The sequence below is a fragment of the Streptomyces sp. NPDC060002 genome, from assembly GCF_042737245.1.
Classification (GTDB): Bacteria; Actinomycetota; Actinomycetes; order Streptomycetales; family Streptomycetaceae; genus Streptomyces.
Genome location: NZ_JBHWUW010000027.1, coordinates 1 through 55763 on the forward strand (window position 1 = coordinate 1; position 55763 = coordinate 55763).

Annotated in this window: 53 protein-coding genes, 1 tRNA gene and 2 pseudogenes (1 of these 56 running past the window's edge); 23 read left to right on the forward strand and 33 right to left on the reverse strand. The window is 71.3% G+C overall.

Annotated features, from left to right (window positions below):
* Window positions 1-681 precede the first annotated feature (681 nt).
* Together ACFWBD_RS23215 and ACFWBD_RS23220 are read right to left on the reverse strand one after the other, a co-directional pair.
* Window positions 682-1590 carry a hypothetical protein gene (locus ACFWBD_RS23215; RefSeq protein WP_385669829.1) on the reverse strand — a complete coding sequence of 303 codons (909 nt, stop codon included), beginning with the start codon at window positions 1588-1590 and terminating at the stop codon, window positions 682-684.
* Window positions 1591-1604: 14 nt separating this feature from the next.
* Complete coding sequence (locus ACFWBD_RS23220; protein ID WP_385669832.1) at window positions 1605-1949, reverse strand: hypothetical protein; 345 nt, start codon at window positions 1947-1949, stop codon at window positions 1605-1607.
* A 503-nt stretch (window positions 1950-2452) separates the two neighbouring features.
* On the opposite strand from ACFWBD_RS23220, the gene ACFWBD_RS23225 reads away from it, so the two are divergent.
* The gene (locus tag ACFWBD_RS23225) at window positions 2453-2680 is read left to right on the forward strand and encodes a hypothetical protein (protein WP_385669835.1); all 228 of its coding nucleotides are present in this window, start codon (window positions 2453-2455) and stop codon (window positions 2678-2680) included.
* Window positions 2681-2880: 200 nt separating this feature from the next.
* Here ACFWBD_RS23225 and ACFWBD_RS23230 read toward each other — a convergent pair whose 3' ends face one another.
* Window positions 2881-4038: an acyl-CoA dehydrogenase family protein gene (locus ACFWBD_RS23230; RefSeq protein ID WP_385669838.1), complete on the reverse strand. Its 1158-nt coding sequence runs from the start codon at window positions 4036-4038 to the stop codon at window positions 2881-2883.
* A 197-nt stretch (window positions 4039-4235) separates the two neighbouring features.
* Between ACFWBD_RS23230 and ACFWBD_RS23235 the strand changes: the two genes are divergently transcribed.
* Entirely contained in the window at window positions 4236-5579 is a 1344-nt protein-coding gene (locus tag ACFWBD_RS23235; RefSeq protein ID WP_385669841.1) for a UDP-glucose dehydrogenase family protein, read from the forward strand.
* Window positions 5580-5714: 135 nt separating this feature from the next.
* Here ACFWBD_RS23235 and ACFWBD_RS23240 read toward each other — a convergent pair whose 3' ends face one another.
* Entirely contained in the window at window positions 5715-6260 is a 546-nt protein-coding gene (locus ACFWBD_RS23240) for a CGNR zinc finger domain-containing protein (protein ID WP_385669844.1), read from the reverse strand.
* Window positions 6261-6353: 93 nt separating this feature from the next.
* On the opposite strand from ACFWBD_RS23240, the gene ACFWBD_RS23245 reads away from it, so the two are divergent.
* Both ACFWBD_RS23245 and ACFWBD_RS23250 read left to right on the forward strand, forming a co-directional pair.
* On the forward strand, window positions 6354-6713 hold the full coding sequence (locus tag ACFWBD_RS23245) for a VOC family protein (RefSeq protein WP_385669847.1): 360 nt from the start codon (window positions 6354-6356) through the stop codon (window positions 6711-6713).
* Window positions 6714-6764: 51 nt separating this feature from the next.
* Window positions 6765-7335, forward strand: a pseudogene (locus ACFWBD_RS23250) (alkene reductase); the annotation flags it as partial.
* On the opposite strand, the gene ACFWBD_RS23255 reads toward ACFWBD_RS23250, so the two are convergent.
* Genes ACFWBD_RS23255 through ACFWBD_RS23265 form a run of 3 tightly spaced genes read right to left on the reverse strand, consistent with a single transcriptional unit; the run spans window position 7284 to window position 10158 of the window.
* Window positions 7284-8462: a dipeptidase gene (locus ACFWBD_RS23255; RefSeq protein WP_385669850.1), complete on the reverse strand. Its 1179-nt coding sequence runs from the start codon at window positions 8460-8462 to the stop codon at window positions 7284-7286. The pseudogene ACFWBD_RS23250 and the gene ACFWBD_RS23255 sit on opposite strands and share 52 nt — an antisense overlap.
* 5 nt (window positions 8463-8467) lie before the next feature.
* Window positions 8468-8989, reverse strand: coding sequence for a 5-(carboxyamino)imidazole ribonucleotide mutase (purE, locus tag ACFWBD_RS23260; RefSeq protein WP_385565946.1), 522 nt, complete (start codon window positions 8987-8989; stop codon window positions 8468-8470).
* Window positions 8986-10158 carry a 5-(carboxyamino)imidazole ribonucleotide synthase gene (locus ACFWBD_RS23265; protein ID WP_385669853.1) on the reverse strand — a complete coding sequence of 391 codons (1173 nt, stop codon included), beginning with the start codon at window positions 10156-10158 and terminating at the stop codon, window positions 8986-8988. Before ACFWBD_RS23265 ends, purE begins: the two co-directional genes overlap by 4 nt.
* 198 nt (window positions 10159-10356) lie before the next feature.
* On the opposite strand from ACFWBD_RS23265, the gene ACFWBD_RS23270 reads away from it, so the two are divergent.
* A complete protein-coding gene (locus ACFWBD_RS23270; protein WP_385669856.1) occupies window positions 10357-10872 on the forward strand; it encodes a GtrA family protein in 516 nt (171 codons plus the stop codon).
* A 54-nt stretch (window positions 10873-10926) separates the two neighbouring features.
* Here ACFWBD_RS23270 and ACFWBD_RS23275 read toward each other — a convergent pair whose 3' ends face one another.
* On the reverse strand, window positions 10927-12201 hold the full coding sequence (locus ACFWBD_RS23275; protein ID WP_385669859.1) for an ATP-binding protein: 1275 nt from the start codon (window positions 12199-12201) through the stop codon (window positions 10927-10929).
* 135 nt (window positions 12202-12336) lie between these two features.
* Window positions 12337-13014 carry a response regulator transcription factor gene (locus ACFWBD_RS23280; protein WP_020128522.1) on the reverse strand — a complete coding sequence of 226 codons (678 nt, stop codon included), beginning with the start codon at window positions 13012-13014 and terminating at the stop codon, window positions 12337-12339.
* Between the two features lie 526 nt (window positions 13015-13540).
* On the opposite strand from ACFWBD_RS23280, the gene ACFWBD_RS23285 reads away from it, so the two are divergent.
* Window positions 13541-15046: a peptide MFS transporter gene (locus tag ACFWBD_RS23285; RefSeq protein ID WP_385669862.1), complete on the forward strand. Its 1506-nt coding sequence runs from the start codon at window positions 13541-13543 to the stop codon at window positions 15044-15046.
* A gap of 78 nt (window positions 15047-15124) precedes the next feature.
* On the opposite strand, the gene ACFWBD_RS23290 is transcribed toward ACFWBD_RS23285, so the two are convergent.
* The 6 genes from ACFWBD_RS23290 to ACFWBD_RS23315 form a co-directional block, all read right to left on the reverse strand.
* Window positions 15125-16393, reverse strand: coding sequence for a hypothetical protein (locus ACFWBD_RS23290; RefSeq protein WP_385670060.1), 1269 nt, complete (start codon window positions 16391-16393; stop codon window positions 15125-15127).
* 68 nt (window positions 16394-16461) lie between these two features.
* Complete coding sequence (locus tag ACFWBD_RS23295) at window positions 16462-17562, reverse strand: hypothetical protein (protein WP_385669865.1); 1101 nt, start codon at window positions 17560-17562, stop codon at window positions 16462-16464.
* Window positions 17559-18389: a hypothetical protein gene (locus ACFWBD_RS23300; RefSeq protein WP_385669867.1), complete on the reverse strand. Its 831-nt coding sequence runs from the start codon at window positions 18387-18389 to the stop codon at window positions 17559-17561. Before ACFWBD_RS23300 ends, ACFWBD_RS23295 begins: the two co-directional genes overlap by 4 nt.
* Window positions 18390-18421: 32 nt before the next feature.
* The gene (locus ACFWBD_RS23305; protein ID WP_385669869.1) at window positions 18422-19117 is read right to left on the reverse strand and encodes an LPXTG cell wall anchor domain-containing protein; all 696 of its coding nucleotides are present in this window, start codon (window positions 19115-19117) and stop codon (window positions 18422-18424) included.
* Between the two features lie 550 nt (window positions 19118-19667).
* A complete protein-coding gene (locus ACFWBD_RS23310; RefSeq protein WP_385669871.1) occupies window positions 19668-20216 on the reverse strand; it encodes an ATP-binding protein in 549 nt (182 codons plus the stop codon).
* Window positions 20217-20418: 202 nt separating this feature from the next.
* Complete coding sequence (locus tag ACFWBD_RS23315) at window positions 20419-20814, reverse strand: STAS domain-containing protein (protein WP_385669874.1); 396 nt, start codon at window positions 20812-20814, stop codon at window positions 20419-20421.
* A 251-nt stretch (window positions 20815-21065) separates the two neighbouring features.
* Here ACFWBD_RS23315 and ACFWBD_RS23320 point away from each other — a divergent pair, with 251 nt between their 5' ends.
* The 3 genes from ACFWBD_RS23320 (at window position 21066) to ACFWBD_RS23330 (ending at window position 24926) form a co-directional block, all read left to right on the forward strand.
* A complete protein-coding gene (locus ACFWBD_RS23320; RefSeq protein ID WP_385669877.1) occupies window positions 21066-21989 on the forward strand; it encodes an RNA polymerase sigma factor SigF in 924 nt (307 codons plus the stop codon).
* A 189-nt stretch (window positions 21990-22178) separates the two neighbouring features.
* Entirely contained in the window at window positions 22179-23690 is a 1512-nt protein-coding gene (locus ACFWBD_RS23325) for a ricin-type beta-trefoil lectin domain protein (protein ID WP_385669879.1), read from the forward strand.
* Window positions 23691-23903: 213 nt separating this feature from the next.
* Window positions 23904-24926: a DMT family transporter gene (locus ACFWBD_RS23330; RefSeq protein WP_385669882.1), complete on the forward strand. Its 1023-nt coding sequence runs from the start codon at window positions 23904-23906 to the stop codon at window positions 24924-24926.
* Here the strand turns inward: ACFWBD_RS23330 and hutI are convergent.
* The 4 genes from hutI to hutU all read right to left on the reverse strand — a co-directional run bounded on the left by hutI (window position 24866) and on the right by hutU (window position 30517).
* Complete coding sequence (gene hutI / locus ACFWBD_RS23335) at window positions 24866-26098, reverse strand: imidazolonepropionase (protein ID WP_385669885.1); 1233 nt, start codon at window positions 26096-26098, stop codon at window positions 24866-24868. The two genes, ACFWBD_RS23330 and hutI, sit on opposite strands and share 61 nt — an antisense overlap.
* A 38-nt stretch (window positions 26099-26136) precedes the next feature.
* A complete protein-coding gene (locus ACFWBD_RS23340) occupies window positions 26137-27510 on the reverse strand; it encodes a formimidoylglutamate deiminase (protein WP_385669888.1) in 1374 nt (457 codons plus the stop codon).
* A complete protein-coding gene (locus tag ACFWBD_RS23345) occupies window positions 27507-28709 on the reverse strand; it encodes an allantoate amidohydrolase (RefSeq protein ID WP_385670063.1) in 1203 nt (400 codons plus the stop codon). The genes ACFWBD_RS23340 and ACFWBD_RS23345 overlap by 4 nt, the downstream gene beginning before the upstream one ends.
* 143 nt (window positions 28710-28852) lie before the next feature.
* Entirely contained in the window at window positions 28853-30517 is a 1665-nt protein-coding gene (gene hutU / locus ACFWBD_RS23350) for a urocanate hydratase (protein WP_385669891.1), read from the reverse strand.
* A 391-nt stretch (window positions 30518-30908) separates the two neighbouring features.
* On the opposite strand from hutU, the gene ACFWBD_RS23355 reads away from it, so the two are divergent.
* Genes ACFWBD_RS23355 through ACFWBD_RS23370 form a run of 4 tightly spaced genes read left to right on the forward strand, consistent with a single transcriptional unit; the run spans window position 30909 to window position 33213 of the window.
* The gene (locus tag ACFWBD_RS23355; RefSeq protein ID WP_385669894.1) at window positions 30909-31328 is read left to right on the forward strand and encodes a hypothetical protein; all 420 of its coding nucleotides are present in this window, start codon (window positions 30909-30911) and stop codon (window positions 31326-31328) included.
* Window positions 31325-32245: a transcriptional regulator gene (locus ACFWBD_RS23360; protein WP_385669897.1), complete on the forward strand. Its 921-nt coding sequence runs from the start codon at window positions 31325-31327 to the stop codon at window positions 32243-32245. The genes ACFWBD_RS23355 and ACFWBD_RS23360 overlap by 4 nt, the downstream gene beginning before the upstream one ends.
* Before the next feature lie 34 nt (window positions 32246-32279).
* Window positions 32280-32816: a roadblock/LC7 domain-containing protein gene (locus ACFWBD_RS23365; protein WP_385669899.1), complete on the forward strand. Its 537-nt coding sequence runs from the start codon at window positions 32280-32282 to the stop codon at window positions 32814-32816.
* 22 nt (window positions 32817-32838) lie between these two features.
* Window positions 32839-33213, forward strand: a complete 375-nt coding sequence (locus ACFWBD_RS23370) for a hypothetical protein (protein WP_385274487.1) — start codon at window positions 32839-32841, stop codon at window positions 33211-33213.
* Window positions 33214-33233: 20 nt separating this feature from the next.
* Here the strand turns inward: ACFWBD_RS23370 and ACFWBD_RS23375 are convergent, their stop codons facing one another.
* The 3 genes from ACFWBD_RS23375 to ACFWBD_RS23385 form a co-directional block, all read right to left on the reverse strand.
* Window positions 33234-33818, reverse strand: coding sequence for a hypothetical protein (locus tag ACFWBD_RS23375; protein WP_385669902.1), 585 nt, complete (start codon window positions 33816-33818; stop codon window positions 33234-33236).
* 123 nt (window positions 33819-33941) lie between these two features.
* Window positions 33942-34898 (reverse strand): MurR/RpiR family transcriptional regulator, encoded by a 957-nt coding sequence (locus ACFWBD_RS23380; protein WP_385669905.1) that lies wholly within the window; start codon window positions 34896-34898, stop codon window positions 33942-33944.
* Window positions 34895-36403, reverse strand: coding sequence for an aromatic amino acid ammonia-lyase (locus tag ACFWBD_RS23385; protein ID WP_385669908.1), 1509 nt, complete (start codon window positions 36401-36403; stop codon window positions 34895-34897). The genes ACFWBD_RS23380 and ACFWBD_RS23385 overlap by 4 nt, the downstream gene beginning before the upstream one ends.
* 329 nt (window positions 36404-36732) lie before the next feature.
* Here ACFWBD_RS23385 and ACFWBD_RS23390 point away from each other — a divergent pair, with 329 nt between their 5' ends.
* Window positions 36733-37158 (forward strand): hypothetical protein, encoded by a 426-nt coding sequence (locus tag ACFWBD_RS23390; protein ID WP_385670066.1) that lies wholly within the window; start codon window positions 36733-36735, stop codon window positions 37156-37158.
* A gap of 19 nt (window positions 37159-37177) precedes the next feature.
* Here the strand turns inward: ACFWBD_RS23390 and ACFWBD_RS23395 are convergent.
* Window positions 37178-37261 (reverse strand): annotated as a pseudogene (locus ACFWBD_RS23395) (short-chain dehydrogenase); the annotation flags it as partial.
* Between the two features lie 17 nt (window positions 37262-37278).
* Here ACFWBD_RS23395 and ACFWBD_RS23400 point away from each other — a divergent pair.
* Window positions 37279-37425: a hypothetical protein gene (locus ACFWBD_RS23400; protein ID WP_385670069.1), complete on the forward strand. Its 147-nt coding sequence runs from the start codon at window positions 37279-37281 to the stop codon at window positions 37423-37425.
* Between the two features lie 386 nt (window positions 37426-37811).
* Here the strand turns inward: ACFWBD_RS23400 and ACFWBD_RS23405 are convergent, their stop codons facing one another.
* Window positions 37812-39200, reverse strand: coding sequence for a cystathionine beta-synthase (locus ACFWBD_RS23405; protein ID WP_385669911.1), 1389 nt, complete (start codon window positions 39198-39200; stop codon window positions 37812-37814).
* A 160-nt stretch (window positions 39201-39360) separates the two neighbouring features.
* Here ACFWBD_RS23405 and ACFWBD_RS23410 point away from each other — a divergent pair, with 160 nt between their 5' ends.
* The 3 genes from ACFWBD_RS23410 to ACFWBD_RS23420 all read left to right on the forward strand — a co-directional run bounded on the left by ACFWBD_RS23410 (window position 39361) and on the right by ACFWBD_RS23420 (window position 42948).
* Complete coding sequence (locus ACFWBD_RS23410) at window positions 39361-40398, forward strand: SGNH/GDSL hydrolase family protein (RefSeq protein ID WP_385669914.1); 1038 nt, start codon at window positions 39361-39363, stop codon at window positions 40396-40398.
* 222 nt (window positions 40399-40620) lie between these two features.
* A complete protein-coding gene (locus ACFWBD_RS23415) occupies window positions 40621-41841 on the forward strand; it encodes an acetyl-CoA C-acetyltransferase (protein WP_385669917.1) in 1221 nt (406 codons plus the stop codon).
* A 297-nt stretch (window positions 41842-42138) separates the two neighbouring features.
* Window positions 42139-42948: a hypothetical protein gene (locus ACFWBD_RS23420; RefSeq protein ID WP_385669920.1), complete on the forward strand. Its 810-nt coding sequence runs from the start codon at window positions 42139-42141 to the stop codon at window positions 42946-42948.
* 3 nt (window positions 42949-42951) lie between these two features.
* On the opposite strand, the gene ACFWBD_RS23425 is transcribed toward ACFWBD_RS23420, so the two are convergent.
* Window positions 42952-43263 (reverse strand): hypothetical protein, encoded by a 312-nt coding sequence (locus ACFWBD_RS23425; protein ID WP_385669923.1) that lies wholly within the window; start codon window positions 43261-43263, stop codon window positions 42952-42954.
* 104 nt (window positions 43264-43367) lie between these two features.
* Between ACFWBD_RS23425 and ACFWBD_RS23430 the strand changes: the two genes are divergently transcribed.
* Window positions 43368-43595, forward strand: coding sequence for a DUF4287 domain-containing protein (locus ACFWBD_RS23430; RefSeq protein WP_020128488.1), 228 nt, complete (start codon window positions 43368-43370; stop codon window positions 43593-43595).
* Between the two features lie 123 nt (window positions 43596-43718).
* Here the strand turns inward: ACFWBD_RS23430 and ACFWBD_RS23435 are convergent, their stop codons facing one another.
* From ACFWBD_RS23435 to ACFWBD_RS23465, 7 genes are all read right to left on the reverse strand, one after another.
* Window positions 43719-44612, reverse strand: a complete 894-nt coding sequence (locus ACFWBD_RS23435) for a Bax inhibitor-1/YccA family protein (protein ID WP_267022739.1) — start codon at window positions 44610-44612, stop codon at window positions 43719-43721.
* 233 nt (window positions 44613-44845) lie between these two features.
* Entirely contained in the window at window positions 44846-46021 is a 1176-nt protein-coding gene (locus ACFWBD_RS23440; protein ID WP_385669927.1) for a 4-hydroxybenzoate 3-monooxygenase, read from the reverse strand.
* A gap of 332 nt (window positions 46022-46353) precedes the next feature.
* On the reverse strand, window positions 46354-47226 hold the full coding sequence (locus ACFWBD_RS23445; protein WP_385669930.1) for a GNAT family N-acetyltransferase: 873 nt from the start codon (window positions 47224-47226) through the stop codon (window positions 46354-46356).
* 85 nt (window positions 47227-47311) lie between these two features.
* Window positions 47312-47509, reverse strand: coding sequence for a hypothetical protein (locus ACFWBD_RS23450; RefSeq protein ID WP_385669933.1), 198 nt, complete (start codon window positions 47507-47509; stop codon window positions 47312-47314).
* Window positions 47510-47511: 2 nt separating this feature from the next.
* Window positions 47512-48630: a radical SAM protein gene (locus ACFWBD_RS23455; protein WP_385669936.1), complete on the reverse strand. Its 1119-nt coding sequence runs from the start codon at window positions 48628-48630 to the stop codon at window positions 47512-47514.
* Between the two features lie 190 nt (window positions 48631-48820).
* Window positions 48821-49327: an ATP-binding protein gene (locus ACFWBD_RS23460; RefSeq protein ID WP_385669939.1), complete on the reverse strand. Its 507-nt coding sequence runs from the start codon at window positions 49325-49327 to the stop codon at window positions 48821-48823.
* Window positions 49320-49916 (reverse strand): hypothetical protein, encoded by a 597-nt coding sequence (locus ACFWBD_RS23465; protein WP_385669942.1) that lies wholly within the window; start codon window positions 49914-49916, stop codon window positions 49320-49322. The genes ACFWBD_RS23460 and ACFWBD_RS23465 overlap by 8 nt, the downstream gene beginning before the upstream one ends.
* Before the next feature lie 196 nt (window positions 49917-50112).
* Between ACFWBD_RS23465 and ACFWBD_RS23470 the strand changes: the two genes are divergently transcribed.
* Window positions 50113-51186 (forward strand): helix-turn-helix domain-containing protein, encoded by a 1074-nt coding sequence (locus ACFWBD_RS23470; protein WP_385669945.1) that lies wholly within the window; start codon window positions 50113-50115, stop codon window positions 51184-51186.
* Between the two features lie 13 nt (window positions 51187-51199).
* Window positions 51200-51784: an HD family hydrolase gene (locus ACFWBD_RS23475; RefSeq protein WP_385669948.1), complete on the forward strand. Its 585-nt coding sequence runs from the start codon at window positions 51200-51202 to the stop codon at window positions 51782-51784.
* Between the two features lie 371 nt (window positions 51785-52155).
* On the opposite strand, the gene ACFWBD_RS23480 is transcribed toward ACFWBD_RS23475, so the two are convergent.
* Window positions 52156-52238, reverse strand: a tRNA-Leu gene (locus ACFWBD_RS23480).
* Between the two features lie 391 nt (window positions 52239-52629).
* Here ACFWBD_RS23480 and ACFWBD_RS23485 point away from each other — a divergent pair.
* The gene (locus ACFWBD_RS23485) at window positions 52630-53430 is read left to right on the forward strand and encodes an ABC transporter ATP-binding protein (RefSeq protein WP_385669951.1); all 801 of its coding nucleotides are present in this window, start codon (window positions 52630-52632) and stop codon (window positions 53428-53430) included.
* A 69-nt stretch (window positions 53431-53499) separates the two neighbouring features.
* A protein-coding gene (locus ACFWBD_RS23490) for an ABC transporter permease (protein ID WP_385669954.1) crosses the window boundary here: on the forward strand, window positions 53500-55763 show its 5' portion. 265 nt of this gene lie beyond the right edge of the window; 2264 of the gene's 2529 nt are visible here — the first part of the coding sequence; its start codon is at window positions 53500-53502; its stop codon lies beyond the right edge, outside the window.

Sequence of the window (55763 nt, forward strand, 5' to 3'; positions counted from 1 at the left end):
AACGCTCGACTGGGAAACCCCAGCCGAGCGCCTCGCTAAGCTCCTCACGACAGCCGCATGATCAGCGGTGTTGCCACGACCCCTTGAATTCGCCCATTCGACCGGGGCTTCGTTTGGTTGGTTAGAGCAGTGCCCGGAAGGGGTTGAAGTCTGCGAGCGGTTCCGACCGCTTCGGTTCCGGCGCGGGCTCGGGGGCCTGCTTGGGTGCAGGGCGGTAAGCGTCGAGGCGGACGACCCGTGCGCGGTTCTGCTCACGCTCCGCGCTGGCCGGCTGCGCCTCTGCGTGACGGGAAGTGGCCCGCTTCTGGTCGCTGTCCGTACTGGCCGGCTGTGGCACAGAGTCACCGGAAGTGTCACCACGGAGTGAGAAAACGGTGGCCGGCCGGCCGGTTTTCCCGGCCCGTTCCACGGTCACCACGATTCCGGACAGTTCCTTGACCTCAGCGGCAGTCGCCCCCACGTACGGGAGTACCTGAGCAGATCAGGAACGGGCAGGCCGTGATCGTTCGGCAGCACATCCAATCCCTTGTATCGAGAGTGCGGCGAATCTGGGTTACGCATTTTCGGCATGGTCCCTCCGGTTCCGTTACGCGCCGTCGGCGGCCGGCGCAGGCTTCTGAACCACGGACAGTGAGAAGAACGGGCCCCCGCTGGTCGGCAGGGGCCCGAACTAATCAAGGGTTAGGCAGTAGGCCAAGTGACAGCAGCCTTGACAATTCCCTTGGTCGGCTTCGACTCATCAAAGGTGTTGTCGGTCCTCTTGGTATCCAGCTCCGGGTATCGCACGATCTTGCCGCCGTACAGATGCAGGGTGTCGATGTAGTCAGCCCTGTACTTCTCCGACTGTCCCTCACGGAACCCCGTGAACTGGCTTGCGTAGGTGGCGAACTCCGAGTGACCGGCCACAATGTCCACACCGGCGGGCATGGCCGTAGTGGTCAGGATCGTGAACCCGGCGAGGCGGGCGACAACGCCATTGGCGGTCACGCCACCTTCGCCGTAGGCAGCAGCGTTAGCCACGGCCGGATGCTCGATGAGGTATCGCTTCACGCGCGGCGAGACGACCACGTAACGGCCTGCCGGGATGTCGTTGTCATCCAGGGCCAGCATCATGTCCAGAATCGCGTTGTACATGATCTGAGGGATGTTGTCGGCGGTCGGCGCGATGGCCGGAAGCGCCGTCGCCCCGGTGGCGATGATGTTGCCCATGAAGGTGTCGGCCTCACGGGCCAGGGCTCGAATCATCTGCTGGTTGATCGGCAAGTCAAGGCCCCCAGCGAGCTGGACCCGTTCCGCATCTTCGACAAGAACCTGAAGGTACTTCGCCTCAGTAATTGTGAGCTTCTGATCCACGGTTTCCGGCCGCTGTGCGGTCATACCGTCGGCGATCGTGTAATCACCCACGGTCGGCCGAAGAAGGCTGTTGATGTGAACCACATCGCCCTTCTTGCGGATCTCTCCTTCGTACTTGTTATTCGCAACGAACGGAGACGCCCAGACCAGAAGCGGGTCAAATGCTACGAGAAGTTCGGCATCCCAGATCTCGGGAATGAAAGTGGTGGTTCCGGGCTGCTGGTAGGCAAGAGTCATACAGGTACTCCTAATTATCGCTTACGAACATCGAGAGAAACACGGCGACGCTCCGAAATCGGGCTGCCGTCGCGGTTGTTACCGGCCCCGACAAGTTGGGGAAACGTCGGACCCTTGGGCTTGAAAGGCACCAGGGCCTTATCCATGGCCTCAGTCGATGGCTTGCCATCTTCACCAAGCAACTTGGAAGCGTCCAGGTAATCGGTGAATCCGTCAGGGAGATTGATTCCGACCTGGGCGGCATGATTCTTGAGTTCAGCCCGCGCCAGCTGCCCCGCATATTCCCGCTCAACCTCGGCCCGAATGGAATCGGAAGGGTCGGCCGGCGTGGCCTCGAAAATCCGTTCCGCGTCGCTCATGGCGACACCTCCTAGAGAACTAATAAACGTATAGGGAAGAAGTAGAGAGAAAGGCCGCCTAAGAGCGGCCCTATACCTCACAAGAGGACAACGTAAGAGAAGACACTGCCCCCCTTACCCCCCACTGTGAACGATGCAAGTAGGAAGTAGGGGGAGGAGTGTTTCTCTACGTTGTCCCTCTCACAGGGAGGTGTCCGCAGAGCCTCATAACGACTTAGGAACTGCCCAGCCCGCAGGCCGTGCCAGAGGCACACCGCCGAGTGTGCATGGCCCCAGAGGATCGCTCCTCCACTGTTCTGAATTAATGCGACACAGGAGGAGGCCGCCCGCAGGTGGCTTCCCTCACGTCACGTCCCTGTGGTGTTGATACGGCCCCACACTTCCCGGTAGCCCGACAGATCTTGTTCCGTCAGGCCATCGAAGTCGTACACAAGGTTTCTGTTCCGGCTTACCTGGATGCCCGCATACCTCAAACGCCGCGTACGGGCCTTGGCGGGCTTTTGGTGGGTCTCGCAATATCTCCGGGGGCGTCCACGTGCGGGTCGCGGCTGCTGTACGCGGGAGTCCCCGAGAACGACGTGGCCGACTGGATGGGCCACAGCAGTACTGACGTGCTCAGGGAGCACTACCACTACATCTTCGAAGGGGCCGAGCAGCGCGGCCGGGCAGCCATCGCAACCATGCTGACGCCCGGCGCGGACGACCCCTCGGAGGCGTCAGAGGTCGCCTGATCCACGTACGACAACAGCCCCCGGCAGCACGCCGGGGGCTGTGTTGTTTGTGCAGGTCAGTGGCCGTTTTCAGCCCGGCATCCACCCAGGATTCCCCCAGCATGACGCCCAGGAACGGTCCTGATCGGGCCGCAACGGGCAGAAAGCCGAGGGCGTCCCTCCGGACCTTCGAAACAGCTTCTGACCTGCAAAAAACCCTGCTACGGAAGGTTCCTGGCCATCACGATCCGCTGGACTTGATTCGTGCCTTCATAAATTTGCGTGATCTTCGCGTCGCGCATCATCCGCTCCACCGGGTAGTCCCGGGTGTAGCCGTAGCCGCCGAGGAGCTGGACCGCGTCCGTGGTGACCTCCATCGCCACGTCCGAGGCGAAGCACTTCGCGGCCGCGCCCTGGAAGGTGAGGTCGGCGTCCAGCCGCTCGGACTTGGCCGCCGCCGCGTACGTCAGCTGACGGGCCGCCTCGATCTTCATCGCCATGTCGGCGAGCATGAACTGGATGCCCTGGAAGTCGGCGATCGCCCTGCCGAACTGCTTGCGCTCCTGGACATAGCCCTTGGCGTAGTCGAAGGCGCCCTGGGCGACGCCCAGCGCCTGCGCGGCGATCGTGATGCGGGTGTGGTCCAGGGTCTTCATCGCGGTCAGGAAGCCCGTGCCCTCCTCGCCGATCATGCGGTCGGCCGGGATCCGGACGTTGTCGAAGTAGACCTCACGGGTCGGGGAGCCCTTGATGCCCAGCTTCTTCTCCGGGGCGCCGAAGGAGACACCCGGGTCGGACTTCTCCACGACGAACGCCGAGATGCCCTTCGAGCGCTTCGACGGGTCCGTCACCGCCATCACCGTGTAGTACTCGGAGACCCCCGCGTTGGTGATCCAGCGCTTCACGCCGTTCAGGATCCAGTGGTCGCCGTCCCGGACCGCCTTGGTCTTCATACCGGCCGCGTCCGAACCCGCGTCGGGCTCGGACAGGGCGTACGAGAACATCGCGTCGCCCTTGGCGAGCGGCGTCAGGTACCTCTTCTTCAGGTCCTCGGAACCCGACAGGATCACCGGCAGGGAACCCAGCTTGTTCACCGCCGGGATCAGCGAGGACGACACACAGACCCGCGCGACCTCCTCGATCACGATCACCGTGGCGAGGGCGTCCGCACCCGTGCCGCCGTACGACTCGGGAACGTGCACCGCGTGCAGGTCGCTCGCCACCAGCGCGTCCAGCGCCTCCTGCGGGAAACGGGCCTCCTCGTCCACCGCGGCGGCGTACGGAGCGATCTTCGCCTCGGACAGCGAACGGATGGCGTCGCGGAGCATGTCGTGCTCCTCGGACGGGCGGTACAGGTCGAAGTCAGCCGATCCGGCCAAGGTGTCTCACGCTCCAAAACGCTACGGTCACCGACGCTAATTACCGTTAAGTAACTCAAATTTTAGGGGCCCGCCCAACCGAGTGATACGTGAGCTTGGCGACAGGGGCCTTCTCCTGACAACTGCCCGGTGAGGGGAGCCGGCACGCCCCGACTATGCTCGGGCGCGCAGCGACGACACCCCCACCTGGAGCATCCATGGCCCTCAAGATCACCGTGATCGGCACCGGCTATCTCGGCGCCACGCACGCCGCGGCCATGGCCGAGCTGGGTTTCGAGGTGCTCGCGCTCGATGTCGTGAGCGAAAAGATCGAGATGCTGGAGCGCGGCGAGACCCCGATGTACGAGCCGGGGCTCGAGGAACTGCTGCGCCGGCACGTCCCCGGCTTCGAGGGGTCCAGCGGGCGGCTGCGCTTCACCCAGGACTGGGCCGAGGTGGGGGCCTTCGGTGACGTCCACTTCGTGTGCGTGAACACCCCGCAGAAGCACGGCGAGTACGCGTGCGACATGTCGTACGTCGAGTCCGCCATAGGCTCCCTCGCGCCGCATCTGGCGCGGCCCGCGCTCGTCGTCGGCAAGTCCACCGTGCCGGTGGGCTCCGCGGACCGGCTGGCCCGGACGATCGCCGAACTGGCGCCCGCCGGCGCGGACGCCGAGCTCGCCTGGAACCCGGAGTTCCTGCGTGAGGGGTTCGCGGTCCAGGACACCCTGCACCCGGACCGCATCGTCGTCGGGGTGCGCAGCGAGCGGGCCGAGGCGGTGCTGCGGCAGGTGTACGCGACGCCGATCGGCGAGGGGTCGCCGTTCGTCGTCACCGACTTCCCCACCGCCGAGCTGGTGAAGACCTCCGCGAACTCCTTCCTCGCCACCAAGATCTCCTTCATCAACGCCATGGCGGAGGTGTGCGAGGCCGCCGACGGTGATGTCGCCAAGCTGGCCGAGGCCATCGGGTACGACGACCGGATCGGGAAGAAGTTCCTGCGGGCGGGGATCGGCTTCGGCGGCGGCTGTCTGCCCAAGGACATCCGGGCCTTCATGGCGCGTGCCGGTGAGCTGGGGGCCGACCAGGCCCTGACCTTCCTGCGCGAGATCGACTCCATCAACATGCGGCAGCGCGGCCAGATGGTCGAGCTGGCGCGGCAGGCGCTGGGCGGCGGGTCCTTCCTGGGCAAGCGGGTCGCCGTGCTCGGCGCCACCTTCAAGCCCGACTCCGACGACGTACGGGACTCGCCCGCCCTCAACGTCGCCGGGCAGATCCATCTCCAGGGCGGGCAGGTCACGGTGTACGACCCCAAGGGCATGGCCAACGCCCGCCGGGTCTTTCCGACACTCGGGTACGCGGACTCGGCCCTGGAGGCCGTCCGGGGCGCCGACGCCGTACTGCACCTCACCGAGTGGCGGGAGTTCCGCGAGCTCGACCCGGCGCAGCTCGGGGAGGTCGCGACGACCCGGCTGATCCTCGACGGACGCAACGCGCTCGACCCCGCCCTGTGGCGCAAGGCCGGTTGGACGTACCGGGCGATGGGCCGCCCGACCGCGTAGGCGCAGGAGCGGACCCGGCCACCCGCAGGGCGCGGGCGCAGGTCTACGGAGCGACGCCGGTTCGGCCGAGGCTCAGTCGGCCGAACCGGCGTCCTGCTGCATTCTGCACCACCGGCCTGTGCCTCGGCCGGTGAACTACTTCGCCCGGTACCGGCGCATCTTCGCGCGCGCCCCGCACACCTGCATCGAGCACCAGCGCCCCCGGCCCGCCGGACTGCGGTCGTAGTACGCCCAGTGGCAGGTGGCGGCCTCGCAGGCCTTCAGCCGGGTCCAGGTGCCCGCGATCAGCGCCTCCGCCACCGCGGCGGCCGTACGGGAGAGCAGTGAGGCCGCGGGGGCGAGGCCGGACGGGGTGAGGCGGGCGGAGCCGTCGTGCTCGTCGACCGTCACCAGCAGGGGCGCCGACGCCAGCAGTTCGCCCAGCGGGGTCACCTCGCGGTGCGGCGGATGGCCCGCGTGGGCCAGCAGGGCCGCGCGCAGGGACTCGCGCAGCTCGCGGGCGCGCGCCACCTCACCCGCGACGCCGTCGGTGTCCCCGGCGCCGTCGGCGCTCTCCGGCAGCCCGAACCGCGCCCGGCCCTCCACCGTGTCCAGCGCGTCCGCGCCCGACTCGAGGTCCAGCGTGTTCACCAGGGACTCGACCAGGGCCAGGCCACCGGGTGCGGCCGATCGGTCATTCATGCTTGCGACGTTACCGCCAATGCGGGAGCATGCAGTAACCGTTACTGGTTACCCGGGTATAGAGGTAACCATCCCGATCGCCAGGAGGAAGTCATGGCTCTCGCCAAGCTGGGTGTGGTCGTTCTGGACTGTCCCGACCCGGGCGCGCTGGCCGGTTTCTACGCCGAGGTGCTGGGCGGCAGCGTCGAGGGCGAGGGGGACTGGGTCGATGTGAAGGTGCCCGGCGGTCAGTCGCTGGCATTCCAGGCCGCCCCCGGGTTCGTACCGCCCGCGTGGCCCGCGCCCGAGCACTCGCAGCAGTTCCATCTGGACCTGACCGTCGACGACCTGGACGCGGCCGAGCGGGGCGTGCTGGCGCTGGGCGCGAAGCCGCTGGACGCGGAGGACCGCTCGCGTGGCTGGCGTGTGTACGCCGATCCGGCCGGGCACCCGTTCTGCCTGTGCAGCTGCTGAAACCCGCACGACGGTGGTGGCCCGCCCCACGGCTGCGGCCCGCCCCACCGGCGCCGCACCGACGCCTACGGCGGCTCGGTCGCCGGGCGGATCCGGTTCACGGCCAAGGCGGTGGAGGCCGTCGTCGCGGAGATCGGCGCGGAACGGGTGGGCGTACGGATCTCGCCCGGCGTCACCTTCAACGGCATCGAGGAGGACGACGACTCGGCGGAGCTCTGCCCGGCGCTCGTCGAGCGGCTCAACGGCCTCGGGCTCGCGTATCCGCACGTGGAGGTAGGCCGACCCGGACTCGGCGCTGTTCCGCCGGATCCGGGCCGAGTGGCCGGGGACGCTCGTCGCCAACCCCGTACTGCCGGAACTCACCACGGACGCCGTCTCCCGCGCGGTCGACCGGCTGCTCGCCGCCGGGGCCGAGCTGATCGCCCTGGGACGGCCGTTCCCGGCCAACCCCGACCTGGTCGGCCGGCTGCGCCGCGGGGCGCCGCTGAACCCCCTGCGGGACCGGTACCTGATGTACGTGGGCGGGGCGGTCGGCTACACCGACCACCCCGCCCTGGCCGACGGGCCCGCTCAGCCGTCCAGTGACTCGATCGTCGCGTGGGACGGCGACCGGGTGGCCTGAAGGTCACGGGCGACGTCCTCCGCCGCGCCGAGTACGCGTACCGCGTTCTGCCAGGTCAGCTTGGCGAGGTCCGGCCTGGACCAGCCGCGGTCGAGGAGCTCCGCGATCAGGTTGGGGTAGCCGGAGACGTCGTCGAGGCCGTCGGGGGTGAAGGCGGTGCCGTCGTAGTCGCCGCCGATGCCTAGGTGGTCGATGCCGGCGGCCTCGCGCATGTGGTCGAGGTGGTCGGCGACCGTGGCGACGGTGGCGATCGGGCGGGGGTTCGTCTCCTCGAAGGCCCGGTGGACCTTCATCGCCTCGGCCGTGGTGGCGAGGTGGTGGAAGCCGTGCGCGCGCATGTTGTCGTCGGCGGCCGCCGTCCAGTCGACCGCCGCCTGCAGGACGAACTTCGGCACGAAGGTCACCATCGCCATGCCGCCGTTGGCGGGGAGACGCCCGAGGACGTCGTCCGGGATGTTGCGCGGGTGGTCGCACACCGCTCGCGCGGAGGAGTGCGAGAAGATCACCGGCGCGGCCGTCGCGTCGAGCGCGTCCCGCATCGTCGTCGCCGCCACGTGCGAGAGGTCGACCAGCATGCCCTCGCGGTTCATCTCGCGCACGACCTCGCGGCCGAAGGCGGACAGACCGCCGGCCTTGGGCACGTCGGTCGCGGAGTCCGCCCAGTCCACGTTGTCGTTGTGGGTGAGCGTCAGGTAGCGCACGCCGAGCGCGTACAGGCCGCGCAGGGTGCCGAGCGAGTTGGCGATGGAGTGGCCGCCCTCCGCCCCCATGAGCGAGGCGATACGGCCCTGCGCGCGCGCCGCCTCCATGTCGGCGGCCGTCAGCGCGGCGCGGAGGTCTTCCGGGTGGCGGGCGATGAGCCGCCGCACACAGTCGATCTGCTCCAGCGTCGCCGGGACCGCGTCGGGCAGGTCCGCGCGCACGTACACCGACCAGTACTGCGCGCCGACCCCGCCCGCGCGCAGCCGGGGGATGTCGGTGTGCAGGTGGGCGTGCTGGTGGCCGGAGATGTCGCGGGCGTCGAGGTCGTAGCGCACCTGCTCGCGCAGCGCCCAGGGCAGGTCGTTGTGGCCGTCGACGACGGGGAACTCGCGCAGCAGCTCGCGGGCGGCGTCCAGTGAGGTCATCTCCGTCACTTTCCGAAACCGAAGCCGTTCGAACCCTCGACCTTGGCGCGCAGGCGCTTGCCCTTCTCGGTGGCCTGGTCGTTCAGCTCCTGCTGGAAGTCCCGCATCCGGGCGAGCAGCTCCTCGTCCTGGGTGGCGAGGATGCGGGCGGCCAGCAGGCCGGCGTTGCGGGCGCCGCCCACCGAGACCGTGGCGACCGGGACGCCGGCCGGCATCTGCACGATCGACAGCAGGCTGTCCATGCCGTCCAGGTACTTCAGGGGCACGGGTACGCCGATCACCGGCAGCGGGGTCACGGAGGCGAGCATGCCGGGGAGGTGGGCGGCGCCGCCGGCGCCCGCGATGATCACCTTGAGCCCGCGCCCGTCCGCCTGCTCGCCGTACGCGACCATCTCGCGGGGCATGCGGTGCGCCGAGACGACGTCGACCTCGTACGCGATCTCGAACTCGTCGAGGGCCTGCGCGGCGGCCTCCATGACGGGCCAGTCGCTGTCCGAACCCATGACGATGCCTACAACAGGGCTCATTCGGTGATCGTGCCTCTCAGGTAACCGGCTGCGTGACGTGCGCGTTCGAGGACGTCGTCCAGGTCGTCGCCGTAGGTGTTGACGTGGCCGACCTTGCGGCCGGGCTTCACGTCCTTGCCGTACATGTGGATCTTCAGCTGCGGGTCGCGGGCCATGCAGTGCAGGTACGCGGAGTACATGTCCGGGTAGTCGCCGCCCAGGACGTTGACCATGACCGTCCACCGGGCGCGCGGGCGCGGGTCGCCGAGCGGGAGGTCGAGGACGGCGCGGACGTGGTTGGCGAACTGCGAGGTGATCGCGCCGTCCATCGACCAGTGGCCCGAGTTGTGCGGGCGCATCGCCAGTTCGTTGACGAGGACACCGGGCGTCCCGTCGTCGTTGCGGATCTCGAAGAGCTCGACCGCGAGGTGGCCGACCACGTCCAGTTCCTTGGCGATCCGCAGCGCCATCTCCTCGGCCCGCAGGGCGAGGGCCCCGTCCAGGCCGGGCGCGGGGGCGATCACCGTGTCGCAGACGCCGCCCACCTGCTGCGACTCGACCACCGGGTACGCGACCGCCTGACCGTGCGGCGAACGGACGACGTTGGCCGCGAGCTCGCGGACGTAGTCGACCTTCTCCTCCGCCAGGACGGGCACGCCGGCCCGGAAGGGGTCCGCCGCCTCCTCGACCGAGTCGACGACCCACACGCCCTTGCCGTCGTAGCCGCCCCGGACGGTCTTGAGGACCACCGGGAACCCGGAGCCCTCGGCGCCTTCGGCCAGGCCCTCCGCGGCGAACGCGGCGACGTCGGCCGGGTCGGTCACGATCCTGTGCCGGGGGCACGGGACGCCGATCGCGTCGAGTCGCGCGCGCATCACCCCCTTGTCCTGGGCGTGCACCAGCGCGTCGGGGCCCGGGCGGACGGGGATGCCGTCCGCCTCCAGCGCCCTGAGGTGCTCGGTGGGTACGTGCTCGTGATCGAAGGTGATCACATCGCACCCGCGCGCGAACTCGCGGAGCGTGTCGAGATCGCGATAGTCGCCGACGACGACTTCGCTCACGACCTGCGCCGCGGAATCCAGTGGGGTGTCACTGAGGAGCTTGAATCTGATGCCGAGCGGGATGCCCGCCTCGTGTGTCATACGAGCGAGCTGCCCCCCGCCGACCATGCCGACTACCGGGAACGTCACGACCCCAGGGTATCGGCCACGCCACCGCGGCCGAATTCCGTGCCTCTTACCGGGAACTTTCCCGCCTCATACCGACCGTTTCCCCGCTTCTCCCCCGCTGGTCACCGAGCCGTGAGGCGGACCACAGGAAACCGAGAAGAGTGGTGGTTAGCATGGCTGGGTTGACGAAACCGATCCCGGACGGGGGCCTGTACGACCATGGCGCATGGTTCCTCGGGGCTGAGGAGGGCCGTCCGCGAGCTCGCGAAGTTCGGAGCCGTGGGCGGCGCGGGGCTGCTGGTCAACCTCGGAGTCTTCAATCTCGTCCGGCATCTCACCGACCTTCAGGTGGTGCGGGCCAGTGTCATAGCGACGGTCGTGGCGATCGTCTTCAACTACGTGGGGTTCCGCTACTTCACCTACCGTGACCGCGACAAGAGCGGGCGGACGAAGGAACTGACGCTGTTCCTGCTGTTCAGCGCGGTGGGACTGGTGATCGAGAACGGCCTGCTGTTCGCGGCGACCTACGGCTTCGGCTGGGACAGCCCCATCCAGAGCAACGTGTTCAAGTTCGTCGGCATCGGGATCGCGACGCTGTTCCGGTTCTGGTCGTACCGGACGTGGGTCTTCCGGACGCTGCCTGCCGAAGAGGCCGTGGCCGGCGCCGAGTCGTTCCTGACGGTGACCGGGCAGTCCCGGGGGCCCGAGCCGAGGGCCGGGCAGCGGGTCGGCTGACCGGCCGGGCGCCGGGCCGGCCGAAAAGAGCCGTGCCCGAGCGGCGGGCGGGTGCTACCTGACCGTCGGCCCGCCGTCCTCCGCGGTCCGCTTCTGCGGGGCCGTACGGGACAGGAACAGCCCGAAGATCGGGGGCTGGGCCTGGAGCATCTCCAGACGGCCGCCGTCGGCCTCCGCCAGGTCGCGGGCCACCGCCAGGCCGATACCCGTGGAGTTGCGGCCGCTGATGGCCCGCTCGAAGATGCGGGCGCCCAGATCGGCGGGGACGCCGGGGCCCTCGTCGGTGACCTCGACCACGGACTGGTTGCCGGTGACCCGGGTGCGCAGCGCCACCGTGCCGCCGCCGTGCATGAGGGAGTTCTCGATCAGGGCGGCCAGCACCTGCGCGACCGCGCCGGGCGTGCCCACCGCGCGCAGATGACGCTTGCCGGAGCTGACGATGGCCCGGCCCACGCCGCGGTAGGCGGGGCGCCACTCGGCGAGCTGCTGCTGGATGACCTCGTCGAGGTCGAAGGTGACCGCCGAGCCGGTGCGGGGGTCCCGGGCGTTGGTCAGGAGGCGTTCGACCACGTCCGTCAGGCGCTCCACCTGCGTCAGGGCGATCGTCGCCTCCTCCTTCACGGTGTCCGGGTCGTCGGTGAGGGTGATCTCCTCCAGGCGCATGGAGAGGGCCGTCAGCGGCGTGCGCAGCTGGTGGGAGGCGTCCGCCGCGAGGCGGCGCTCGGCGGTCAGCATGCGGGCGATGCGCTCGGCGGACGCGTCGAGGACGTCGGCGACCCGGTCGAGCTCGGGGACGGCGTACCGCTTGTGCCGGGGCCGCGGGTCGCCCGAGCCCAGCCGCTCCGCCGTCTCCGCGAGGTCGGTCAGGGGGGAGGCGAGGCGGTTGGCCTGGCGGATGGCCAGCAGCACCGCCGCGATCACCGCGAGCAGCGCCACCAGGGCGATGATCAGCAGCGTGCGGCCGACCTCCCGGGTGACCGTGGAGCGCGGCTCCTGGACCAGGATGGTCTCGCCCTCCTCGCCCCTCGCCGTCGCCTTGATCACATCACCCCGGGGCTTGGTGCCGACCTGGATGACCGTCCGGCCGGGGATCCGGATCTCGGCGTAGCGGTCCTGCGTGACCTGGTCGCGCAGTATCTCGGCGGTGACGTTCTCCGAGCCCACCAGCCGGCTGTCCACGATGCTGGCCAGCCGCAGCGCCTCGGAGTCCACCCGCTCCTGGGCGCTGTTGCTGATCGTGCGGGTCTCGACGATGACGAGGGACACCCCGAAGACGGCGATGACGACGAGCACGACGGCGAGGGTGGACTGAATGAGACGGCGACGCACAAGACCCTCCGGGCAGTGACTCTACGAGTCCGGTTCGGGCAACCCCCTCAGGGGCGCGGGGAACTGCGCGACCGGCCCCACCGGCCCGCACCCGACAACGCGACGCGCATGGCCGGACGACCGCAGCGGCAGCGTTCAGCTCTTCTCGAAGCGGAACCCGACACCGCGCACGGTGGCGATGTACCGGGGGTTCGCCGCGTCGTCGCCGAGCTTCTTGCGCAGCCAGGAGATGTGCATGTCGAGGGTCTTGGTGGACGACCACCAGGTGGTGTCCCAGACCTCGCGCATCAGCTGGTCACGGGTGACGACCCGGCCCGCGTCGCGGACGAGGACCCGCAACAGGTCGAACTCCTTGGCCGTGAGCTGGAGTTCCTCCTCGCCCATCCAGGCGCGGTGCGACTCGACGTCGATGCGGACGCCGTGCGTGGCGGGCGGCTGCTGGGGCTCGGACGCGCCGCGCCGCAGCAGGGCCCGGACCCGGGCCAGCAGCTCGGCCAGCCGGAAGGGCTTGGTGACGTAGTCGTCGGCGCCCGCGTCCAGGCCTACGACGGTGTCCACCTCGTCGGCGCGCGCGGTCAGGATGAGGATCGGGATGGCGTGGCCCTCCGAGCGCAGTCGACGGGCCACCTCCAGACCGTCCATGCCGGGCAGCCCGAGGTCGAGCACGACCAGGTCGACGCCGCCCTGCATTCCTGCGTCGAGCGCGGTGGGGCCGTCCTCACGCACCTCGACCTCGTAGCCTTCCCGGCGCAGGGCGCGGGCCAGCGGCTCCGAGATGGACGCGTCGTCCTCGGCGAGCAGTACACGGGTCATGAGCTGATGGTAGTCCGCGCCGGGCGGCGGCCGAAGTGTGATCGCCCAGCTGTTTCTTACTCACGGACATGCCGGACAGACGGCATGCCGAGCGGGGGCCCGTCCCCCCGTCGATCTTGGTACGGACCTACGGTCGAGGGATGACATCCTGATACGGACCTTCAAAACACCACCCACGGTTCCTTGATCACCTGTGATCCGTGTCTCAAGTCCTTCCATATCAGGCGTTGTGCTGTCGTATGGTGAAGTAACGCCTGTAGCACACATGGACCTTCGGCGGTCGGATCGACGCTGAGGGTCTCCTTTGTGTGCGGGCCGGTCCCCGCCGGCCTCCAGAGGAACGACCTGTGGCCGGGCCCCCGACTCGAGGGGCGTGGATCCCGGTGGTCGCCGTCCGCCGCTCCGAGACCCGGAGCGGACTCCCCCGGGGCGTGGGGGTGGACGACGCGGACCGCCGGTGCCGGCCGCCCCCCACCGGGCGCGCAACGCTCCACTGCGGCGCGCGTCCCGAGCAGCAAGGAACGACATGGCGTCCAGCCTGACGAAGGACTCGGTCCGCCCGGGCACCCCCGGCTCCGGGAAGACCTTCTTCGGCCACCCCCGCGGACTGGCCACTCTCTTCATGACCGAGATGTGGGAGCGCTTCTCCTACTACGGCATGAAGGCCCTGCTCCCGCTGTACCTCGTGGCTCCGACGGGCCTGCACCTCGACAACGCGACCGCGATCACCATCGCCTCGGTGTACGTGTCCCTGGTGTACCTGCTCGCCCTCCCCGGCGGCTGGTTCGCGGACCGCGTCCTCGGGCCCCGCAAGACGGTCGCCCTCGCCGGCCTGATCATCATGCTGGGCCACCTGACCCTCGCGGTGCCCGTGGCCGGCGTCTTCTACGTCGGCCTCGCCCTCGTGGCGCTCGGCTCGGGGCTGCTGAAGGCCAACATCTCCACGATGGTCGGCCACCTCTACGACGGCCCGAACGACCCGCGTCGCGACGGCGGCTTCACCGTCTTCTACGTCGGCATCAACACGGGCGCCTTCGCCGCGCCGCTGATCATCGGCACCGTCGGCGAGAAGGTCAACTGGCACCTCGGCTTCGCGCTGGCCGCGCTCGGCATGGCGCTGGGCCTCGTCCAGTTCCTGCTCGGCACCCGTCACCTGAGCTCGCGCAGCGACATCGTGCCGACCCCGCTGTCCGCCGCCGAGAAGTCGTCCACCCTGCGCAAGGGCCTGTTCTGGCTGGCCGCCGCCGCGGTCTTCTACGGCGCCGTCGGCCTCTCCGGCCACTTCACGCTCAACTGGGCCATGATCCCGCTCACCGTCATCGGGCTGATCGTCCCGATCTGGGTCATCGCCCGCATAAGGCGAGACAGGTCGCTGGACTCCACCGAGCAGTCGCGGGTGTCGGCGTACGTCTGGTTCTTCGTGGCCGCCGCCGTGTTCTGGATGATCTACGACCAGGGCGCCACCACGCTGTCGATCTTCGCCGACTCCTCGGCCGACAACAGCGTCCTCGGCTGGGAGTTCCCGGTCTCCTGGTACCAGTCGGTCAACCCGGTCATGATCATGGCAGCCGCTCCGGTCTTCGCCTGGCTGTGGCTGTGGCTGAACCGGCGCGGCAAGGAGCCGAGCACGGTCGTGAAGTTCGCCTCCGGGCTCGTCCTGGTCGGCGCGTCGTTCTTCGTCTTCCTCATCCCGCTGTCGATCGCCGACGGCGGCCACAAGGCCGCGGCGCTGTGGATCGTCGCGATCTACTTCATCCAGACGATCGGCGAGCTGACGCTCTCCCCGGTCGGCCTGTCGGTCACCACGAAGATGGCTCCCGCGAAGTACGCCTCGCAGATGATGGGCGTCTGGTTCCTCGCGGTCACCGCGGGCGACTCGTTCACCGCCCTGCTCTCCAACCCGGCCGTCGGCGGGGTCAACCTGGACAGGATGGGCTTCGTGGCGTTGGAAGCCGTCCTCGCCGTGCTCGCCGGTGTCGCGGTGTGGATGTACCGCGGCAAGGTCAAGCGGCTGATGGGCGACGTCCACTGACGTCCGCTCCCGTGGCTGCCGGAGGGCCGCCGTACCCGCGTGGGTACGGCGGCCCTCCGTCGTTCTCGTCCGTGCGGCTCAGCTCGCCCTTCTCCTGGGCATGAACGTGAACACCGCGCCGCCCAGCAGGATCGCCGTGCCCGCCACCAGGCCCAGCGCCTTCAGGGCGCCGTGGTCGCCGGAGCCCGTCTCGGCGAGGCCGCCGCTCGTCGACGTGGACCCGCCCGAGGACGACGAGGAGCCGCTGCCGCCGGACGCGCCGCTCGCCTGTTCCGAGGTGTCCAGGGTGAGGGAGACCGCCGTGCTGTCCGGAGTGCAGGTGGTGGTCGTGCCCATGGCCTCGATGACGAGGACGCCCGGGGAGAGCGTGGACTCACCGGTCGCGCCGGGCTTGTAGACGCCCGTGAGGTCCGGGATCTCGATCGGGTCGTTCTGCGGGATCGGCGCGGAGTTCAGCGGGCCCTCCACCGTCACCGAGCCCTCGTCCGCGCCGCCCAGCACGATCTGCATGGTCGGCTTCACCTTGCCGGCCGGGATGTCGATCGGGCTGTCCATGACCGACTTCTTGAACTGCACGGTGAGGTCGTAACTCCCGCCGTTCTTCTTGGCGTTGATCTGGATCGGCGAGGTCGCCCGCTTCTCGCCGATCGGCGACTGGCAGGTGTAGGGGATGTCGACGACCTTGCCGGTGAAGTCGGTCTGGCCGTCGCCGCCGCTCTCGGACGCCGAAGGGGAGGTGCTGGGCGTCCCGGACGCGCTCGCCGAGGGTGACGGGCTCTGGCTCTGCGAGGGGTCCGGGGACGTACTCGGCGAGGCCGAGCCCGAGCCGGAACCCGAACTGCCCTCCCCCGCCGTCACGGTGATGGTCGCCGCCGGCTGCACGGCCTCCGTCGGCGCGCACTTGGTGTCCGTGGACAGCGCGTTGACGACGTACGCGTCCGGGGTCAGCGTCACCTGTCCGGCCGCCGTCAGCTTCAGCGTGCCCTTCATGCCGGACAGCGTCATCGCGCCGCCCTTGGGGATCGCCGGGTTCTCGCGCGGCCCCTGCATCGCGATGTCGGCGCTCTGCGCGCCGGCCGCCAGGAGGGTGCCGGACGGCTGGACCGAGTTGGCGGGCAGGTCGATGATGTCGGGGTTCTTCGACGCGGCCTGGGTGAACTTCCAGACGACGTCGACGGTGTCGCCGACCTTCGCCGTCGCGGGCGCCGTGATCTCGACCTTGGTGGTGCCGTTGACGTCGGGCAGGCCGATGCCCGAGGGCGGGACGCACTTGGTGGCGTAGGCCACCTCGGCGGCCTGCGCCTGCCCGGCGCTCACGCCCAGCAGGACGGCCGCCCCGGTGATCAGGACGGCGGCGCCCGCCGCTGCCGCTCTCTTCCGCGCGGGCGCACGGTCAGGTGATACGGCTCTCTCACTCACGTGGATCCCTTCCTGCCGGGAGTCGTGGGACTCGTCGGATGGTCTTCGTGCGGTGCGGAGAGCCGGCCCGCCGGGCCCGGACCGGTGTCCGGGGTGAACCACGGCAGGGTCGCGTTCGGGGTGGGGGGCGCGGGCCTCGGGGGCGCGATCGCCGTCCTGCGCCTGCGTCCGTGCCCGGGGGCGGGCGGGGGCCGTCGGGCGGCATGGCGCGGGCGTACCCGGTCCACCACCGCCATCCCGATACGGAACACCGCCGCCGGCACCACCACGCAGAGCAGGATCCAGAACAGGGTCACGCCCCAGGGGCGGCCCACCCCCCACGGCTGTTCGGCGAGGACCTTCCCGCTGTACTTCAGGGAGACGGTGTAGTCGCCGTGCGCGCCGGCGGTCAGTTCGACGGGGAGTTCGACGCGGGCCTTCTCGCCGGGACGGAGCGTGCCGTGCCACTGCCGCTCGTCCCACTGCGGGGAGAACACCCCGTGGGCGGTGCCTACCTGGAAGACGGGGTTCTCGACGGCCGCGGTGCCCACGTTGCCGACGGTGAAGGCGAGGGTGCGGGAGGGCGGCGCCCCGAACCAGGTCAGCAGAGAGCCGGAGCCGTCGAGCCGGGTGTCGGTGAGCACGGAGAGGCGTCCGCCCGTCGTCTGCGCGGGAAGCGGTTCGACCGGGTGCCCGGCCACCTGGAACACCGCGTCGGCCTGCGCCTTCGCTCCGGTCGCGGTGGCCACGTGCACCACGCAGGGGCACGGCACCGGCGGGTCGGCCACCGGCAGCGCCCGGCTGAAGCGGCCGTCGGCGTCGGTGGTGACGGCCCGTCCGTCGGCGTTGGCACAGGAGTTGGTGCCGCCGACCACGCCCCGGGCCGGGGTCGCCTGCCCGCAGACCAGCAGCATCAGCAGCGTGCGCGACCGCCAGCCGGTGCCGCTGACGGTGATCGAACCCCCCGTTCCCGCCTGCGACGAGGAGAGGGTGACGGCCGGCTTGCCCTCCGCGGCGGCGGCCGTGCCGGCCGACGGCAGCGAGAGCGGGAGCAGTAGCAGGAGTAGGACTGGGAGTAGGGCCGGTACCAGCGCCGGGATCCGGGGCCTGCCTCTCATGTCGGTGCTCCCCTTTCCACGGTCCGGGCCACGGCCGTTCGGCGTCCGCGTCGTCGTACGGCCACCGCGGCCGCCGCGACCGACAGCGCACCGGCCGCCGTGCCCGCCGCCGTGCCCCACGGCACGAACCGCGCCGACGCCCGCCCCGTGGCCCGCGCCGCGCCCGGCGCGGTCACCGTGAGGCGGACGGTGACGGCGTCCAGGGCCGGGCGGTCGGGCCACGGTTCGTCGAGCGCGAGGCGGCGGCCCGGGGGCAGCCGGACGGGCAGGGTGCGCGGGGCGCGGTCCAGGACGGCGCCGAGGACGCCGTCCGCGTGCACGGCGAGCCGTGGGACGAGGGCCGTGGTGCCGCGGTTGACCAGCTCGTACGTGATGCGGTCGCCGCGCACGGCCACGTGCTCGACGGTCAGCGCGGCCAGCTCCGGGCCGCCGACCCGGATCAGCAGCCGGACAGTGGACTCCCGGCCGGTGGAGTCCCGTGCGAGGAGTTCGCCGGCGCGGTCGCCGGGCGGCGCGTCCGCCGGGACCGTCACCGTGAAGGGCACCTCGGCGCGGGTGCGGGGGGGAATGCCGAGGGCCGGTTCGGCGAAGGCGACCCGAAGGCCGTCGCCGGTGGCGCGCAGCCGTACGGTGAGCGGCTGCGCGCCCCGGTTGGTCACGGCGAGCGTGTCCTGGAGCACCGCCCCGGGCGGGCCTTCCGCGTAGAAGGACGGCCGTCCCCCACCGGAGGGCGCGACCGACCAGCCGCCGGGGGTGGCCGGGGTGGCCGCGAGCAGCAGCGGCAGCGACAGGGGCAGCAGCAGGGCACGGGCGGCGGCGTACGGCATCGGCGGCTCCAGCACTCGTACGAGGAGGACGGTCAGCGGTGGACGCGTGCCGTCCGGCCCCGCCGGGACAGCCACAGGGTGCCGGCCGCGCCCGCGAGCAGCACCGTGCCGCCGAGGGTGCCGAGGGCGATGGCCGAGTCCTCGGGGCCGGTCTGCGGGAGGTCGCCGCCGGAGCCGCCGCCACTCGTGGTGCCGCCGCTCGTGCCGCTCCCGCCGCCGGACGCGGTCACGTCGAGGGTCAGCGAGGGGGCTGCGTTGTTCGTGGGCGTGCAGGTGGTGGTCGTACCGAGCGCCTTGATGGTGAGCACGCCGGCCGTGAAGGTGACCTTGCCGGTCTTCTTCGGGGTGTACGTGCCGCTCAGGTCGTTGATCTTGATGGGGGTGTTCTCGGGGATCGCGGCCTGGTTGGCGGGGCCGGTGACCGCGAGGGTGCCGCTGTCGGCGCCGCCCAGCTCGATCGTGGCGCTCGGCTTCATGGAGCCCGCGCCGAGTTCCACGGGACTGGAGGAGACGCCCTTCTGCCAGGACATGGTGATCTTGTAGCCGCTGCCGCTCCTGACGCCCTTGATGTCGATGGGCGATACGGCGCTCTTGTCGCCGATGGGCGTCTTGCAGGCGTAGTTGACGTTCACGACCTCGGCCATGGCCGCGGGGGCGGCCATCCACACCGCCGAGCCGGCCAGGGCCGCGGCAGTCGCGAGCGCGGCGGTTCGTTTCCGGTTCGACACGGTCCCGTCCCCTCACTCCCACCGCCCCGCCCTTACTGACGAGGCATCAGATTGAGCCGTCAAGGTACGCCCGGGGCGATGAGGAGGGAAGAGAACGTACGCGCCGGAGTTGTGGCGATCCGGCGCGCGGGTTCAGGGGTGCTCGAGGACGTCCGGGACCGCCCGGCGCCCGCGGCACCGCCCGAACGCCGACCGCCCCGCCGGGACACCAGAGCCGCCGCGGAAGGGCCGGCGGCGGCCGTCCGGGGCAGGTCCCGAGGCGTCGGGGGTTCTGCGCGTACCCGCGATTTCCCGCCGTCCGGAGATCCGCTCGGCCCGCGCACCCCGGGCTGCCGTGCTCCGTCGGCGCGTTGCGGGCAGGGCGCGGGGCGCACCGGAGCGCCGGAAACGGGGCGGGCCCGGGCGGGGCGGGGGCGCACCGGGGCGCCGGAAGCGGAGCGGGCCCGGGCAGGGCGCGGGGCGCACCGGGGCGCCGGAAACGGGGCGGGGGCGCACCGGGGCGCCGGAAGCGGGGCCCGGGCGGGACGCAAGCCGCCCGGACCCCGGGCGGTCAGGCCGGGGCGCCCAGTTCCGCCCAGACCGTTTTGCCCGTGACGTCCGGGGTCCGCACGACGCCCCAGTCCAGGCAGAGCCGCTGGACGATGAACATGCCGTGGCCGCCGGGGCGGCCCGCGCGGTGCGGGGTGCGGGGGGCGGGCTGGCCCGCGCCGCGGTCCGAGACCTCGACACGGATCACCTTGTTGTCACAGCTGAGGACCATCCCCTGCGGCCCCTCGGCGTGCAGGCACGCGTTGGTGACCAGCTCGGAGACGACCAGCAGTACGTCCTCCGCGGCGGCCCGCCGGTCGGCGGTGTCCGCGGGCAGCCAGGCCCACGCGTAGAGCGCCTGGCGGGCGAAGTCGCGGGCGAGCGGGACGACCCCGCTGGCGCCGTCGAAGCTCAGCCGGCGTACCTGGCGGCCGCCCGGCGAGCCGGACGTCACGGTCGCCGCGCCCCCTTCGGACACCGCGGCTCCCGGTGCGCCCCCCTCGGACACCCCAGGAGCGTCGCGGGGCTCCGGGCCGCGGTCGCCCGGCGAACAAGGCCGGGTGGTGCTCATCAGCGCTTCACCTCACCGATTCCCCGATTCACCGGTTCACCATTCACAGGTCGGATCACTACAGGTCCGTACGCGGACGGACGGCGTTCGCGTCGGCATTGCCGCCGACATGTTCGGACTCAGGATGTCTCCTGCCCGAGAGAGCCGCAGGAACACCCCCCGTTCGCGTCCGTTCACACTCGTTGCCGGCGGACGGCGAAGCTCAGCCGTCCGCTTCACGCTGGCCGTGCCCGTCGCTCAGGGCCGCCTCGACCGTGGCGTGCACGGTGAACACCGCGTCCGCGCCGGTGATCTCGAAGACCCGCGCCACCACGGGCAGCATGCCCGCCAGATGGACTCCGCCGCCGGCCGCCTCCGCCTTCAGGCGGGCGCCGAGCAGCACGTTGAGCCCGGTGGAGTCGCAGAACTCCAGACGCGTGCAGTCCACCACGAGGCGACTGGTCCCCTTGGAGAGGCAGTCCTCGAGTGGCTCACGCAACAGATCGGCGGTGTGGTGATCCAACTCACCCGCCGGGGTCACCACGGCGCTGGAGCCCTCTTGCCGCACCTCGACCAGAAGCCGGCCAGACTGTGCGCTGCCGACCGTCCCGCGGTCCATGCCGTCTCTTCTCCTGAGGTCGTTGACTGGTTGCTGACGCCCTCGCACCCTACGCCCTCGGCCCGCACCTCAACACCCGAACAATCACACACAAACGGACATAGACGTACAAAATGCACTTGCGGCGGGGCAAGTAAAGCGGGTAGGGCTAGGAGAAGCACGTAACCGACACGGCCGGCTTCGGAGGCGCCGCACACCGCAGTGCACTCACTGGCTTCGGCGGCCATACGCCGAGAACGATGGAGGACTTCATGTCACCCCGGCTCGACGCACCGCCTACCCGCGGAGCGACGTCGACACCCCCTCCGGAACAAGAACATCTGAAACCCATCGCACAGAGCGCGGCACCGGACGTCGACCCCACCGACGCCCTCGCCGGACTTCCGGAGATCCCCCCGTACGACGAGGTCGGAGCCGTCGACGCGCGGGCCCTGTCCAAGACCCTGTTCGCGCGGCTCGAGTCCCTCGAGGAGGGCACGTACGAGTACTCGTACGTCCGCAACACCCTCGTCGAGCTGAACCTCGCCCTGGTCAAGTTCGCCGCCTCCCGGTTCCGCTCCCGCAGTGAGCCGATGGAGGACATCATCCAGGTCGGCACCATCGGCCTGATCAAGGCGATCAACCGCTTCGAGCTGTCGCGCGGCGTCGAGTTCCCGACCTTCGCGATGCCAACCATCATCGGCGAGATCAAGCGCTTCTTCCGCGACACGTCCTGGTCGGTGCGCGTCCCGCGCCGGCTCCAGGAGCTCCGGCTCGACCTGGCCAGAGCGGGCGACGAACTGGCCCAGAAGCTCGACCGGGCGCCCACCGTCGTGGAGCTGGCCGAGCGTCTCGGGATCTCCAACGAGGAGGTCGTCGAGGGCATGGCCGCGTCCAACGCGTACACGGCCTCGTCGCTGGACGCGCAGCCGGAGGAGGACGACTCGGAAGGCGCCCTCGCCGACCGCCTCGGCTACGAGGACCACGGACTCGAAGGCATCGAGTACGTGGAGTCGCTGAAGCCGCTGATCGCCGAACTCCCGTCCCGCGACCGGCAGATACTGTCCCTCCGCTTCGTCGCCGGCCTGACCCAGTCGGAGATCGGCGAGGAACTCGGCATCTCGCAGATGCACGTGTCGCGACTGCTGTCGCGGACCCTGGTGCGACTGCGGAAGGGGCTGACGGTCGAGGAGTGACCCGTCCCGTCCGTGTCCGGGCGCTCTCCCGGACACGGACGCCGCCGTCACCCCGGCCGCCCAGCCCCTCTTGTCACCCCCGGAAACCTCCCCACGGAACCCCCTGGGCCACTAGGGTCACCTCCACCACAGACTGACCGGTACGTCAGCAACCGGACGCGCAGCGCGTCCGGCGAGGAGGCGACCCCCATGGCCCGTGCCGACGACGACGGTGACGGCGACGACCTGAGCGCCGGCGGTTCCGACGCGTACCTCACCGACCGGCTCCGCGCCGCCCCCGCCACCGCGTACCCGGCGCTGCGCGCACTGCGCGCCCGCCACCACCCCGCCGTCCTGGCCTACGCCCGCCGCTGCACGACCGGCGAACCGGCGGCGCGGCGTCTCGCGGCCGAGGCGTTCACCCTCGCCGCCCGCGAGACGGCCCGCGGCAACGACCCCGGCGGATCCTGGCGGCACCGACTCCTGCTGCTGGCCGGGCGGGTGGCCGCCCACTGGGCCCGCGACGACCGGGCCGGCGGCCTGGACGCGGGACTGCTCCTCGTCCTCAACACGGCAGGCCCCGGCGGCCCGGTGCCGCCCCTGCTCGCCGCGTTCCGTTCCCTGCCCTCCCGCACGCAGGGCCTCGTCTGGTACGGCGTCGTGGAACGCGAGCCCGCCGAACGGACGGCCGCGCTGCTCGGCCTGACCCCAGAAGACGTCACGTACGGCACGGGCCCCGCCCTCCACCTCCTGGCCCAGGCCTGCCTCCGGCACCGGCTCGCCGCCTCCGACGATCCGCGCTGCGGGGACTTCCGCCGGCTGATCGAGCAGTCCGTACGTCCGGACGGGCCGCGGCACAGCCCCGACCTCGAAGCCCACATGGCGCACTGCACGCACTGCGCGACCGCCCACGAGGAGCAGTGCGCGCTGCGCGACGATCCTCGCGGGGTGCTGGCGGAGGGGTTGCTGGTGTGGGGCGGGTCGGCGTACGTGAGGGACGACCGGCAGCCGTCCGGCGGCCGGGGACCGGCGGCCGCGAGACGACCGTCGCGGCGCGTGGCGCTGGCCTCGGCCGCGTTGGGCGTGGCGGTGGTGCCGTTGGCGGTGGCGCTGCTGCTGACCTCGGGGGACTCGCGGGATGCGGCGGGCGCGGTCGTCACCGGCCCCTCGACGCTCCCGCCGGTGACCGTGACGGCGACGGTCTCCGCGCCGCCCGCCGCCTCCCCCGTCTCCCCCTCGCCTTCCCCGACGCCGAGTTCGTCCCCCTCCCGCACGAGCGCCCCGCCGGAGCCGAAGCCCACGCCGGCACCGACCCGCGCGCCCGGCGGGACGTACGCCCAGGTCGTGAACGCGGCCACCGGACGCTGTCTGGAGGTGGCGGGCGACTTCGACAACGGCACGGACGTGGTCACGGTCCCGTGTACCGCCTCGCCCAGCCAGCGGTGGCGGGTGGACACGGCGCGCGGGGTGCTGCAGTCGTACGCCGACCAGGACTTCTGTCTGGACAGCAGGGGGTCGGTGGAGAAGGGCGTGGGGGTGTGGGAGTGCGCCTCGGCGGAGGGCGATCACGGGGCGAACCTGCGGTTCACGGTGGACGGCGACGGGACCGTCCGCCCGGCGATCGCGATCCTGACGGCGTTGACGGCGGACGCGGGCGGCGGGGTGTCACTGGAACCGCTGGACGAGGACGGCGACCAGCTGTGGCGGGCAGGGGCGGCCTGAGCACAGGACGCGGTGTCCGGTGCCTGGTGGTGTCCGGCGCCTGGCGCCTGGTGCCTGGCGCCTGGCGCCTGGTGCCTGGTGCCTGGTGCCTGGTGCCTGGTGTCCTCATGGTGAAAACCCGCTGGCCGGATTCCCGCCGGTGACTACTCTGGCCCAGCCCTCTGACCAGCAGAGCCGCTGGGCCAGCCACGTCATCTGCTCATGAGGAGCCCCATGCCCGACTCCCCTGCCTCCACATCGGCCTCCCCCGCCTCCCCCGGCGCACCTGCCGGCCCCTCCGCACTCGGGCGGCTCGCCGATGTGCCCGTGCTGCTCGTCGCCGTCGTCTGGGGTTCCAGCTATCTCGCCGCCAAGGGCGTCACCACGGCGGACACCGTGCCGGCCGTGCTGGTGCTGCGGTTCGCCGTGGTGCTGCCGGTGCTGGTGGTCGTGGGGTGGCGGCGGCTGCGCGCGCTGAGCGGGCCGCAGTGGCGCGGGGCCGGGGTCCTGGGGCTGATCCTGGCCGGGATCTTCCTGCTGGAGACCTACGGCGTGGTGCACACCTCCGCGACCAACGCCGGGCTGATCATCAGCCTGACCATGGTGTTCACGCCGCTCGCGGAGAGCCGGGTGCGCGGGGTGCGGCTGCCGGGGGCGTTCCTGGCGGCGGCGGGGCTCTCGGTGCTCGGCGTGGCGCTGCTGACGCAGGGCGCCGGGTTCACCGCTCCGTCCGGGGGCGATCTGCTGATGCTGGGGGCCGCCGTCGCCCGTACCGTGCACGTGCTGGCCATGGCGCGCATGGACTCGGTGCGCGGCGCCGACGCGCTGTCGCTGACGACGGTCCAACTGGGCTCCGCGGTGGCCGTGTTCGCGGTGCTGGTGGCGCTTCCGGGGGCGGGCGCCTCGCCGTGGGCGGCCGCGGCGGACTTCGACGGCGGCGACTGGCTCGGGCTGGTCTACCTCTCCGTGTTCTGCACGCTGTTCGCGTTCTTCGTCCAGATGTGGGCGGTCCGCCGTACGTCGCCGTCCCGGGTCAGCCTGCTGCTGGGCACCGAGCCGGTGTGGGCGGCGGCCGTGGGCATCGCACTGGCCGGGGACCGGCCGGGGTGGCTCGGTTTCGTGGGCGCGGTGCTCGTGCTCCTCGGCACCGGATGGGGCCGGTCGGTGGCGGACCGGGGACCGAAGGCGGCTCCGGATCAGACGACCCGCACGCCGCGCCGCCACACCCCCGAGACGAGCGGCACGCCGGGCCGGTAGGCCAGGTGGACGTGGCTCGGGGCGTCCAGAAGGGTCAGGTCGGCAAAGGCCCCGGGGGTCACGCGTCCCACGTCCGTGCGGCGCAGGGCCGCGGCGCCGCCCGCCGTCGCCGACCACACCGCCTCGTCCGGTGTCATCCGCATGTCCCGCACCGCGAGCGCGATGCAGAACGGCACGGACGAGGTGAACGACGAGCCGGGGTTGCAGTCCGTGGAGAGGGCGACGGTGACACCCGCGTCCAGCAGCCGGCGGGCGTTCGGCCACTCGGCCCGGGTGGAGAACTCCGCGCCTGGCAGCAGCGTGGCCACCGTGGCGCCGCTCGCGAGAGCGTCCACGTCCGCGTCCGTGAGGTGGGTGCAGTGGTCGGCGCTGGCCGCGTCCAGTTCGACCGCCAGCTGGACGCCGGGCCCGTAGGAGAGCTGGTTGGCGTGGATGCGCGGGTGCAGCCCCTTCGCCTTGCCGGCGGTGAGGATCGCGCGGGCCTGGTCGCCGTCGAAGGCGCCCTTCTCGCAGAAGACGTCGATCCAGCGGGCGTGCGGGGCGCAGGCGTCGAGCATCTCGCCGGTGACCAGGGCGACGTAACCGGCCGGGTCGTCGGCGTAGTCGGGGGAGACGATGTGCGCGCCGAGGTAGGTGACCTCGTCGGTGTGGGCGGCGGCGAGGCGCAGGGCGCGGGCCTCGTCGGCGACCGTCAGGCCGTAGCCCGACTTGGTCTCGAAGGTCGTGGTGCCCTGGCGGAGGGCCTCGGAGAGGAAACGGGTGAGGTTCGCCTCCAGTTCCCCGTCGGTGGCCGCCCGGGTGGCCGCCACCGTCGTGCGGATGCCGCCCGCCGTGTAACCGCGGCCCGACATCCGGGCGTTGAACTCCTCGGTGCGGTCGCCCGCGAAGACCAGGTGGGAGTGGGAGTCGACGAAGCCCGGGAGGACCGCCCGGCCGCCGGCGTCGACCCGGTTGTCAGTGGCGGGTGCTTTGCTTGATTCACCGGTCCACACGACGCGGTCGCCCTCGATGACGACGGCCGCGTCCCGGACCAGCCCGAGCCGGGAGTTTGCCCCACTCTCGAATTTGCTCGAGCGGGGGGACCCCCATCCGAGGGAGGGATCGTTGGTGACGAGCGTGGCGATGTTCGTGATGACGGTGGTCGTGCCGGTCGTGCCGGTGCTGCTGCTCATCGTCGTGTCCTCGTGGGGGCGGGAGCCGGTGGTGGTCGCTAGGCGTGCAGGGCTGCCACGGCCCGCGCGAGGGCCTGCGGCACATCCGGTACGAGCGTGTGCGCCCCGTCGCGTACGACGTGACGCCCGGCGACGACCGTGTGCCGTACGTCCGCCGCGGTCGCCGCGAATACGGCCGTCTCGGCGCCGAGCCTGGGCACCGGGCCCGCCGTCCTGACCGAGTCGAGCGCGATCGTCGTGAAGTCGGCGGCCGCGCCGGTCTCCAGGGTGCCCGCGTCCGGGTTGCCGAGAGCCGCGTGGCCGTCGGCGGAGGCGGCGCGCAGCAGGGCTGCGGCCGTCCAGTGACCCCTGGTGCGGGTGCGCAGCCGCTCGTTCAGCTCCATCGCGCGGGCCTCTTCGAGCAGGTCGATGACGGCGTGGCTGTCGGAGCCGAGGGAGAGCGGTGAGCCCGCGGCCTGGAGGGCGACGGCCGGGCCGATGCCGTCGGCGAGGTCCCGTTCGGTCGTCGGGCACATGCAGGTGCCGGTGGAGGAGCGGCCGAGGAGGGCGATGTCCTCGTCGGTGAGATGGGTGTTGTGGACGCCGGTGGTGCGCGGCCCGAGGACCCCGTGCTCGGCGAGGAGCTGGGTGGGCGTGCGGCCGTGGGCCGCGCGGCAGGCGTCGTTCTCCGCGGTCTGCTCGGACAGGTGCACGTGCAGCGGCGCCCGGCGCTCCTCGGCCCAGCGCGCCACGGTCGCCAGTTGCCCGGCGGGCACGGCCCGTACGGAGTGGATCGCCGCCCCGATCCTCGCGTGATCCCGTTCCTTGAGAAGTGAACAGCGTTCGGCCCAGGCGTCCGCGTCGCCGTCGGAGAAGCGGAGCTGATGGGCGTTGGGGGGCTGTCCGAAGCCGGCGGACAGGTAGGCGGTGTCGAGGAGGGTGATCCGGACACCGGCTTCGGCGGCGGCCTCGATCAGGGCCTCGCCCATGGCGTTGGGGTCGGCGTAGGGAGTGCCGCCGGGGGCGTGGTGCAGGTAGTGGAACTCGCCGACGGCCGTGATGCCGGCCAGCGCCATCTCGGCGTACACGGCGCGGGCCAGCTGGTGATAGGTCTCGGGGGTGAGCCGGTCGGCGACCGAGTACATGACCTCGCGCCAGGTCCAGAAGGTGCCGGAGCCGACCTGGACGGTGCCGCGAAGCGCACGGTGGAAGGCGTGGCTGTGGGCGTTCGCCAGGCCGGGGAGGGTGAGGCCGCGCAGGATCTCGGCACCGGGCGGCGGGGTGTCGACGCCCGTCCGGACGGCGGTGATCCGGCCGCCCGGACCCGCGGCGGAGCCGCTGGTCGACACCGTGAGGGCGACGCCCGGCTCGACGTTCGTGTCGAGCCAGGCGTGCTCCAGCCAGTACGTCCGTGTCCGCTGCGTGGGGGTCACCGGCAGGCCAGTCCTTCCAGTACGTCGGCGAGGGCGTGCACCCCGGCCACGCAGTCGTCCTCGGCGGCGAACTCGGCCGGGGAGTGCGAGACGCCCGTGGGGTTGCGCACGAACAGCATGGCGGTCGGGATGGTCCCGGAGAGGATTCCGGCGTCGTGTCCGGCGCCGGTGCCCAGGACGGGGACCTTGAGGTCCGTGTCGCCGCCGAGGATGCGGGCGAGTTCGTCGCGCAGGGCGTGGTCGAACTCGACGACGGGTGTGAACGACTCACGGACGACGTCCAGGTCGATGCCGTGGCCCTCGGCGTACTCGCGGGCGGCCTTCTCCACACCGCCGACCACGGTGTCGAGGGTGGCCTGGTCGGCGGCGCGGGAGTCGAGCCAGCCGCGCACCAGGGAGGGGATGGCGTTGACGCCGTTCGGCTCGACGGAGATCTTGCCGAACGTGGCGACGGCGCCCGCGAGTTCGGCCTCGCGGCGGGCGGCGAGGACCGTTTCGGCGTACGGCAGCATCGGGTCGCGCCGGTCCACGAGGCGGGTGGTGCCGGCGTGGTTGGCCTCGCCCCGGAAGTCGAACCGCCAGCGTCCGTGCGGCCAGATGGCGCTGGCCAGGCCGACCCGGTCCCCGCTCAGGTCGAGGGCGCGCCCCTGCTCCACGTGCAGCTCCACGAAGGCGCCGATACGGGCGAGCCGCTCCGGGTCCGCGCCGATGGCGTCGGGGTCGTGGCCGGCGGCCTCCATGGCCTGCGGGAGGCTGATCCCGTCGCCGTCGGTGAGCCGGCGGGCCTGCTCCACGGTGAGCCGGCCCGCGGTGAGCCGGGAGCCGACGCAGGCGAGCCCGAAGCGGGCGCCCTCCTCGTCACCGAAGTTGACGAGGGCGAGCGGCTTGGTGAACGTGACGTCCCGCGCGCGGAGTTCGTCGAGGGCGGCGAAGGAGGACACCACGCCCAGGGGCCCGTCGAAGGCGCCGCCGTCCGGCACCGAGTCGAGATGCGACCCGGTGACGACGGCGTCGCCGGCCGTCGGGTCCCCGAGCCACGCCCACTGGTTGCCGTTGCGGTCGGCCTCGTACGTCAGGCCGCGTGTCTCGGCCTGGTCCCTGAACCAGGCCCGGCAGTCGGTGTCGGCGGCGGTCCAGGCGTAGCGGCGGTAGCCGCGGGATTCGGAGTGCCGGCCGATGGGCGCCAGCTCACGCCACATTTCCTGGAAGGAGGCACGGGCCGCCACCGGCTGTGAGCGGTCGTTCCGCAGGGCGGAACCGGTGGGCGCAGCCGAACCCGCGGTCGGCGGCGAGAGCTCGGCCCCCGCCGGACCGTTGCCGCCCCGCTCGTCTCCCGGAAGGGTCACGCGTCGTCACCTTCACGCATGGGCACCCGCACGCCCCGCTCGTCCGCGACCGACTCCGCGATGTCGTACCCGGCGTCCACGTGCCGGATGACGCCCATGCCGGGGTCGTTGGTGAGGACGCGGCGGATCTTCTCGCCGGCCAGCTTGGTGCCGTCGGCCACGGACACCTGGCCGGCGTGGATGGAGCGGCCCATGCCGACGCCGCCGCCGTGGTGGATGGAGACCCAGGACGCGCCCGAGGCCACGTTGACCATGGCGTTCAGCAGGGGCCAGTCGGCGATCGCGTCGGAGCCGTCGAGCATGGCCTCGGTCTCGCGGTACGGGGAGGCGACGGAACCGCAGTCGAGGTGGTCGCGGCCGATGGCCAGCGGGGCCGCCAGCTCGCCCGAGGCCACCATGTCGTTGAAGCGCTCGCCGGCCTTGTCGCGCTCGCCGTAGCCGAGCCAGCAGATACGGGCGGGCAGGCCCTGGAAGTGGACGCGCTCACCGGCCAGCTTGATCCAGCGGGCCAGGGACTCGTTCTCCGGGAAGAGTTCGAGCATCGCCCTGTCGGTCTTGGCGATGTCGGCCGGGTCGCCGGAGAGCGCCGCCCAGCGGAAGGGGCCCTTGCCCTCGCAGAACAGCGGGCGGATATAGGCGGGGACGAAGCCGGGGAAGGCGAACGCCCGCTCGTACCCGGCGAGTTGGGCCTCGCCGCGGATGGAGTTGCCGTAGTCGAAGACCTCGGCGCCGGCGTCCAGGAAGCCGACCATCGCCTCGACGTGCTTCGCCATCGACTCGCGGGCCCGGGTGGTGAAGCCGGCCGGGTCCTTCTCGGCGGCGTCGGCCATGTCCTCGAAGGCGATCCCGGTCGGCAGGTAGGCGAGCGGGTCGTGGGCGGAGGTCTGGTCGGTGACGATGTCGATGGGGGCGCCCATGGCGAGCAGCTGCGGGAGGAGCTCGGCGGCGTTGCCGAGGACGCCGATGGAGAGCGGCTTGCGCTGGTCGCGGGCCTCGACGGCCAGCTGGAGCGCGTGGTCCAGGCTGTCGGCCCTGACGTCCAGGTAGCGGTGCTCGATGCGGCGCTCGATGGCGCGCGGGTCGCAGTCGATGCAGATGGCCACGCCGTCGTTCATCGTCACGGCGAGGGGCTGGGCGCCGCCCATGCCGCCGAGGCCGGCGGTGAGGGTGATCGTGCCGGCGAGGGTGCCGGCGAACTTCTTCGCGGCGACGGCGGCGAAGGTCTCGTAGGTGCCCTGGAGGATGCCCTGGGTGCCGATGTAGATCCAGGAACCGGCGGTCATCTGGCCGTACATGGTCAGGCCCAGCTGCTCCAGCCGGCGGAACTCCTCCCAGTTGGCCCAGTCGCCGACGAGGTTGGAGTTGGCGATGAGGACGCGCGGGGCCCACTCGTGGGTCTGCATGACGCCGACCGGGCGGCCGGACTGCACGAGCATGGTCTCGTCCTGCTTGAGGGTCCTGAGCGTGCGGACCATCGCGTCGAAGGAGCGCCAGTCGCGGGCCGCCTTGCCCGTGCCGCCGTAGACGACGAGCTTGTCGGGGTGTTCGGCGACCTCGGGGTCGAGGTTGTTCTGGAGCATCCGCAGGGCGGCTTCCTGCTGCCATCCCAGGGCGCTCAGTTCCGTACCGCGTGGCGCTCGTACGGGGCGGGGTCCTGACATGGTCTGCCTCCTTGCGGATGGGTGATCCCGGCGGGTGTTGCTGTTGTTATTCACATCCTGACTCGATGAATAGGACTAGTCAATACATCGGGGCCGCAGCGCGCCCCGGCGCGGCGAAAGCCATGAGGACAGGAATGAGGGGGCGCGCGCCTTCGCGTTCACCACCCCGCACGGAAGCGCGCTCCGTTGACGCGCGCCGGTGGGCCGGTGTTGAACGGTGGAGAAGGGGCGCATGGGGCGCCGATTCGGCCCGAAACGGGGTCAGTCGACCCACGTTAGCCGCCCCGCCGCATGTTCCGCTGGAAAATGCCAGAAGACTCACCCCTCCTCGCCTACGTTGCGTAGCTTCTTCATCACTCAGCCGAACCGAAGGCGGGAGGGGAGCCCAACGGTGCCCGGAATCGACGAGTGTCTACTGGAGGCCATGCGGCTGCCCGGTGCCCGGGGCGCCGCGCTGGTCGACTGGACGAGCGGGCTGGCCCTGGGCTCGGTCGGGGAGTTCCCCGGCGGCGACCACGAGGCGGCGGCGGCCGAGGCCGCCGAGGTGGCCCGGCTCACCGCGGAGCAGCGGGCGTTCGCGCCCGACGGCTACGACAGCCAGGACGGCCAAGGGGGCGGCGGCGGGGCCGCCGATCCTCCGGTCGAGGACCTGATCATCAGCAACCGGGACAGCTACCACGTGCTCCGCTTCGTACCGACGTCCTTCGACAGCAGCGTGTTCCTGCACGTGTGGCTGGCCCGGCCGGACGGCAACCTCGCGCTGGCCCGGATCCGGCTGGGCGAGATGGCCGGACGGCTGGTGCTGGGGTGACCGCGGTGAGAACGCCCCCGCAGGGGACGACCCCGCCGCCCCGGCTGCCCGTGCGGGAGAAGACCGCGGCCCGGGAGCGCGGCAGCGGGCTGTCGCCGATGCTGACCCGGCTCGCGGCGGAACGGGCGACCGGTGTCCTGGAGCGCGAGCGCGGCTCGCTCTACCTCGCCGAGGGCCGTGTGGTGCACGCCGAGAGCCCCCTCGCCCCGGGCCTCGACGTGCTCCTCCTGGCCCACGGCACCCTGGCCCCCGACGTCTGGCAGGACGCGGTGGACCGGGCCGACGAGGAGTACGGCGTCGCCCGGCTGCTGCTCGACGCCGGCCGTGTCCCGCGCGGCGCGCTGGAACTGTGCCACCTGGAGGCGGTGTACGACGCGGCGTACTTCGCACTCACCCCCAGCAGCACCCCGGGCCACTTCCGGTACGGCGCCGGGCACCGGCTGGGCACGCTCCGGCCGGTCCCGGTCGAGGCGGTCGAGCGCGAGACGCTGCGCCGCCGCGAGCTGCTGCACCGGCTGTGGCCGGACCCGTTGACCGACGGGGCGCCGCTGCGCCGGGCCGAGACCGTCGCGGCGCCCGCGCCGACCGCCCGGCAGAGCGCGGTGCTGGCCTCGGTGGACGGTGTGCGCACCGCGTCGGACATAGCCCGGGAGCTGGGCCGGCAGGCCTTCCACACCCTGGTGGACGTCCGGCGGCTGGCGGCGGCCGGCCTGCTGACCGCGCTCTTCCCGCCGCCCCGGCCGCACCGCCCGCAGCCGGCCGCGCCCCCGCTCCGATCCAGGCCGGCGGCCGCGACTCCCGCCGCAGGTCCCGTCGCCCCCGACCCCGACCCGCCACCGGGCATCACCCTGCCCCGTGTCAACGACCCCGACATCACTCTGCTGAAAAGGCTCAGGGATGCGCTGGAGGCCCTTTGAACGGCAGCGACCGCGCGCCGAGAGGAGCGAGCTGATGGTGTCCGAGCCGGAAATACTCGACGAACTCCGGCGACTGCGGGCCCGGGTGCCCCAGTTGACCGGTGCCCTGACGGCCGGCGTGGACGGTCTCGTCCTCGCCCACGACACGCCCGGTGTGGAGCCGGAGGTGGTGGCCGCGCTGACCGCCGCCGCCCTCGGCGTCGCGGTGCGGATGGCGGACACGACCGGCCAGGGCGACTTCCGCGAGCTGCTCGTGCGCGGGGTCTACGGCTACGTCGCGACCTATGCGGCCGGTGAGAGCGCCGTGCTGACCCTGCTCGCGCAGGACCGCGTCAACGTCGGCCGGCTGCATCTGGAGGGCCGCCGGGCCGGGGCCCGCATCGGGGAGCTCGTCGACGCGTGGGAGGCGAAGGCGCGGGAGGCGCAGGCCGCCGCCCCGGAACCGGCCAGGGCGCCGGCGAAGACTCCCCCGAAGGCGCCCGTACGGACGCCCGCCAAGCCACCCATCGTACGGACCAGATCGGCGCGCGGATCGGCGACCACCAACGCGCGCACCACCACGGAAAGTTGAGAAGGAACCGAGGAGCACTGTCATGGCCAACACCGAAACCACACTGAAAGAGTGTCTCGCCTCCATCGAGGGCGCGACCGGAGTGGCGCTCGTCGACTACACCAGCGGCATGGCGCTGGGCACCATGGGCGGCAGCAAGACGTTCGACCTGAACGTCGCCGCCGCCGGCAACACCGACGTGGTGCGCGCCAAGATGCGCACCATGGAGCACCTCGGGCTCAAGGGCCAGATCGAGGACATCCTGATCACGCTGAACGACCAGTACCACCTGATCCGGCTGATCAGCGGCCGCGGCGGCAACGGGCTCTTCATGTACCTGGTCCTGGACGCCAAGCGGGCCAACCTGGCGATGGCCCGCCACCAGTTGAAGAGGATCGAGGAGGACCTCGAGGTATAGCCGGTCCGGCCGGACCGTGGCTAGACCAGCGCCGCGGTGCGGCGGCGTGACCCGCCCGGGGCCGCGTCGCCCGCCGCGATGCCGGTGCTGCGGTACGCCTTGACGGCCTTGCCCGCGGGGCGTCCGCCGCGCCGGTCCAGCCAGTCGACGCGCACCCACAGCAGCGCGTCGTCGGCCCGCTCGCGCCGCCCGAGCCAGGCGGCCTTCAGCCGCAGCCCCGTCCCCCAGCCGGCGAGCAGCAGGCCGGCGGCCGCGGGCACCACGAAGGAACTGCCGAGCGCGGCCACGAAGGCGAGCAGCAGCCACCAGCGGTGACCGCGCCGCCAGGTGCGGACGGTCACCGCCCGGTCCTGGAGCACGTCCTGCTTGCCGGCCCGGGCGGCGCAGCGGCCGAGGCCGGTGAGCCGCCTGCGGCCGCGCCACGCCGCCACGGCGACGGCGATGACGAAGAGCGCGGCCCCGGCCAGCACCCCGATCCGTCGTCCGGTGAGGCCGGGCACCAGGACCCCGACCCCGGCCGCGAACACTCCGCACCACCACAACGGCGCGGCTCCGGCCCGTACGACGACGGCCACCCGAGCCAGCCCCTGCCCTCCGCGCGCCACGTCCGCCTCCTGGTCTCTCCGGCTCAGTCTCGTGACCGCTCAGACTAGTGAGCGAACGTGAGACGAGTCTGAGAGAACGCGGCGGAAACGACGGAGAACACGGTGGAGAGACAGGGGCGGGTTCTACTCCACGAAGAGCCCCCGCGCCGCCGCCCGCGCGTCGAACTCCTCCAGCCGGGCCTGCGCGTCGGGCAGGTCGTCGCACATCGCCTCCAGCAGCACCCGGCCGAGCAGCATCGGCGCGCACGCCGTGTCGAAGGCGAGACCGGTGCCGACGGCGGCCGGCAGCAGCAGGTCGGAGACCTTGGCGACGGGCGCGAACGCGGAGTCGGCGACCGTCACCACGCTCAGCCCCGCCTTCCGGGCGTAGGCGAGGGTGTCGACGACCTCGCGCGGATGCCGGGGCAGCGCGAAGCAGAGCAGGGCCGAGGCGCCCGCCCGGACGGCCGCGTCGATCCGGTCGTGGATCATCGTGCCGCCCTCGTTCAGCAGCCGTACGTCCGGATGGACCTTGGCGGCGAAGTAGGCGAACCCGTACGCCTGGGAGGCGGCGGCACGCAGTCCGAGCACGGGGAGCGGGCGGGAGGCCGCCAGCAGCCGGCCCGCCCGCTGCACCGGCCGGGGATCGGCGAGCAGTTCGGCGAGGTGCCTCAGGTTCTCGATCTCGGCCTCGACGGCCTGCTGGTACTCGTTGTACGAGGCCGGCCCGGCCGTCTGTTCGGCGGGGGTGACCTCGCGCAGGTGCTTGCGCAGGGCGGGGTAGCCGTCGAAGCCGAGCGCGACCGCGAAGCGGGTCACCGACGGCTGGCTGACACCCGCGAGTTCGGCCAGCTCCACGCTGGACAGGAACGGCACGTCGGCGGCGCGCCGCACCATGCTGTGCGCGATGCGCCGCTGGGTAGGCGTCAGCCGGTGCCCCTCGAAGAGCGCCTGCAGCCGAGCGGCGGGACTGTCCGGCACACCGGCACCCGGCGCCCCTGGCCCCGAGCCCCCCGGACCCGGCGCCTGCGGACCCGATCCTCCGGGACCCGACACCCCGGGATCCGGCACTCCCTCACCGGTCTCCGTCTTCGCGCTCATGCCCCGCTCCCCCTCCAGATCTCCGTGAACCGGTCCAGCAGCCCCGCCGCCGCCCGCACGTCGTCCGTGAGCGGCCGGTCGGCCTGTTCCGCGTCGAGCACCGCTTCGGCCATCTCCAGCGCCCGGCCCGCCACGAGCCCCGGCTCGGGCCGCAGCTCGCGCTGGCGCAGCGCCCGTACGGCGGCGACGAGTTCGCAGCCGACGACGAGACGGTACGCGGCACAGGCGCGCAGTGTCTGCCGGGCGGCGAGCGAGGCGAAACTGGCCTGTTCCTCGACGCCTCGGGAGAGTACAGCGTGGCCGAGGGAGGCGGGGGCCGAGAAGGCCCGCAGGTCACCGAGGGCGGCAGCGGCGGCGTACTCCAGGATCATCACGCCGGAGGAGGCGGGTTCGGGGTCGGCGAGGAAGGGGCGCAGCCGGGTGTAGGCCGGTTCGTTCAGGGTCGACAGGCGGGAGGTGGACAGCCGGGCCACCTGGGTCAGCGCCAGCCTGAAGTGGTCCAGGGCGAGGGCGAGTTGGGCCTGGTAGAAGCCGCCGTGGTGGTAGGCGGCCATGTCCTCGGGGGAGATGAGCGGGTTCTCGGCGGCCGCGTTGATCTCGATGCCGACCACTTCCTCCAGGGCGTCGGCGGCGTCGTGCGCGGGGCCGTGGATCTGGGGCAGGCAGCGGAAGCCGTAGGGGTCCTGGATCCTGCCGAGGGGTGGCGTGGGCCGGTCCTGCGCGCCGATCAGCTCCCGCATCCGGCGGGCGACCTCGACGGAGCCGCGGTGCGGGCGGGCGGCGTGCACGGGGGCGGCGTACGCCTCGTGCGAGCCGTCGACGGCGAGCAGGGAGAGCGCGGCGACGACCTGGGTGGCCTCCAGGAGTCCGCGCAGTTCGTGCAGGGCGAGGGCGGACTGGCCGAGGGTGAGGGCGTTGCTGCTGATGAGCGCGAGGGCGTCGTTGTTGTCGAGCTGCTGCGGTTCGGGGGCTCCGGTGCCGCGCCACGGGTGCTCCCCCACCAGCGCGAGCCCGACCTGTGCCAGCGCCGCCAGGTCCCCGGTCCCCACCGAGCCGAACTCGTTGACGACCGGATACGCCCCGCTCTCCAGCGCCTCGCACAGCGCCGTGACGACGCCGGGCCTGAGGCCGGCGCCGCCGGCGAGCAGTTGGTTGGCGCGGACGGCGAGCATGGCCCGGACCTGTCGGGCGGGCAGCTCCTCGCCGATGGCGCCGGCGTGGCTGCGCAGCAGGCGCAGACCGTGCTCGGCGGCCGCCTCGGTGGGCACGTCCTCGTTCCGGTTGGCGCCGACCCCGGTGGAGCGGCCGTAGACGCGACCGGTGGCGGCGATCCGTCGGGCGGCGTCCCAGGACTCGGTCATCCGCTTCGTCGCCTCGGTGCCGGGAACCGGGCGGGCGGCCCGGTCGGCGAGGCGCGCGACGTCCGCGACGCCGAGAGCGATCCCGTCGAGGACGACGAGACCGGAGCCGACCCCGGAAGGGGCCTCCACCATCCGAGACGGCATAAGGCCACGAACTCCCATCGATCCGGATACTCGATCTCGCCTGCCGGTCATCCGTCACCTCGGATCACCACCGAACCGTGCACGAGCTATTCACCTACCGAGAACTCTGCATGACGATATACAACCGGGCAAGGGACAACTCGTGATCCCGTCCGACGCGGTCCACAAGCGCTTCCCCAACGGCACGGACGGCAGTCCGGGAGAACGCGTACGCGAAGCAGCACGGGCTGACGAAGCAGGCCCGCCCCACCGCGGACAGGGGGGCTATCCCCAGTGCGGCGGGCGTCCCCGCTCCCTAGCCTGGTCGCATGACGGGATGGGAGACCACCATGGAAGCGCGGGACACGGACCTCAAGAAGGACCTCGACGCCACCCTTCAGACCCGCAGGGAGCTGGGCGAGGAGTACGAGTCCGCGCTGGTGGACTCGTTCCTGGAGAAGGTCGACCAGCGCATCGACGGCGCGGTGGAGCGCCGGGTGCGGCGGCAGTTCGCGGAGCAGCAGATGGTGGCGGCCCGGGACACCCGCTCGCCCAGGGCGACGGACTCGTGGGGTGAACGCTTCGGCTTCGGCATCGTCTCGCTGGTGCTGGCGATCCCGCTGTCCGCGATCGGCGCGGGCACCGCGCACCTGCCCGGCCTGATCGTCTCCTGGGTGGGCATCGTCGGCGTCAACGTGGTCCAGGCCGCCCGCTCCCACCCCGGTCTCTTCGGCACCCGTCGCCGCTCCTCGAAGGACGGCGACTGGGAGGAGTGACCCGGGCCGGGGCCGGGGTTCACGCCTGCCGGGTCGGCAGCACCATGATCTGCCGCAGGTTGACGTGCCGGGGGCGGCTGGTCGCGTAGGCGACGACGTCGGCACCCGGTCGCGGGCCTGCTGACCTTCCCGTACGAGACGCCGGCGGTCTCGGCGGACCCGGACCGGTCGCTGCTGGTCTACACCCCGCAAGCGGGCTCCGAGACGGAGGAGCGGCTGCGGTTCCTGGGCAGCTGGAAAGCGACGGCGGTACGGACAACGCCTTGAGGCCTGTCCGGTGGACAGGCCTCAAGGGCGGAAGCTTGCGCGGGGACCGCCGCACCCCCGTTGCCGGGGGGCGGGACGACGGCGGTCCCCGCGAGGGACGCGGGCCGGGTCAGGCCGGGCTTGCGCGTCCATGGCGTCGGTGGAGGTCCGGGAGCCGCTCCGGAGGTCCGTGACGCCGTTTGGGTGCCGGTGGGGCGGGGAGCCGCTCCCGCCCTGCCGACACCCATGAATATGCCCGACGCGTGTTAACCGGGTGCTGCGTGGACGTGACGCCCTCGTACCACTTCCGCGAAGTCCACCACTTCGGTAGGCAAACGGAAGTTCAGCGCCCAAAGGGACCGTTCACCGGAGGTTTCCCGGAGGTTTCGGCCCCTGCCCCCCGGAAGTCACTTCCCGCCCTTGGCCAGGAAGGCCAGCAGGTCCTGGCGGCTGACGACCCCGGTGGGCTTGCCCTCGACGAGGACCATCGCCGCGTCCGCGGTGCCGAGCACGGACATCAGGTCGCCGACCGGCTCACCGGAGCCGACCTGCGGCAGCGGGGCGGACATGTGCTTCTCCAGCGGGTCGTCGAGGGAGGCCCGCTGGGTGAACAGCGCGTCCAGCAGCTCCCGTTCCACGACCGACCCGACGACCTCGGCGGCCATGACGTCCGGGTGACCGGCGCCGGGCTTCACGATCGGCATCTGGGAGACGCCGTACTCGCGCAGCACCTCGATGGCCTCGCCGACGGTCTCGTCCGGGTGCATGTGGACGAGGGAGGGGATGGCGCCGTGCACCTTGTCGTTGAGGACGTCCGCGACACGGGCGCTGGGGCCCTCGTCCTCGAGGAAGCCGTAGTCGGCCATCCACTCGTCGTTGAAGATCTTCGAGAGGTACCCGCGACCGCTGTCGGGCAGCAGGACGACCACGACGTCGTCCGGCCCGAGCCGCTCGGCGACGCGCAGGGCGGCCACCACGGCCATCCCGCAGGAGCCGCCGACCAGCAGCCCCTCCTCCTTCGCGAGCCGCCGGGTCATCTGGAAGGAGTCCTTGTCGGACACCGCGACGATCTCGTCGGCGACGGTCCGGTCGTAGGCGGTCGGCCAGAAGTCCTCGCCGACGCCCTCGACGAGGTAGGGCCGCCCGGACCCGCCGGAGTACACGGACCCCTCGGGGTCGGCGCCGACGACCTGGACCCGGCCCTCGCTGGCGTCCTTCAGGTAGCGCCCGGTCCCGGAGATGGTGCCACCGGTGCCGACGCCGGCGACGAAGTGGGTGATCCGCCCCTCCGTCTGCTCCCACAGCTCAGGGCCGGTGGAGTGGTAGTGGGAGAGCGGGTTGTTCGCGTTGGAGTACTGGTCCGGCTTCCACGCGCCCGGCGTCTCCCGCACCAGCCGGTCGGAGACGTTGTAGTAGGAGTCCGGGTGCTCGGGGTCCACGGCGGTGGGGCACACGACGACCTCGGCGCCGTACGCCCGCAGCACGTTGATCTTGTCGGTGCTCACCTTGTCGGGGCACACGAAGATGCACTTGTACCCCTTCTGCTGCGCCACGATGGCCAGCCCGACCCCGGTGTTTCCGCTGGTCGGCTCGACGATCGTGCCGCCGGGCAGGAGCTCCCCGCTCTTCTCCGCCGCCTCGATCATGCGCAGGGCGATGCGGTCCTTCACGGAACCGCCCGGGTTGAAGTACTCCACCTTGGCCAGGACGGTCGCCTGGATGCCCTTGGTCACGCTGTTGAGCTTCACCAGCGGGGTGTTGCCGACGAGGCTGATCATCGAGTCGTGGAATTGCACCGTTGTCTCCGGTTGCTTGCAAAAACAGTGGTCGTAGTGGTTACGCCAGGGTACGGCCCGGGCGGGGGCCGGGCGGCAGGTTCACTCCTGGTGGAGATTGGGCCACGGTCCGTACGGGGCAAGGAGAGGGTGTACGGACACGAGGAGGTGGCGTCGAGGCATGACGAGCATGTCGAGGGCGAGAGTGGCCCGGCGCATCGCGGCCGGCGCGGCCTATGGCGGCGGCGGCATCGGACTGGCCGGGGCGGCGGCGGTCGGGCTGGTGCTGGCGGAGATGCATCTGGCGCGGCGCCAGGTGAACAACGGGACGCATCCGCACGTCCCCCAGGCGGAGGGCCGCTACGGCCTCGCCTACGACGCGCCCGGACCCGGCAAGGAACCCCTGCGCCTGACGATGCTGGGCGACTCCACGGCGGCCGGCCAGGGCGTCCACCGCTCCGGGCAGACCCCGGGCGCACTGCTGGCCGCGGGCCTGGCGGCGGTCGCAGAACGCCCCGTGCAACTGCGCAACGTGGCGCTCCCGGGCGCCCAGTCCGACGATCTCGACCGCCAGGTCGCGCTGGTGCTCGGCGACTCCGATCAGGTGCCCGACGTCTGCGTGATCATGATCGGCGCGAACGACGTGACCCACCGGATGCCGGCCACCCGCTCGGTCCGCCACCTGTCCTCGGCGGTACGGCGGCTGCGCACGGCCGGCACCGAGGTCGTCGTCGGCACCTGCCCCGACCTGGGCACGATCGAGCCGGTCCAGCAGCCGCTGCGCTGGCTGGCCCGCCGGGCCTCACGCCAGCTCGCGGCCGCCCAGACGATCGGCGCCGTCGAGCAAGGCGGCCGCACGGTCTCCCTGGGCGACCTGCTGGGCCCCGAGTTCGAGGCCAACCCGGGCGAGCTGTTCGGCCCCGACCACTACCACCCCTCGGCGGAGGGGTACGCGACGGCGGCGATGGCACTCCTCCCCACGGTCTGCGCGGCCCTAGGCCTGTGGCCGGCGGAGGAGGACCGCCCGGACGTCTCCCGCCGCGAGGGTTTCCTGCCGGTGGCCCGAGCAGCGGCGGAAGCGGCCTCGGAGGCCGGCACGGAGGTCACGGCAGCGATGCCGACGGGCCCCCGAGGCCCCTGGGCCCTTCTCAAGCGCCGCCGCAGGCGGCGGGTGCCGGAAACGGAACCGACGTCCCCCATCAGCCCTTCCGGCGTGTGAGGACGGGGCCCGTCCAGGGCCGAAGCAGGGGTCCGGGGCGGCGGCCCCCGGGCCCCTGCGCGCTGCCCCGCCCGCGCACCCCGGCCAACCGCCGGAGGCCCAAGCAAGCGCTTAGTAAATTGCGGCGCGCGTCACACGGCCACACCAGTGACCCCGGCCATACGTGCAGGTAACTTCCCAAGGAGCCGACCACCGTACGCACTTCCCGCCAATGGAGCCGTGATGCCCGAAGCAGTCATCGTCTCGACCGCCCGCTCACCCATCGGCCGCGCTTTCAAGGGCTCCCTGAAGGACCTGCGCCCGGACGACCTCACCGCCACGATCATCCAGGCGGCCCTCGCCAAGGTCCCCGAGCTGGACCCGAGGGACATCGACGACCTGATGCTCGGCTGCGGCCTGCCCGGCGGCGAGCAGGGCAACAACCTCGGCCGCATCGTGGCGGTGCAGATGGGGATGGACCACCTCCCCGGCTGCACGATCACCCGCTACTGTTCCTCGTCCCTCCAGACCAGCCGGATGGCGCTGCACGCCATCAAGGCCGGCGAGGGCGACGTCTTCATCTCGGCCGGTGTCGAGCTGGTCTCGCGGTTCGCCAAGGGCAACTCCGACAGCCTGCCCGACACGCGCAACCCGTTCTTCGCCGAGGCCGAGGCCCGCACCGCGGCCGTCGCCGCGCAGGAGGGCACGAGCTGGCACGACCCGCGCGAGGACGGCCTCGTCCCGGACGCGTACATCGCGATGGGCCAGACCGCCGAGAACCTCGCCCGCCTCAAGGGCGTCACCCGCCAGGACATGGACGAGTTCGGCGTCCGCTCGCAGAACCTCGCCGAGGAAGCCGTCAAGAACGGCTTCTGGGAGCGGGAGATCACCCCGGTGACGCTCCCCGACGGCACGGTCGTCAGCAAGGACGACGGCCCGCGCGCCGGCGTCACGCTGGAGGGCGTCCAGGGCCTGAAGCCGGTCTTCCGCCCCGACGGCATGGTCACCGCCGCCAACTGCTGCCCGCTGAATGACGGCGCCGCCGCGGTCGTCGTCATGAGCGACACCAAGGCCCGCGAGCTCGGCCTCACCCCGCTCGCCCGCATCGTGTCGACCGGCGTCTCCGGCCTGTCCCCCGAGATCATGGGCCTGGGCCCGGTCGAGGCGAGCAACCAGGCACTGCGCCGGGCGGGCCTCACCATCGGCGACATCGACCTGGTCGAGATCAACGAGGCGTTCGCCGCGCAGGTGATCCCCTCCTACCGCGAGCTCGGCGTCGACCTGGACAAGCTGAACGTCAACGGCGGCGCCATCGCCGTCGGCCACCCCTTCGGCATGACGGGCGCCCGCATCACCGGCACGCTCATCAACTCCCTCCAGTTCCACGACAAGCAGTTCGGTCTGGAGACGATGTGCGTCGGCGGCGGCCAGGGCATGGCCATGGTCATCGAGCGCCTGAGCTGATCACCCGGGCGCCGGCCCCCGACAGGGCCCCTGCGTAACCGTCTCAGCACCTGCGGTGACGAATCGGCCCGGAGTCCGGAAAGCCCCTGGACTCCGGGCCGTTTTGTGATCCAATCTCCCCCAGGATGTGACCTATCTCCCTCCCCGGAGGGATTTACGCAGCTCAGCGCCCTTCGCCACCAAACCTCAGGCCCAAAGTCCTGCCCGTTTCGTGACGTTACGCACTGACAGGTGGATAGTCCACCCTTCAAGCTGATGTAGGAAGTCGGGGGTCGACTTTGAACCGGGAGTACGTCAGTGAGCGCCATGCCGATCGCGTTGCTGGTCACCACGGCCGCCACGGGCGCCGTGGGCGTCGCCGTCCTGCGCACCCTCTTGCAGTTGCGCCGGCAGGTCGCCGCCCTGCACACCCAACTCGCCAGGGACGCCAGGAACGCCGAGGAGACCGCCGCCGAACTGCGCGGCTTCGTCCCGGCCGCCCGCACCACGGCCGACGCGGCCGAGATACGCGCTGCCGTGGCCGAGGCGCTCGCCGAGGAGCGGGAGCGGGAGCTCGCCGAGGCGCGCGCGTTCTGGGCCGCCCAGGAGGCGCGTGACGCCTCCGACGCGCCCTCCCTGCTGGGCCTCCCGGACAGTGAGCTCTTCCTGCCCCGCCAGACCGACTTCGTGGGCCTGGAGCCGCTGGAGTCCGTGTCCGAGCCGGGCGCGGACGCCGACGAGTTCGCCGGGGACTCCGCCGAACTGGCCGCGGCCCGCCGCCGTCACCCGTCCCACCCCGACTTCGTACCGGTCCAGTCACCGATCGTGAACGACCACGAGCGCACGGTGGCGACGCTCGAGGAACTGGCCGCGTCCCGGATCGAGCTGACCGACGTCCGCCCGGGCCCGCTCGGCACCCTCGACGTCTACGTCTTCGCCGACGGCACCACCCTGTGCATGACCCCGGGCCACCGCGAGACGGCGGAACGCCTCGCCGCGGCCCTCACCGCGGGCGAGACCCCGTTCCTGCTGGGCGGGTCGGGCATCTCGGGGGCGTACACCCTGACGTTCCAGTGCGGCGCGGAGAACGTCTACATCCTGGCCGACCGGGTCATAGCGAGCCTGTGAGGCTCACACGCCCGCCCGCTTCTGCGCCTGCGCCACCAACTCCAGAGCTTCCCGAACCTGGCCCTCGTCCGTGAGTACGAGGGCCAAGTCGTGCGCCGCGACGGTGATTTGATCGGCGGCGGCGAACATCCCGGCGTCCGGCATCTCGCGCGGCAGCACTCCGGGCTCCTCGATGAGCTGCGCGCGCCGCACCAACTCCCTGGCCAGCGCCAGCGCCTCCGTGGCCGCGCCTCTCTGGAGTCGGCTCTGCGAAGCTGCGCGCAGACGATCGGCGAAGTGGTCCACCGCACGGGTCAGGGACGTCGTATCAGCCACGCCGCGAGACTACGCGTCGCAGCGGCACTGTTGCCAACGGGCGAACACTCAGGCACGGTGACCTGAAGGACCGGCTTACATCCCCTTTGCTACCGGAGGCGCCGATGTCCCATGTCCTCTCCGAGGAGACCCACCGCAACATACTGGCCCGCATCCCCCATTGCACCGGTCGTGAAGTCGCCGACTGGCTGCGCACCGTCGACGAAGGCCCCGCTCTCCGCTTCGAGGAGAAGGTCAGCTGGCTGCGCGCCGAGCACAACCTCGCGTACGGCCACGCCAAGGCGATCATCCACGAGTACGACCTGAGGAGGGCCGCGCGCAAACTCCTCTAGCGCGCACGCGACACACCACCCTATGGACACGGAGAAGGGCCCCGGGATCGGAATCCCGGGGCCCTTCTCACTGTCACCGTCCGGACGGTTCGGTCGCCCGGTCGCTCAGTCGCGCTCGGTCGCTCAGTCGCTGTTGAGGATCGAGAGGAGTCGCAGGAACTCCATGTAGATCCACACCAGCGTCAGCGTGAGGCCGAAGGCGGCGAGCCAGGCCTCCTCGCGCGGGGCGCCGTACGCGATGCCGTCCTCGACCTGCTTGAAGTCCAGGGCCAGGAAGCAGGCGCCGAGCAGGATGCCGATGACACCGAACACGATGCCGAGCGGCCCGCTGCGGAAGCCGAGGCCGTCGCCGCCGCCGAAGACGGTGAACAGCAGGTTCACGGCCATCAGCAGGACGAAGCCGAGCGCGGCGGCCATCACGAAGCCGTAGAAGCGGCGGTTGACGCGGATCCAGCCCGCCTTGTACGCCACGAGCACGCCGGCGAAGACCGCCATGGTGCCCATCACCGCCTGGGCGACGACGCCGTCCGCGATGTACGTGGAGACCGCGCTGGAGATCACGCCGAGGAAGACGCCCTCGAGGGCGGCGTACGACAGGATCAGCGCGGGGGCCGCGCGGCGCTTGAACGACTGGATCAGGGCCAGCACCATCGCGACCAGACCGGCGCCGATGGCGATGCCGTACGACTTGCCGATGTTGGCCTCGTCGACGGGCAGCAGCACCCAGGACAGCACCGCGGTGACGACCACGGTGCCGAGCGTGGTCGCGGTGCGCGCGACGACGTCGTCCATGGTCATCCGGCCGGTGGCGGCCGGGGCCTGCGGCGGGGCGCCGTGCGAGAGGTCCTGCTGGGCGTAAGGGTTCTGCGCGTACGGGTTGCCGGCCTGCTGGGCGTAAGGGTTGCCCTGCTGCGTGCCGACTGCGGGTCCCCCGGCCTGCGGCGCGGCGTTGAAGCCCGCGTAGCCGTTGTCGCGGCTGAACCCCCGTCGCGAGAAGACCGGGTTTCTGCTCCTCATTGCACTCCTCCGTGGCCACACTGCGCGGCCTTGAGCTCAAGGGTAATGGGTAGGCAAAGGATTGACCCTAGTGCTTGGGGAGGATCTTTCCCTGTTCCTGCTGCCCAACACGCTACGTGGCGTCGTGATTCCCGGCACAGGAGGGCCGTGTTCATGACCAAGCCGCGACATGTCCGGTACCGCGCGGAGACCGGGCGGGCCCGGACGCGCCCTTGACGGGACCGGCTGTCCGATCACCCGAACGGGAAGCCGGTGTACGCCTCGGCCAGGTCGGTCTCGGCGGCCCGGGAGGAGGCGATGCGCTCCAGGCGGGCCAGCTGGAGCCGGTCCTCGAAGGGGGTGGCGTCGGGGGCGCGGTGCAGGAGGGTGGTCATGTCGTACGAGAACCGCTCGGCCTGCCACACGCGCCGCAGACAGGTCTCGGAGTAGGCGTCCAGGAGAGCGGCGGACCCCGTCTTTCCCCGGTGCGCGAGCGCCCGCGCGAAGGTGACGACGTCCCCGACGGCGAGGTTCAGCCCCTTCGCCCCGGTCGGCGGCACGATGTGGGCCGCGTCCCCGGCGAGGAAGAGTCTGCCGTGCCGCATGGGCTCGTGCACGTAGGAGCGCATGGGGGTGACCGACTTCTGGGTGATCGCCCCGCGCTCCAGTTTCCAGTCGTCGTCGGTCTCGAAGCGGCGCTCCAGCTCGTCCCAGATCGCCTCGTCCGCCCACGCCTGCGCGTCCGTGCCCTCGGGCACCTGGAGGTAGAGGCGGGAGACGGACGGGGAGCGCATGGACAGCAGCGCGAAGCCGCGGTCGTGGCGGGCGTAGACGAGCTCGTCGTGCGAGGGCGGCACGTCGGCGAGGATGCCGAGCCAGCCGAAGGGGTACGTCCGCTCGAAGGTCCGCCTCGGTGCGGCTGGGATCGCCTGCCGGGCGACGCCCCAGAAGCCGTCGCAGCCGACGACGTAGTCGCACTCGAGGACGTCCTCGACGCCCTCGTGGCGGAAGCGGACCCGCGGGTGGTCGGTGTCGGCGTCCTCGACGGCCAGCGCCTCCGCCTCGAACAGCAGCGGGCCGCCGTCCTCGAGCTGGAGGGCGATGAGGTCCTTGCACACCTCGGTCTGCGCGTAGACCGTCACCGACCGGCCGCCGGTGAGGGCGGGGAAGTCGACGCGGTGACGCTGCCTGGCGAACCGCAGCTCCATGCCGTCGTGGCGCAGCCCCACGCGGTCCATGCGCTCCCCGGCGCCGGCCGCGCGCAGCACGTCCACCGTGCCCTGCTCCAGGATCCCGGCGCGCTGGCGCTGCTCGACGTAGGCCCGGTCCCGGCTCTCCAGCACGACGGAGTCGACGCCCGCGTTGTGGAGCAGACGGGCGAGGAGGAGGCCGGCCGGTCCGGCGCCGACGATGCCGACGGTGGTGCGCATCGGGCGTTTCCCTTCGCTGTTCGCACAGTGAAGTTTTCTTCACTGTGTTGCGACGTGAGTCTGCGCCCCTGTTCACCGGGTGTCAACGGTCGGGAAGGCGAGGGGGCCGGCCGCCGCGGCGGTCCATGCCTCGATGGAGGATGCAGCGATCGCCGAGACGTCGGAAGTGCCCAGAGCCGGACTTGAACCGCTTCCGGGCAATGTTGGCTGCCGGGCCCACGCGTCGCGGCTCCGGGTCCTGTCTCAAGCGGAGCGGTGCCCCGGAGCCGGGCACCGCCGGGCTCCCGAGGAGCACGGCGACGAGCCGTGAAACCGATCATGGCCGGTTCCGGTCACGGAAGATACGCATCCCTCTGGTTCACGAAACCGAGCGACGTCAGCCCCTCACTCGCGCACAGGCCGTCGGAGGCTCCTCCAACCTCGGTCTGGAGGAGCTGATACGCGGCACCGTGGTGGTACCCCCAGTGCATGGCCGCACGCCACAGACTCCGTCCGTACCCGAAGCCCCGGCAGTGCGGCAGGACACCGAAGTACTGCGGCAGCAGCCGGGCCTGGCCAGTCGGGTCCGCCATGGTCTCCATGGGGCCGATGGCGCCGGCCACACAGCCCCCGTCGAGGACGGTGAGGACCGGGTCGACGGTCCCGGCCCGCATCTGCTCGTAGAGGAACGCGAACCCGTCAGCCGTCATCAGGTCGGCGAAGACGCCGAACCGTTCGGGGTCGTCGAGTTGCTTGTACTCCAATACCCGCGCATCGGCCTCCATGCCTGGCCCGTCGGCGAAGTCCTTGAGCTGGACGCGGGTACTTCCGGACGGCGCAGGATGGTCGGGGCCGACGAACGAGACGACCCGGGCCCGGCCCGCACCGTGCACGACGGCCAGCTTCCGCGCCATGTCGGCGCCGGCTGCCAGATCGTCCGGCCCCGCCCCGTAGACGTGCACCTTGACCGTGCCCGGCCCGCGCTCCAGGAGCGTCGGCAGGAGAGTCCGGCGCTCCTCGTGCTCGATCGCGTCGACCAGCACACGCTCGGCCTTCGCGTCGGACCAGCGGCGGTCCTTGTCGTACGGCAGAAAGCGGCCGGTGCCGGCGGTCTCTACGACGGCCTCGAAGAGGTCGGGGAGGGGATCGTCACGCAGGACAGGGCCTAGGGTCGGAACGTACGGCACGGGCATCACGGGCTCGATCCAGCCCCAGCGAAAGCGCATGCCCCGCACGCTACCCATGTCGAGGAGACGCCACAGGCCCCGGCGCAATGTCGCGCCGGGGCTGCGGGTTACTCGCCGGTCAGACCTAGTGCGGGTTGTCGTCGCCGGCGGCGCAGCTGCACTTCGCGCTGTCCATGACGGTGTCCATGTCGGCCACGCCGGTCACCCAGGTCACCGCCGGGGACGGCGCCAGAACCGGCCGCGTGAAGTATGGCTGGCCACCCCCGGGTCCGTCGTCCGGGAGCGGACGCCTCGGCGAGATCTCGACTGCTACAGCGGTCATCGTCACCCTGCTTTCTTCTCTCCGTGCTGGCAGTAAGCCGCCAGCGGGGCCTTCGCCTCCTGGTAGTGCTTGGCCAGGGGCCTGCACACGCGGCAGGAACCGGCGATGCTGCATCCCGAGCAGCCGCCGGTTCGAAGCATGAGGCGGTCCGCGATCTCCCCCAGCCGGGCAAGGCCCTCAATCCCCTCGTGGGGAAGGCTGATCTGGTCGTCGCGGCCGATCTTGCAGATGGACACCAGTCCGTAGGGGTCCATGTGGAAGAAGGTGTGTCCTGCGTTGCAACCCGTGAAGGTCTTTCGCAACCGCAGGTGCTCCTTGCTCTGCGCGGTGAGCACCTCGCCGCCGCCGTAGATCGTCGGCGTCATGTTCGTGAAGACCTCGTACTCCACGCCCCACGACTCGCACAGGTCGACCATCGCCTGTTCCTCGGCGCCGTTGTCCTCGGTGACGACGATGCTCATCCGCAGCGGGAGCTTGGCGTGGCGGGCCGCGTTCATACCCTGCACGAACTGATCCCACGCGCCCTCGCGCCGCGTCAGCTCGTCGTAACTGCGCTTCGTCGCCCCGTACATGGACACCGTGACGCGGTACGACGGGCACTCCCGGAAGAGGCGGAGCAGGTTCTCACGCCACAGCATCGAGCCGTTCGTCGAGACCGTGATCATCATGCCGAGCTCCCAGGCGTGCCGGTACGCGCGCATGAAGTCCCGGTCCATGGTCGGCTCACCGCCGGTGACCTGGAGGAAGAGGACGCCGGCCTCGGCCATGATGTCCAGGCAGCGCCGCTTGTCCGTCCAGGCCATCCCGGACTGCACCTTGACGCCGAGGTAGCAGTGCTTGCAGTCGTAGTTACAACCGAGGTTGAGCTCGTAACTCGCCTTGCCGTAGGCCCAGTCGGACGGCTGCCGGACGAGTAGGAAGTCACCGACCGGGCGGCCCGTGACGTCGAGGTCGTCCCACTGCTCACGGACGGCGGCGACGAGCCAGGCCGGGGTCGGCGCAGCGGGGTTGACGGTGCGTAGCTCCTCGTACCGGTCTTCCGGGAGGAGCACGCCGCCACGACTTCCCGGGCGTACGAGTACGTGCTGTTCCAGGAACGGCGCGGCGATCAGGGTATGCATGGGATCTCCGAGGGGTCGGTCCGTCCCGGTTATGGCGGAGCAGCACGGCCGGGACGGGGGGCGAGGGGACAGGAGTTCAGACCGCTCCGTCGGGGACCGCGACGTCACGGCCGGAGCGGAGATGAGGGGCCGCCGGGTCAGGCCCGCGAGGCGAAGGTGGACCAGACGATCGCGGCGCCGAGCGCGAGCACTATCGGGACGTAAGCGGCCTGCCGCACGGCGTGTTGTACATGGGGACGTGGCCCTCAGGGCTGTCCTCGCCGTCGGCCACCAGGTCGGCCCAGACTCGTTTCCCCCAGCGGAACGGGTCGTAGCCCCACTGCTGCGAGACCGCGTCGACGAGTGCCAGGCCCCGCCCGTGCTCGGTATCGTCTCCCGCGTCCGCCAGGACGGGCATGGCGCAGCTCCGGTCGATGACGGCCACCCTGACGCGGTCGTCCCCGACCCGGTAGACGGTCACGCGCATACAGTCCGCGCGGGCATGGTTCACCGTGTTGGCGGCCATCTCGGAGATGACCAGCTCGGCAGCCTCGACGAGCCCGGGGAGCTGCCAGCGCAAGAGAGCGTCACGAACAAGCCGACGGGCGACCGGCACGGACTCCGTCTCCCGGGGCAGAACCTCGGAGATCATCAGCAGGTCGTCCGCAGGGACCAGGTCTCGCCCCACGATGCGGTGTCCTGCGATCTGGTCAGTCACCGATCCGTCTCCCCGCGCTGATTGTCTGCGCGACGCGGAGACGGCAGCAGTCGACGAGTTGACGCAGGACGTCAGCGGAGGCGAGGACACCAGCGCTCTCGAACTCCACGGACCAGAACGTGTGCCCGGCCTCCGGGGTGGTGACGTCCAGAGCGGGGACGCCGAGGTAGTGAGCGGAGCCCGTGAACTCGGCGTCGTCCCCCGCACGCTCCAATTCCGGGCGTCGGCCGGTGCTTCCCTGGACGAGGACGTAGTACCGCTCGATGCTCCGGTGAAAGAAGACCGGACCGCCGAGGAGGGCCCGGCCGAGGTAGGCGCTGACGCGGGCGGGGTCGTCGGTCCCCGCGGCTGCGTGGACGAGGGTCCCGCTGATGCCGACGGCACCGACCCGAACGCCGATGTGCAGGAGCGCGACGCCACAGTTACGCCATTCCGCGCGGGCCGTGGCTATGTCGTCGGCCGACAGCAGGAGCCAGTGTTCGGCGGCAGGACGACGTTCCGCCCTCTGCCGATGCGCGGCTCGTCCGTGGTCGTGGATCGGGGATGGCTCACCGGACAGCCCCCAGTGAGAGGGCGTCGACGGTGCCACCGACGGGTGGTGAGTGTGGGGAACAGAGCCCATGTGTCGCGGCCTCCCAATAGGCTCGATTCAGGGACACCACGACCGTACAAAGTCAGAGCGTGACCCTGAAGTGACCGTGAGTACGGGTGGTTTACCTGAAACCGCCGGGATTGGACTTCCCATGCGGCCAAGCACACGACGGACCCTGACCGCTGGTACGGGTATGGCCCATCGGCCCCGATCCGGCCTGCTCAGCGGGTACGTCCTCCGGGTGATCCGCGAGCAGCAGGGCTACACGCAGGAGGAGGCCGCCGAGCATCTGAAGGTGGCCCTGGACACGATCGCCGGATGGGAGAGCGGCCGACGCCCCCTGACGTCCGTAACCGTCGGCCAGATGCTCAACATGCGCCACCGGCTGATGCGGATGGGTACCTCGCCCACCCTGCTCCAGGCCCTCGAACGCGCCTTGGAGGCGGACGTCCTCCTCACATCCGCACTCGACGAGGAGGCCCTGGCTGAGGACAACCCCCTCGGCGCGGTGGTCATGCAGCGCGAGTTAGCCGAGGTTCTGGCCTGGCCGCTCAACGGTGTGCCGCCGCGTACGGTCCGCGCGCTGCCCGTGCCGCCGCGGCCGAGGAGGGGGCCAGCCCCGACCGGGCCGGATCTGACCGCCGCCGAACGGGCCAGGTTCTTCGCGCAGATGCGCCGCACCGCAGAGCAGGCACGCGGCCCGGGTCACTTCCTTTTGCGCCGTCAGGCTCTCTACCTGTCCGGGTACGACCAGCAGGCCGACACCGGGGATTGGCTCGCTCAGCAGCAGCGCACCGAGCGGCCGAACGACTGGCTCACGGGGTGGCTGATCGAGCGCAGTGTCGCCGCTGTCGCGGCCCGCCAGGGTGACCGCGCGCGCATGGCGTACTTCATCGACCGGGCGCTCCAGGACGACGAGGCGGGCGAGGCGGCGAACTTGGCCTACTGGGCGTACTGGATCGGCGAGACGAGCGTCCCCCAGCTCTCGGACGACTTCATCGCGGACGACTCCCTCGGCCCGTGGCACGGGGACCGGCTCCTCGCCCATCTAGTCGAGGGCATCGCGCCCGCGCATGGCTACGTAGATCTCAACATCCATTCCGTGTGGTCGCTGCTCCAGGTGCGCCCCGACCTGTTGCGGTCGGGGGCCGCTGCCCGTGCCCTACGCGAACGCCTGCCGGTGATGTTGGATAGCCGGGAGCTCACGTCACGTGGTAGGCGCGAGCTGGAGAGCATCCGTTATGCAATCCGCCTCGCCGAGGCGTGAGAGGAGACCGCAGGTGTCCGACGACCTTTCTCCGGTGGCGAAGTTCCTGTTCGAGGCCGGGATGCTCAAGCACACGGCCCGCACCGGGTGGTGGATGGCGGGCGTACGCCAGCCCGAGACGGTCGCCGAACACTCCTGGCGGACTTCACTCATCGCCTCGGTCATCGCGGCCATGGAAGGCGCCGACCCGTCCCGCGCCGCGCTCCTCGCGGTCTGGCACGACACAGGTGAGACCCGCACCGGCGACGTCAACCACCTCGGGAAGAAGTACACCGAGGTGGAGGCCGACCCGAGGGACATCGCCGCGGACCAGGTCGCCGGTATGCCTGCGGCCGTCGCTGAGGCGGTGACGGAGATCATCGGCGCATACGAGGCCCGCGACACCCTGGAAGCCGACTGCGCGCGGGACGCCGACAAGCTGGAGTGCATGATCCAGGGAATCGAGTACCGAGACCAGGGATACGCGAACGCTCAGCGCTGGATCGACAACTCCCGCGGCCGGATCACGACCAAGTCCGGGCAGGCCCTCGCGGATGCCGTCCTGGCGACAGGCTCGCTCGACTGGCTGCGCTCGGCCCTCGGCGAGCAGCCGCGCTGACCTGCCGTACCCGGGCCGCCGGACACCGGGCCCTCGGCGGCCGGTGTCAGACCCTCCCTCTGCGGTTGCTGCATGCCTTCCCGGTCTCGGCCTCATGGTCGGACAGGCCCTGTCCCACACAGACCCATACGGGTCCGGCCTGCCCTGCCCCGGAGGACGTCAACGACGACATTCGGCGGCTCATGGAGCTGCGCCGACCCCGGCGCACGGTGCCGACCGCATCAGCCTCGAACAGCGGCGGGCCGCCCGCCTCCGGTTGGAGGGGCGATGAGGTCCTCACCGGGTGTCAACGGTCGGGAAGGCGAGGGGGCCGGCCGCCGCGGCGGTCAATGCCTCGATGGAGGATGCAGCGATCGCCGAGACGTCGGAAGTGCCCAGAGCCGGACTTGAACCGGCACGCCCGCGGGGGGCAGCGAGGTTTAAGCTCGCCGTGTCTGCATTCCACCATCTGGGCAGGCCTGAGGGCTCCGTTTGAGCTTCCGACCCTATCGGGATCCGTCCCTCGAACAGCGGAACAGCGGACCGATGTTGTCTTATTTTATTGACGTCTGAGGGTGCATCAGCACCTGGAACTCGCCATCTGCACTTGCCAGTAGCCTCGCGCGCGGCAACCGCTTGCGTATGCGGAATGACGGAATTTCACCGTCCGAACGAGGTTGCTCCACCGGTTCTTGACGTTCCGGCTCTCGGGGACGGGCGTCATCCCCAGGTATGACCCGGCGGTCCACCGTCCGACCCGAGGCTGCCTTCGGAACCGGAACAGCGGTTGACTACACGGCCGTCGGCGGCCAGGACGATGGTTCACGTCCCCAAGACATGTTGTCGTCCCGTCAGGAGCCACGCCCGTGACCACCAGCCCCCTCGCAGACCGGACCACCGCCGTCGCCGCACGCGCCACGGACCTGTCGAAGATCTACGGACAGGGCGAGACTCAGGTGGTCGCTCTGGACCGGGTCTCGGTCGACTTCCGGCAGGCCGAGTTCACCGCGATCATGGGGCCGTCCGGCTCCGGCAAGTCCACGCTGATGCACTGCGTGGCGGGCCTCGACAGCTTCTCCTCCGGCTCCGTGCGCATCGGCGACACCGAGCTCGGCGCGCTGAAGGACAAGCAGCTCACCAAGTTGCGCCGGGACAAGATCGGGTTCATCTTCCAGGCGTTCAACCTGCTGCCGACGCTCACGGCGATCGAGAACATCACGCTCCCGATGGACATCGCGGGCCGCAAGCCGGACAAGGAGTGGCTGGAAGAGGTCATCCGGATGGTGGGGCTCGCCGACCGGCTGAGCCACCGGCCCTCGCAGCTCTCCGGCGGTCAGCAGCAGCGGGTCGCCGTCGCCCGCGCCCTCGCCTCCCGGCCCGACATCATCTTCGGCGACGAGCCGACCGGAAACCTCGACTCGCGCGCCGGCGCCGAGGTGCTGGGCTTCCTGCGCAACTCGGTGCGGGAGCTGGGTCAGACGGTGGTGATGGTGACCCACGATCCGGTGGCGGCGGCCTACGCGGACCGGGTGATCTTCCTCGCGGACGGCCGGGTCGTCGACGAGGTGTACGGCCCGACGGCCGACTCGGTGCTCGACCGCATGCTGCGTCTTTCCGGGGGAAACGCCCAGACCCCCGAGTTCGACTCCAAGGGCCTCACCACCTGATCCCCGACCAGCCGATCTCCGACCGGGACCGACCGCTCGACGACGAGCAGGACTGAGAAGACAACACCCATGTTCCGTACCGCCATGCGCAACGTGCTCGCGCACAAGGCCCGGCTCCTGATGACCGTGCTCGCCGTGATGCTCGGCGTGGCCTTCGTGTCGGGGACCCTGGTCTTCACCAACACCCTCTCCGGCGCCCTCCAGAAGAGCTCCGCCAAGGGCTTCGACCAGGTCGACGTCGCCGTCACCGCCGAGGTCCAGGACGACGTCGGCGACCGCATCGTCAAGACGCCCGAGCTGACCCAGGCGCTGCTGGAGCGGAGCGCGAAGGTCCCGGGCGCCGCGTCCGCGATCGGCGTCGTCAACGGCTTCACCGCCATCGCCGACAAGGACGGCAAGCTCGTCGGCGGCGGCTTCCAGTCGCAGGGCGGCAACTACTGGGGTGACAAGGACGCCCGGTACCCGCTCGCCGCCGGGCACGCGCCGAGCGGCTCCGACGAGGTCGTCATCGACTCCAGGACGGCCGAGCGGGCCGGGTACGAGGTCGGCGACACCGTACGGATCTCCGTCGACGGCCCCGTCCTCACCCCGAAGATCACCGGCATCTTCACCACCGACGACGGCAATGTCGCGGCCGGCGGCAGCCTCGCCCTGTTCGACACGGCGACCGCGCAGACGCTCTTCGGCAAGCCCGGCACCTACGACGAGATCGACGTCCGGGCCGCCGCCGGGACCTCGCAGAACGCGCTGAAGTCCGCGCTGGACACCGCCCTGCCGAAGGGCGAGGTCGAGACCGTCACCGGGGAGCAACTCGCCGACGACCAGGCGGAGATGATCTCCGCCTCGATGAGCGGGATGAAGCAGGGGCTGCTGGTCTTCGCCGGGATCGCGCTGTTCGTCGGCACCTTCATCATCGCCAACACCTTCACCATGCTGGTCGCCCAGCGCACCAAGGAACTCGCGCTGATGCGGGCCGTCGGCGCCTCCCGCCGGCAGGTCACGCGGTCGGTGCTGATCGAGGCGTTCGTCGTCGGCACGGTCGCCGGGGTGACCGGTCTGGTCGCGGGCATCGGCATCGGGGCCGGGCTGCGCTCGCTGCTCGGGACGCTGGGCGCGACCGTCCCCGACGGGCCGCTCGTCGTCTCTGCCGGTACGGTCGCCGCCGCCCTCGTCGTCGGCGTCGTCATCACCATGCTGGCGGCCTGGCTGCCCGGCCGCCGGGCCGCGAAGATCCCGCCGGTCGCCGCGATGAGCAGCGTGCACGCCACCGCGAGCACCAAGTCGCTGGTGCTGCGCAACACGCTGGGCGCGCTGTTCTCGGCGGCGGGCGTCGCCGTGGTCCTGGCCGCGACCTCGATGAGCGGTTCCGACGGCCAGGCCCCCATGGGTATCGGCGCGGTCCTGCTGATCCTCGGCGTCTTCATCCTGACCCCGCTGCTGTCCCGCCCGCTGATCGCGGCGGCCGCACCCGTCCTGCGGATCTTCGGGGTGTCCGGCAAGCTGGCCCGGCAGAACTCGGTGCGCAACCCGCGCCGTACGGCGGCCACGGCCTCCGCGCTGATGATCGGCCTGACCCTGATCACCGGCATGACGGTGATGGCGGGCAGCCTCCAGAAGTCCATCGACAAGATGGCGTCCTCCGCGATCAGGGCCGACTACGTCGTGTCGATGGCGAACGGCAACGAGCTCTCGGCCGGTATCGACGAGAAGCTGAGGGCCACCGACGGGGTGACCGCCACCAGCCCGATGCGCAACGCGCCCGGCCGGATCGACGGCACGACCGAGTACCTCACCGGCGTCACCGGCTCCACCATCGGCGCGCTGACCGACCTCAAGGTCGACGACGGCTCCTTCAAGGTGGCCGGCGGACAGGTCGTCGTCGATGACGCCACCGCCAAGTCCCATGGCTGGAAGGCCGGTTCGTCCTTCACGGTGAACTTCGAGGACGGCAGGAAGCAGCAGCTGACGGTCTCCGGGGTCTACGAGGGCAACGAGCTGATCGAGGGCATCCTGCTGGACAACGCGGCCCTCACCCCGCATCTGGCGGACCCGGCCGACATGCGGGTCATGGTCAAGACGTCCGGCGGCACCTCGGACGCCACGAAGGACCGGCTGGAGAAGGCCCTCGGCTCCAACCCGGCCGTCAAGGTCCAGAGCAAGCAGGACCTCTCCGACGAGATCGCGCAGATGTTCACGCTGATGCTGAACATGCTCTACGGGCTGCTCGCGATGGCCGTGATCGTCGCGGTCCTCGGCGTCATCAACACCCTCGCGATGTCGGTCTTCGAGCGTTCCCAGGAGATCGGCATGCTGCGGGCCATCGGCCTGGACCG

Excerpts from the sequence above, each read along its gene's own strand:
- ACFWBD_RS23390 (WP_385670066.1), top strand. The coding sequence starts at position 36,733 with ATGGAAGCGCGGGACACGGACCTCAAGAAGGACCTCGACGCCACCCTT.
- ACFWBD_RS23440 (WP_385669927.1), bottom strand. The coding sequence starts at position 46,021 with ATGCGCACCACCGTCGGCATCGTCGGCGCCGGACCGGCCGGCCTCCTC.
- ACFWBD_RS23370 (WP_385274487.1), top strand. The coding sequence starts at position 32,839 with ATGGCCAACACCGAAACCACACTGAAAGAGTGTCTCGCCTCCATCGAG.
- ACFWBD_RS23380 (WP_385669905.1), bottom strand. The coding sequence starts at position 34,898 with ATGAGCGCGAAGACGGAGACCGGTGAGGGAGTGCCGGATCCCGGGGTG.
- ACFWBD_RS23410 (WP_385669914.1), top strand. The coding sequence starts at position 39,361 with ATGACGAGCATGTCGAGGGCGAGAGTGGCCCGGCGCATCGCGGCCGGC.
- ACFWBD_RS23255 (WP_385669850.1), bottom strand. The coding sequence starts at position 8,462 with ATGACCTCACTGGACGCCGCCCGCGAGCTGCTGCGCGAGTTCCCCGTC.
- ACFWBD_RS23220 (WP_385669832.1), bottom strand. The coding sequence starts at position 1,949 with ATGAGCGACGCGGAACGGATTTTCGAGGCCACGCCGGCCGACCCTTCC.
- purE (WP_385565946.1), bottom strand. The coding sequence starts at position 8,989 with ATGAGCCCTGTTGTAGGCATCGTCATGGGTTCGGACAGCGACTGGCCC.
- ACFWBD_RS23240 (WP_385669844.1), bottom strand. The coding sequence starts at position 6,260 with ATGAATGACCGATCGGCCGCACCCGGTGGCCTGGCCCTGGTCGAGTCC.
- ACFWBD_RS23415 (WP_385669917.1), top strand. The coding sequence starts at position 40,621 with ATGCCCGAAGCAGTCATCGTCTCGACCGCCCGCTCACCCATCGGCCGC.
- ACFWBD_RS23270 (WP_385669856.1), top strand. The coding sequence starts at position 10,357 with ATGGCGCATGGTTCCTCGGGGCTGAGGAGGGCCGTCCGCGAGCTCGCG.
- ACFWBD_RS23280 (WP_020128522.1), bottom strand. The coding sequence starts at position 13,014 with ATGACCCGTGTACTGCTCGCCGAGGACGACGCGTCCATCTCGGAGCCG.
- ACFWBD_RS23365 (WP_385669899.1), top strand. The coding sequence starts at position 32,280 with ATGGTGTCCGAGCCGGAAATACTCGACGAACTCCGGCGACTGCGGGCC.
- hutU (WP_385669891.1), bottom strand. The coding sequence starts at position 30,517 with ATGTCAGGACCCCGCCCCGTACGAGCGCCACGCGGTACGGAACTGAGC.
- ACFWBD_RS23315 (WP_385669874.1), bottom strand. The coding sequence starts at position 20,814 with ATGGACCGCGGGACGGTCGGCAGCGCACAGTCTGGCCGGCTTCTGGTC.
- ACFWBD_RS23285 (WP_385669862.1), top strand. The coding sequence starts at position 13,541 with ATGGCGTCCAGCCTGACGAAGGACTCGGTCCGCCCGGGCACCCCCGGC.
- ACFWBD_RS23325 (WP_385669879.1), top strand. The coding sequence starts at position 22,179 with ATGGCCCGTGCCGACGACGACGGTGACGGCGACGACCTGAGCGCCGGC.
- ACFWBD_RS23385 (WP_385669908.1), bottom strand. The coding sequence starts at position 36,403 with ATGCCGTCTCGGATGGTGGAGGCCCCTTCCGGGGTCGGCTCCGGTCTC.
- ACFWBD_RS23245 (WP_385669847.1), top strand. The coding sequence starts at position 6,354 with ATGGCTCTCGCCAAGCTGGGTGTGGTCGTTCTGGACTGTCCCGACCCG.
- ACFWBD_RS23455 (WP_385669936.1), bottom strand. The coding sequence starts at position 48,630 with ATGCATACCCTGATCGCCGCGCCGTTCCTGGAACAGCACGTACTCGTA.
- ACFWBD_RS23470 (WP_385669945.1), top strand. The coding sequence starts at position 50,113 with ATGGCCCATCGGCCCCGATCCGGCCTGCTCAGCGGGTACGTCCTCCGG.
- ACFWBD_RS23430 (WP_020128488.1), top strand. The coding sequence starts at position 43,368 with ATGTCCCATGTCCTCTCCGAGGAGACCCACCGCAACATACTGGCCCGC.
- ACFWBD_RS23235 (WP_385669841.1), top strand. The coding sequence starts at position 4,236 with ATGGCCCTCAAGATCACCGTGATCGGCACCGGCTATCTCGGCGCCACG.
- ACFWBD_RS23215 (WP_385669829.1), bottom strand. The coding sequence starts at position 1,590 with ATGACTCTTGCCTACCAGCAGCCCGGAACCACCACTTTCATTCCCGAG.
- ACFWBD_RS23320 (WP_385669877.1), top strand. The coding sequence starts at position 21,066 with ATGTCACCCCGGCTCGACGCACCGCCTACCCGCGGAGCGACGTCGACA.
- ACFWBD_RS23445 (WP_385669930.1), bottom strand. The coding sequence starts at position 47,226 with ATGCGCTTTCGCTGGGGCTGGATCGAGCCCGTGATGCCCGTGCCGTAC.
- ACFWBD_RS23435 (WP_267022739.1), bottom strand. The coding sequence starts at position 44,612 with ATGAGGAGCAGAAACCCGGTCTTCTCGCGACGGGGGTTCAGCCGCGAC.
- ACFWBD_RS23330 (WP_385669882.1), top strand. The coding sequence starts at position 23,904 with ATGCCCGACTCCCCTGCCTCCACATCGGCCTCCCCCGCCTCCCCCGGC.
- ACFWBD_RS23295 (WP_385669865.1), bottom strand. The coding sequence starts at position 17,562 with ATGAGAGGCAGGCCCCGGATCCCGGCGCTGGTACCGGCCCTACTCCCA.
- ACFWBD_RS23300 (WP_385669867.1), bottom strand. The coding sequence starts at position 18,389 with ATGCCGTACGCCGCCGCCCGTGCCCTGCTGCTGCCCCTGTCGCTGCCG.
- ACFWBD_RS23450 (WP_385669933.1), bottom strand. The coding sequence starts at position 47,509 with ATGACCGCTGTAGCAGTCGAGATCTCGCCGAGGCGTCCGCTCCCGGAC.
- ACFWBD_RS23345 (WP_385670063.1), bottom strand. The coding sequence starts at position 28,709 with ATGTGGCGTGAGCTGGCGCCCATCGGCCGGCACTCCGAATCCCGCGGC.
- hutI (WP_385669885.1), bottom strand. The coding sequence starts at position 26,098 with ATGAGCAGCAGCACCGGCACGACCGGCACGACCACCGTCATCACGAAC.
- ACFWBD_RS23310 (WP_385669871.1), bottom strand. The coding sequence starts at position 20,216 with ATGAGCACCACCCGGCCTTGTTCGCCGGGCGACCGCGGCCCGGAGCCC.